The organism is Paenibacillus sp. D51F, assembly GCF_053345695.1.
On record NZ_JBKFAO010000009.1, the window covers coordinates 1 to 57,671 of the forward strand.

At 56.0% G+C, this 57,671-nt stretch carries 48 protein-coding genes and 2 riboswitches (1 of these 50 running past the window's edge); of the genes, 43 read left to right on the forward strand and 5 right to left on the reverse strand.

Going from position 1 to position 57,671, the window contains the following annotated elements; genetic code table 11:
* On the forward strand, positions 1 to 218 hold a 218-nt coding region (locus tag ACLBWT_RS16640), incomplete at its 5' end, for a hypothetical protein (protein WP_447664253.1).
* 368 nt (positions 219 to 586) lie between these two features.
* Positions 587 to 2,128 (forward strand): glutamine-hydrolyzing GMP synthase, encoded by a 1,542-nt coding sequence (gene guaA, locus ACLBWT_RS16645; protein ID WP_447664254.1) that lies wholly within the window; start codon positions 587 to 589, stop codon positions 2,126 to 2,128.
* A gap of 72 nt (positions 2,129 to 2,200) precedes the next feature.
* On the opposite strand, the gene ACLBWT_RS16650 is transcribed toward guaA, so the two are convergent.
* Positions 2,201 to 2,362, reverse strand: a complete 162-nt coding sequence (locus tag ACLBWT_RS16650; RefSeq protein ID WP_447664255.1) for a hypothetical protein — start codon at positions 2,360 to 2,362, stop codon at positions 2,201 to 2,203.
* A 94-nt stretch (positions 2,363 to 2,456) separates the two neighbouring features.
* On the opposite strand from ACLBWT_RS16650, the gene ACLBWT_RS16655 reads away from it, so the two are divergent.
* The 18 genes from ACLBWT_RS16655 to ACLBWT_RS16740 all read left to right on the forward strand — a co-directional run bounded on the left by ACLBWT_RS16655 (position 2,457) and on the right by ACLBWT_RS16740 (position 24,995).
* The gene (locus ACLBWT_RS16655; protein ID WP_447664256.1) at positions 2,457 to 3,683 is read left to right on the forward strand and encodes an MFS transporter; all 1,227 of its coding nucleotides are present in this window, start codon (positions 2,457 to 2,459) and stop codon (positions 3,681 to 3,683) included.
* Between the two features lie 101 nt (positions 3,684 to 3,784).
* Positions 3,785 to 3,884: riboswitch (purine riboswitch) on the forward strand.
* Positions 3,885 to 4,099: 215 nt separating this feature from the next.
* Positions 4,100 to 5,506, forward strand: a complete 1,407-nt coding sequence (locus tag ACLBWT_RS16660; protein WP_447664257.1) for an NCS2 family permease — start codon at positions 4,100 to 4,102, stop codon at positions 5,504 to 5,506.
* A gap of 227 nt (positions 5,507 to 5,733) precedes the next feature.
* Positions 5,734 to 6,864 (forward strand): nucleotidyltransferase domain-containing protein, encoded by a 1,131-nt coding sequence (locus ACLBWT_RS16665; protein ID WP_447664258.1) that lies wholly within the window; start codon positions 5,734 to 5,736, stop codon positions 6,862 to 6,864.
* Positions 6,865 to 7,204: 340 nt separating this feature from the next.
* The gene (locus ACLBWT_RS16670; protein ID WP_447664259.1) at positions 7,205 to 7,774 is read left to right on the forward strand and encodes a nitroreductase family protein; all 570 of its coding nucleotides are present in this window, start codon (positions 7,205 to 7,207) and stop codon (positions 7,772 to 7,774) included.
* 207 nt (positions 7,775 to 7,981) lie between these two features.
* Positions 7,982 to 8,251 (forward strand): hypothetical protein, encoded by a 270-nt coding sequence (locus ACLBWT_RS16675; RefSeq protein WP_447664260.1) that lies wholly within the window; start codon positions 7,982 to 7,984, stop codon positions 8,249 to 8,251.
* A 125-nt stretch (positions 8,252 to 8,376) separates the two neighbouring features.
* Positions 8,377 to 8,476: riboswitch (purine riboswitch) on the forward strand.
* 204 nt (positions 8,477 to 8,680) lie between these two features.
* Positions 8,681 to 9,169 (forward strand): 5-(carboxyamino)imidazole ribonucleotide mutase, encoded by a 489-nt coding sequence (gene purE / locus ACLBWT_RS16680; RefSeq protein ID WP_447664261.1) that lies wholly within the window; start codon positions 8,681 to 8,683, stop codon positions 9,167 to 9,169.
* Complete coding sequence (gene purK, locus ACLBWT_RS16685) at positions 9,163 to 10,365, forward strand: 5-(carboxyamino)imidazole ribonucleotide synthase (RefSeq protein ID WP_447664262.1); 1,203 nt, start codon at positions 9,163 to 9,165, stop codon at positions 10,363 to 10,365. Before purE ends, purK begins: the two co-directional genes overlap by 7 nt.
* A 75-nt stretch (positions 10,366 to 10,440) precedes the next feature.
* Positions 10,441 to 11,736 carry an adenylosuccinate lyase gene (gene purB, locus ACLBWT_RS16690; protein ID WP_447664263.1) on the forward strand — a complete coding sequence of 432 codons (1,296 nt, stop codon included), beginning with the start codon at positions 10,441 to 10,443 and terminating at the stop codon, positions 11,734 to 11,736.
* A 73-nt stretch (positions 11,737 to 11,809) separates the two neighbouring features.
* Positions 11,810 to 12,709 (forward strand): phosphoribosylaminoimidazolesuccinocarboxamide synthase, encoded by a 900-nt coding sequence (locus ACLBWT_RS16695; protein ID WP_447664264.1) that lies wholly within the window; start codon positions 11,810 to 11,812, stop codon positions 12,707 to 12,709.
* 399 nt (positions 12,710 to 13,108) lie between these two features.
* Entirely contained in the window at positions 13,109 to 13,354 is a 246-nt protein-coding gene (purS, locus tag ACLBWT_RS16700; protein WP_174806393.1) for a phosphoribosylformylglycinamidine synthase subunit PurS, read from the forward strand.
* A gap of 4 nt (positions 13,355 to 13,358) precedes the next feature.
* Positions 13,359 to 14,054: a phosphoribosylformylglycinamidine synthase subunit PurQ gene (gene purQ / locus ACLBWT_RS16705; RefSeq protein WP_447664265.1), complete on the forward strand. Its 696-nt coding sequence runs from the start codon at positions 13,359 to 13,361 to the stop codon at positions 14,052 to 14,054.
* Positions 14,032 to 16,275, forward strand: a complete 2,244-nt coding sequence (gene purL / locus ACLBWT_RS16710; RefSeq protein ID WP_447664266.1) for a phosphoribosylformylglycinamidine synthase subunit PurL — start codon at positions 14,032 to 14,034, stop codon at positions 16,273 to 16,275. Before purQ ends, purL begins: the two co-directional genes overlap by 23 nt.
* Positions 16,260 to 17,948 carry an amidophosphoribosyltransferase gene (gene purF, locus ACLBWT_RS16715; RefSeq protein ID WP_447664267.1) on the forward strand — a complete coding sequence of 563 codons (1,689 nt, stop codon included), beginning with the start codon at positions 16,260 to 16,262 and terminating at the stop codon, positions 17,946 to 17,948. Before purL ends, purF begins: the two co-directional genes overlap by 16 nt.
* Positions 17,949 to 18,855: 907 nt before the next feature.
* On the forward strand, positions 18,856 to 19,899 hold the full coding sequence (gene purM / locus ACLBWT_RS16720; RefSeq protein WP_447664268.1) for a phosphoribosylformylglycinamidine cyclo-ligase: 1,044 nt from the start codon (positions 18,856 to 18,858) through the stop codon (positions 19,897 to 19,899).
* Complete coding sequence (gene purN, locus ACLBWT_RS16725; RefSeq protein WP_447664269.1) at positions 19,899 to 20,546, forward strand: phosphoribosylglycinamide formyltransferase; 648 nt, start codon at positions 19,899 to 19,901, stop codon at positions 20,544 to 20,546. Before purM ends, purN begins: the two co-directional genes overlap by 1 nt.
* A gap of 62 nt (positions 20,547 to 20,608) precedes the next feature.
* Positions 20,609 to 22,156 (forward strand): bifunctional phosphoribosylaminoimidazolecarboxamide formyltransferase/IMP cyclohydrolase, encoded by a 1,548-nt coding sequence (purH, locus tag ACLBWT_RS16730; protein ID WP_447664270.1) that lies wholly within the window; start codon positions 20,609 to 20,611, stop codon positions 22,154 to 22,156.
* A 197-nt stretch (positions 22,157 to 22,353) separates the two neighbouring features.
* Positions 22,354 to 23,628, forward strand: a complete 1,275-nt coding sequence (gene purD / locus ACLBWT_RS16735; protein WP_447664271.1) for a phosphoribosylamine--glycine ligase — start codon at positions 22,354 to 22,356, stop codon at positions 23,626 to 23,628.
* A 410-nt stretch (positions 23,629 to 24,038) separates the two neighbouring features.
* Complete coding sequence (locus ACLBWT_RS16740; RefSeq protein WP_447664272.1) at positions 24,039 to 24,995, forward strand: MraY family glycosyltransferase; 957 nt, start codon at positions 24,039 to 24,041, stop codon at positions 24,993 to 24,995.
* A 355-nt stretch (positions 24,996 to 25,350) separates the two neighbouring features.
* Here ACLBWT_RS16740 and ACLBWT_RS16745 read toward each other — a convergent pair whose 3' ends face one another.
* Entirely contained in the window at positions 25,351 to 25,953 is a 603-nt protein-coding gene (locus ACLBWT_RS16745) for a PadR family transcriptional regulator (RefSeq protein ID WP_447664273.1), read from the reverse strand.
* 192 nt (positions 25,954 to 26,145) lie between these two features.
* Between ACLBWT_RS16745 and ACLBWT_RS16750 the strand changes: the two genes are divergently transcribed.
* From ACLBWT_RS16750 to ACLBWT_RS16770, 5 genes are all read left to right on the forward strand, one after another.
* Complete coding sequence (locus ACLBWT_RS16750) at positions 26,146 to 27,201, forward strand: polysaccharide deacetylase family protein (RefSeq protein ID WP_447664274.1); 1,056 nt, start codon at positions 26,146 to 26,148, stop codon at positions 27,199 to 27,201.
* A 68-nt stretch (positions 27,202 to 27,269) separates the two neighbouring features.
* A complete protein-coding gene (locus ACLBWT_RS16755; protein WP_447664406.1) occupies positions 27,270 to 28,760 on the forward strand; it encodes an FG-GAP repeat domain-containing protein in 1,491 nt (496 codons plus the stop codon).
* 54 nt (positions 28,761 to 28,814) lie between these two features.
* Positions 28,815 to 29,651 carry a response regulator transcription factor gene (locus ACLBWT_RS16760; protein ID WP_447664275.1) on the forward strand — a complete coding sequence of 279 codons (837 nt, stop codon included), beginning with the start codon at positions 28,815 to 28,817 and terminating at the stop codon, positions 29,649 to 29,651.
* Positions 29,648 to 31,072: a sensor histidine kinase gene (locus tag ACLBWT_RS16765; RefSeq protein ID WP_447664276.1), complete on the forward strand. Its 1,425-nt coding sequence runs from the start codon at positions 29,648 to 29,650 to the stop codon at positions 31,070 to 31,072. The genes ACLBWT_RS16760 and ACLBWT_RS16765 overlap by 4 nt, the downstream gene beginning before the upstream one ends.
* A 331-nt stretch (positions 31,073 to 31,403) precedes the next feature.
* Entirely contained in the window at positions 31,404 to 32,225 is an 822-nt protein-coding gene (locus ACLBWT_RS16770) for an alpha/beta hydrolase family protein (protein WP_447664277.1), read from the forward strand.
* Between the two features lie 350 nt (positions 32,226 to 32,575).
* Here ACLBWT_RS16770 and ACLBWT_RS16775 read toward each other — a convergent pair whose 3' ends face one another.
* On the reverse strand, positions 32,576 to 32,812 hold the full coding sequence (locus ACLBWT_RS16775) for a hypothetical protein (RefSeq protein ID WP_447664278.1): 237 nt from the start codon (positions 32,810 to 32,812) through the stop codon (positions 32,576 to 32,578).
* Positions 32,813 to 32,870: 58 nt separating this feature from the next.
* On the opposite strand from ACLBWT_RS16775, the gene ACLBWT_RS16780 reads away from it, so the two are divergent.
* The 3 genes from ACLBWT_RS16780 (at position 32,871) to ACLBWT_RS16790 (ending at position 35,915) form a co-directional block, all read left to right on the forward strand.
* Positions 32,871 to 33,986, forward strand: coding sequence for a DUF3048 domain-containing protein (locus tag ACLBWT_RS16780; RefSeq protein WP_447664279.1), 1,116 nt, complete (start codon positions 32,871 to 32,873; stop codon positions 33,984 to 33,986).
* A 293-nt stretch (positions 33,987 to 34,279) separates the two neighbouring features.
* Positions 34,280 to 34,888 carry a DUF47 domain-containing protein gene (locus ACLBWT_RS16785; RefSeq protein ID WP_447664280.1) on the forward strand — a complete coding sequence of 203 codons (609 nt, stop codon included), beginning with the start codon at positions 34,280 to 34,282 and terminating at the stop codon, positions 34,886 to 34,888.
* A 25-nt stretch (positions 34,889 to 34,913) separates the two neighbouring features.
* Entirely contained in the window at positions 34,914 to 35,915 is a 1,002-nt protein-coding gene (locus tag ACLBWT_RS16790; protein ID WP_076359190.1) for an inorganic phosphate transporter, read from the forward strand.
* A gap of 94 nt (positions 35,916 to 36,009) precedes the next feature.
* Here ACLBWT_RS16790 and ACLBWT_RS16795 read toward each other — a convergent pair whose 3' ends face one another.
* Positions 36,010 to 36,591 (reverse strand): hypothetical protein, encoded by a 582-nt coding sequence (locus ACLBWT_RS16795; RefSeq protein ID WP_447664281.1) that lies wholly within the window; start codon positions 36,589 to 36,591, stop codon positions 36,010 to 36,012.
* Positions 36,592 to 37,099: 508 nt separating this feature from the next.
* Between ACLBWT_RS16795 and ACLBWT_RS16800 the strand changes: the two genes are divergently transcribed.
* The 15 genes from ACLBWT_RS16800 (at position 37,100) to ACLBWT_RS16870 (ending at position 54,365) form a co-directional block, all read left to right on the forward strand.
* Complete coding sequence (locus tag ACLBWT_RS16800; protein WP_447664282.1) at positions 37,100 to 37,390, forward strand: YerC/YecD family TrpR-related protein; 291 nt, start codon at positions 37,100 to 37,102, stop codon at positions 37,388 to 37,390.
* A 53-nt stretch (positions 37,391 to 37,443) separates the two neighbouring features.
* Complete coding sequence (locus ACLBWT_RS16805; protein WP_447664283.1) at positions 37,444 to 38,277, forward strand: sirohydrochlorin chelatase; 834 nt, start codon at positions 37,444 to 37,446, stop codon at positions 38,275 to 38,277.
* A gap of 3 nt (positions 38,278 to 38,280) precedes the next feature.
* The gene (locus ACLBWT_RS16810) at positions 38,281 to 39,198 is read left to right on the forward strand and encodes a diacylglycerol kinase (protein ID WP_447664284.1); all 918 of its coding nucleotides are present in this window, start codon (positions 38,281 to 38,283) and stop codon (positions 39,196 to 39,198) included.
* A gap of 1,058 nt (positions 39,199 to 40,256) precedes the next feature.
* Positions 40,257 to 41,744: a 23S rRNA (uracil(1939)-C(5))-methyltransferase RlmD gene (gene rlmD, locus ACLBWT_RS16815; RefSeq protein ID WP_447664285.1), complete on the forward strand. Its 1,488-nt coding sequence runs from the start codon at positions 40,257 to 40,259 to the stop codon at positions 41,742 to 41,744.
* Positions 41,745 to 41,823: 79 nt separating this feature from the next.
* Positions 41,824 to 42,813, forward strand: coding sequence for a tRNA dihydrouridine synthase (locus ACLBWT_RS16820; protein WP_447664286.1), 990 nt, complete (start codon positions 41,824 to 41,826; stop codon positions 42,811 to 42,813).
* 176 nt (positions 42,814 to 42,989) lie between these two features.
* A complete protein-coding gene (locus tag ACLBWT_RS16825; RefSeq protein WP_447664287.1) occupies positions 42,990 to 43,559 on the forward strand; it encodes an SF0329 family protein in 570 nt (189 codons plus the stop codon).
* A 207-nt stretch (positions 43,560 to 43,766) separates the two neighbouring features.
* Positions 43,767 to 45,236 carry a type I restriction-modification system subunit M gene (locus tag ACLBWT_RS16830; protein WP_447664288.1) on the forward strand — a complete coding sequence of 490 codons (1,470 nt, stop codon included), beginning with the start codon at positions 43,767 to 43,769 and terminating at the stop codon, positions 45,234 to 45,236.
* The gene (locus tag ACLBWT_RS16835) at positions 45,229 to 46,389 is read left to right on the forward strand and encodes a restriction endonuclease subunit S (protein WP_447664289.1); all 1,161 of its coding nucleotides are present in this window, start codon (positions 45,229 to 45,231) and stop codon (positions 46,387 to 46,389) included. Before ACLBWT_RS16830 ends, ACLBWT_RS16835 begins: the two co-directional genes overlap by 8 nt.
* Positions 46,390 to 46,420: 31 nt before the next feature.
* Positions 46,421 to 49,768, forward strand: coding sequence for a DEAD/DEAH box helicase family protein (locus tag ACLBWT_RS16840; protein ID WP_447664290.1), 3,348 nt, complete (start codon positions 46,421 to 46,423; stop codon positions 49,766 to 49,768).
* A 611-nt stretch (positions 49,769 to 50,379) separates the two neighbouring features.
* Positions 50,380 to 50,823 (forward strand): ASCH domain-containing protein, encoded by a 444-nt coding sequence (locus tag ACLBWT_RS16845; RefSeq protein WP_447664291.1) that lies wholly within the window; start codon positions 50,380 to 50,382, stop codon positions 50,821 to 50,823.
* 34 nt (positions 50,824 to 50,857) lie between these two features.
* A complete protein-coding gene (locus tag ACLBWT_RS16850; RefSeq protein WP_447664292.1) occupies positions 50,858 to 51,889 on the forward strand; it encodes an NADH:flavin oxidoreductase/NADH oxidase in 1,032 nt (343 codons plus the stop codon).
* Positions 51,890 to 51,913: 24 nt separating this feature from the next.
* Positions 51,914 to 52,630: an SDR family oxidoreductase gene (locus ACLBWT_RS16855; protein WP_447664293.1), complete on the forward strand. Its 717-nt coding sequence runs from the start codon at positions 51,914 to 51,916 to the stop codon at positions 52,628 to 52,630.
* 210 nt (positions 52,631 to 52,840) lie between these two features.
* Positions 52,841 to 53,776, forward strand: coding sequence for a DMT family transporter (locus ACLBWT_RS16860; RefSeq protein ID WP_447664294.1), 936 nt, complete (start codon positions 52,841 to 52,843; stop codon positions 53,774 to 53,776).
* Positions 53,773 to 54,006 (forward strand): hypothetical protein, encoded by a 234-nt coding sequence (locus tag ACLBWT_RS16865; protein ID WP_447664295.1) that lies wholly within the window; start codon positions 53,773 to 53,775, stop codon positions 54,004 to 54,006. Before ACLBWT_RS16860 ends, ACLBWT_RS16865 begins: the two co-directional genes overlap by 4 nt.
* Positions 54,007 to 54,047: 41 nt before the next feature.
* Positions 54,048 to 54,365, forward strand: a complete 318-nt coding sequence (locus ACLBWT_RS16870) for a transposase (protein WP_447664296.1) — start codon at positions 54,048 to 54,050, stop codon at positions 54,363 to 54,365.
* Between the two features lie 862 nt (positions 54,366 to 55,227).
* Here ACLBWT_RS16870 and ACLBWT_RS16875 read toward each other — a convergent pair.
* Positions 55,228 to 57,671, reverse strand: the 3' portion of a protein-coding gene (locus ACLBWT_RS16875) for an SIR2 family protein (protein WP_447664297.1). Its footprint extends 502 nt past the window's final position; only the last 2,444 of its 2,946 coding nucleotides appear in the window; the start codon falls outside the window, past its right edge; it ends in the stop codon at positions 55,228 to 55,230.

Consider the following 57,671-nt stretch of genomic DNA (forward strand, 5'->3'; position numbering starts at 1 on the left):
TGGCCGCAGGCAGCGCCCGCGAGCGTGCCGCCGCGCTGGCGCCGGCGCTCGAGCCGCAGGCAGCGGCTGCTCTGCAGCGGCTTGCGGCCTGGGAGGAGGCCGCCCGCTTCGGCCCGCCGGCGGCGGCCTGGAGCGGCCCCGCGCCGGGCGAGCTTGCGGCTGCGGCTGCGCTGCTGCTGGCTCGTCCAGCCGCCGGCGCCGGCTCGTCAGGCGCCTGAAGCGCAGCGCTCGCAGTCTGCCGAAGTCCGGCGCCGGCTCGCCAGGCGCTTTGAAGACCAGCGCTCGCAGTCTGCCCCCGGCGCAGGGCTCGCAGCCTGCCGAAGCCCGGCCGTATTCCGGGCCATCCGGCGTCCGCAAGCGGAGCATGCTCCCTGGACTTCCCGAATTTGGACCGCCTGAGCGGCGCCGTATCCCGCTGCCGGGCTTCCTCGGCGAGCCGGTCTCCCCTTCTGGATGGGGAAGCCCCGGCCCGCGCGCCGCTGGTTTTCCGGGGGGATTTTACCTGCGGAGACGGCTTGCCATGCGCCTTGACTGCCCGGAGAGGGCTTGGATATAATGAGTCCAATTGATTGAGGGAGGTTCGGCAGTGAACAAGCCAAATGAAATGATCGTAGTTCTCGACTTCGGGGGACAATACAACCAGCTGATCGCGCGTCGCATCCGGGATTTGGGCGTCTACAGCGAGCTGCTGCCATACAACACGTCGGCAGAGCGGATCCGGGAACTCGCGCCCAAGGGCATCGTGTTCTCCGGCGGGCCGGCGAGCGTATATGAGGAAAATTCCCCGATGGTCGATCCGGAGATCTACGAGCTGGGGCTGCCGATTTTCGGTATTTGCTACGGCATGCAGCTGATGAGCCATCAGCTCAAGGGAAAGGTTCAACGTGCGGGCAAGCGGGAATACGGCCGCGCGGACGTGACCTTCGAGAACGGAGCCGCGCTCGCGCTCGGCCTGGAGAACACGCAGACGGTATGGATGAGCCATACGGATCTGGTTGTCGAAATGCCGGAAGGCTTCCGCTTGGATGCGGGTACGGAGCATGCGCCGATCGCGGCCATGAGCCATCCGGAGAAGAATTTCTACGCCGTCCAGTTCCATCCCGAGGTTCGCCACTCCGTGTACGGCAACGATATGATCCGCAACTTCCTGTACACGATCTGCAAATGCGAAGGCACATGGAGCATGGAAACCTTCATCGAGGACGCCGTGCGCGACATCCAGGAGAAGGTGGGAGAGACCGGACGCGTGCTCTGCGCCCTGTCCGGAGGCGTCGATTCCTCCGTTGTCGCCATGCTGGTCCACAAAGCGATCGGAGACCGCCTGACCTGCATGTTCATCGACCATGGCCTTCTGCGCAAGGGCGAAGCGGACAGCGTGATGGAGACTTTTGTCGGCAAATTCGGCATTGAAGTGATCAAGATCGACGCCAGCGAGCGGTTCCTCGGCAAGCTGAAGGGCGTGGACGATCCCGAGAAGAAGCGCAAGATCATCGGCAACGAGTTCATCTACCTGTTCCAGGAGGAGTCCGAAAAGCTGGCGAACTTCGAGTTCCTGGCGCAAGGCACCCTCTACACAGATATCGTAGAGAGCGGCACGGCGACGGCGCAGACGATCAAATCCCACCACAACGTAGGCGGGCTGCCGGAGGACATCAAGTTCAAGCTGGTCGAGCCGCTGAGCGCGCTGTTCAAGGACGAGGTCCGCAAGGTCGGCTCCGAGTGCGGATTGCCTGATGCGATCGTCTGGCGCCAGCCTTTCCCGGGTCCGGGGCTCGCGATTCGCGTACTTGGCGAAGTGACGGAGGACAAGCTGGAAATCGTGCGCGAATCCGACGCCATCTTGCGCGACGAAATCGCGAAGGCCGGCCTGGACCGCGAGATCTGGCAGTACTTCACCGCCCTTCCGGGCATGAAGAGCGTAGGCGTCATGGGCGACGCCCGCACGTATTCCTACACCGTCGGCATCCGCGCCGTCACTTCCATCGACGGCATGACGGCCGACTGGGCGCGCATCCCTTGGGATGTGCTGGAGAAAATCTCGGTGCGCATCGTCAACGAGGTCGACAACGTCAACCGCGTCGTGTACGACATCACCTCCAAGCCGCCAGCGACCATCGAGTGGGAATAAGCGAGTCTTAAATGACCTTCCGGCTGCCGCCTCAGCGGCGTGCAGCCCAGTGCGTTTCTCACCGGAGCCCTGTCATGACAGGGTTCCGGTGTTTGTTTTTTTCACCGCTCCGGCGCTGTAGCGATGCGCTGCCGAAGCTTTGCGGCGATGCGGCGGCGGAGCCGGTCGGAGAGCCGCGTCTTCATCCGTGTCCGTACCATCCGTGTCCGTGTCCGTATTTGTATCATTCGTCATCCGTCTTCATCCGTCCGTCCGAGCCGGCGGCCGGGATCTCCCGGCCCTCTCAGCCCCCATCCATGAACAATTGACCAAAGGAGCTCGACCCGTCATGCCACTCAAGCAAGAAGGCGGCCTGCTGCACGCCGAAGAGCCGATCTTCAGCTACCGACTCATCGTCCTGCTGCTGGTCGTCATTACCGCCGGAGCAAGCCAAGGCCTGCTGCTGCCGCTGCTTACGATTCTGCTCGAGCGCGGCGGCGTTCCGGAACATATCAACGGCCTCAATTCCATGGCTCTGTACATCGGCACGTTCTCGACCATGTTCTTCATCGAAAGGCCGGTGCGCCGCTTCGGCTTCCGGATCGTCATCCTCGCCGGCATCGTCATGATTATCGCGGCGACGCTGCTGTTTCCGCTGACGGCGGGCTCGTTCGCCGTCTGGTTCGCGCTTCGCATCCTTGTCGGCATCGGAGACAGCGGACTTCACTTCGCGACACAGCTTTGGATCGTCAGCCGGGCGCCGGCACGGCAACGCGGAAAATTCATCTCCCTGTACGGAATGTCGTACGGAGTCGGCTTCAGCATCGGTCCGCTCGGCATCAATCTGCTGCATTTCGGAGACCAGGCTCCGTTCCTGATCAGCGCCATGCTTTATGCGCTCGTCCTGCTGCTCGTGCTGAAGCTGCCCGCCGATCGTCCGGAGCCGAGGGAGCAGGGCGAGGCTGCCGGCTTCAGCCGCTACAAGTCGATCTACCGCGTCGCCTGGTACGCGCTGCTGCCGGCCATGCTCTACGGCATCATGGAAGCATCCATGAATACCGGCTTCCCGCTGTACGGCATCGGCATCGGCCTGGATCGCGCGGCGATCAGCGGCCTGCTGCCGGCTATCGGCATCGGCGGCCTGCTGCTGCAGCTGCCGCTCGGCATGTGGAGCGACCGCATCGGCCGCCTGCCCGTGCTGATCTTCTGCGGAGCCGGGGGCGGCCTGCTGTTCCTGGCCATTCCGCTGGCCGGATCGTCCGTATGGACGATGGCGGCGCTGATGGTCGCGGCCGGAGGGCTGGTCGGCTCGTTCTTCTCGCTCGGCCTCGCCTATGCGGCCGACATGCTTCCGAGGAACCTGCTTCCCGGCGCCAATGTTCTCGCGTCCATCCACTTCTCCGTCGGCAGCATCGCCGGTCCCGTCCTGAGCGGATACGGCCTTCGCTACCTGTCGGAGAGCAGCCTGTTCTATTTGCTCGGCGGCGCTTTTTTAATTTATGCGATTATGGGCATGATAACCAGAGGAGGAAGGACTTCCCGCGAGGCCGGCAGCGGAAAAACCCTTACTTCCTGATGAAAACAATTATTTTTTCTTTAATGTTCGGGAATAACACGAATTCCAGTCATTTGATTGTTGACATTTGTCGTAAATTCAGTAATATTAGTTACGTTCCGCAATGATAACCAACCAACCTTCGTATAATTCCGGGAATCGGCCCGGAAGTCTCTACTCGGTCACCGTAATGACCAGGCTACGAAAATTCAGGGGGCGTCCACCACGAAAGCATCTTCGGGCGGGCGTCTGCAGCTTCCATTCCATCGGACCGGCCTTGCAACGGCCTCCGATTGCTTTCTTGGACAGCCGACCTGGACCCGGGAGAGACGCCATCGCAATGCCGGCATGCCGGCTTCGAATTCCGTCTCTGCCGGGTTTTTGCTTTTTCGGATTCCGCGCAAGGAAAATAACGCATTTCGGGGGGAACTTGCATCATGGAGCGCTTCTTCAAGCTCAAAGAGAACGGAACCAACATCCGCACGGAAATTATGGCGGGCATCACGACGTTCATGACGATGGCCTATATCCTCGCCGTCAACCCGAGCATACTTTCGGCTTCCGGCCTCAGCTGGAACTCGGTGTTTTTGGCGACGGCGCTGGCCGGCGGCATCTTCACGATCGCGATGGGACTGTTCGTCAACTTCCCGGTCGCGCTCGCTCCGGGCATGGGCCTCAACGCCTACTTCGCGGCTACGATCGTGGCCTCCCAGGGGACGGACAAGCCGATCTCGCCTGCGATGGGCCTTACCGCCGTGTTTATTTCCGGCATCATCTTCATCATCCTGACCGTAACCCAGGTTCGGCAAATGCTGATCAGCGCGGTGCCGGACAGCCTCAAGCATGCGATCACCGTCGGCATCGGCCTGTTCATCGCCATCGTCGGCCTGAAGAACAGCGGCATCATGACGATCGCCGCCGAAACGGCTGTCACTGACGTGCAGAAGCATCAATACGTGGACCTGCTCAGCTTCGAATCGGTCATCCATTTCGGCGACCTCAAGGACCCGTCGGTCTACCTGACGATCATCGGCCTGATCCTCATCAGCCTGCTGCTCGTGCTGCGCATACCGGCCGCATTCCTGTGGGGAATTCTCGGCACGACGGTCGTGGCCTGGATTACGGGCAACCTCGACATTCAAGCCGGACTCAGCGGCAAAAGCTGGGCTCCGCAGTTTTCTGAGCTGAACTTCTGGCACTTCGACTTCGCGGGCATCATGCATGTCGGCATCGTCACGGTCATCCTGACGTTCACGTTCGTCGAGCTGTTCGATACATTCGGCACGCTCGTCGGCACGGCCAACCGCGCCGGCTTCATGAAAAATCCGGAAGAAGGCAAAAAACGCGTCGGCAAAGCGATGTTCGTGGACGCGATTGGCGTCGGCGGCGGCGCCGTTCTCGGTACGAGCACCGTAACGACCTATATCGAGAGCTCCGCGGGCATCGCCCAAGGCGGCCGCACCGGCCTGACCGCGGTCACGACCGGCATCTGCTTCCTGCTCTCGCTGTTCCTGGCTCCGCTGATCGCCCTGATTCCAGGCTCCGCGACGGCGGCGGCGCTCATTCTCGTCGGCCTGCTCATGATGCAGTCCGTCACCGACATCGACTTCAAGGATATGGTTTATGCCGTTCCGGCCTTCTTCACCATCATCCTGATGCCGTTCACGTACAACATCGCCAACGGCGTTTCCTTCGGCATCGTGTTCTACGTCGTGCTTGCCTTCTTCGCCAATGCGGCGGGACGCCTCCCCGAAGGCAAGGAGAAATACAAGATTCATCCGCTTATGGTGATTCTTGCGGTACTGATCGTCGCCCGCTACGTTTACCTCGGCGCGGCCGGCTGAACGGTTCCGCGCATTCGAAAACCTTCGGAACCTCGGTTCCGGAGGTTTTTTCTTTTGTCCGCAATGTCCGAAGCATGAGCTGTAAAGGCTTGTCCGATCGCTCCCTGCAGAAGGTATTAACCCGCTCTCTCCTTTCTGGAAGCTGCGGACATTTCGGTTATATCCAACCATTACCTTGAAGCTGGGGAAATAAAGGTTAGGATGAGGAGAAAAGGGGGGGTCTCACCATGCCGGACGTGTTCGAGGTTGCCGATAAGCTTGTGGATCACATCAAGGCCAATTATCCCGATGATGTCGCGCTTGCAGCCTATTATGGCTCTTACGCTCAAGGGACCGCGACGAAGCGCTCGGACTTGGATTTCTTTTTCATTCCGGCCACCGCCAGAGGTTATGAGGCGAGCCTGCAATTCATCCTGGCTGACATCAGCTTTGACTTCTGGCCCATCAGTTGGGAACGGGCGGAGAGGATGGCGGCCTTTCAGGAGGAGAAAACCTCGATCATCGCCGATTGCAAGCTGCTCTATGCGCGTTCGGATGAGGACCGCAGCCGACTTTTGCGGCTGCAGGAAAGGATTGTCGGCCTTCAGAGTCCGGAGCATGAACGCGAGTTTGTGGAGAAAGCGGAAGCAGAGCTGAGCCAGGTCTATGCCAGGCTCTACAAGCTGATCCGCGCAGGGGATTCGGGCAGCGGCGTCTATAGCCGGACGGAGGCGTCTGGAATTCTGGAGGGAGTCCTGCAAGGGCTGGCATTGCTGAACCAATCCTACTTCTCGAGAGGTTTTGGCCAAAACAAGGATCAAATACATCGGCTCCCATTGAAACCGGCGCTGCTGGATTCCTATATGCATGCCATTATGCATGGGGACCATGCGGCGGATATCCTCCATGCTTGCGAGCGGCTGACGGAAGACACCGTTGAGCTGATATCAGCTCGGAAAGAGCGCTTGAAAGGAACCCCTTCCTTCGGGGATCGCATGAAGGGGTTTTATGAAGAGGAAAAAGGAATATTGGACAAAATCCAATCGGCCTGCGAAAGAAACGATTATGATACGGCTTACTTTCATGCTGTGAAGGCGCAGGATAATATTGCCGCCTTTCTCTGCTATGCGGAGACCGGACAGTGGCCAAGCGACTTGACGCTCAACGCCGATCATCACGCCCTCTACCGGCAGGCGGGGCTGCCCGAGCTTGTTCCGCTGCTTGATCCGCACGACCTGACGCGGCTGCAGGCAGGCGCGGAACGATTGGGCGCTGCTCTGGAAAGCCATCTTCGGAGCAAAGGAGTCGAAATCAACCGCTTTTCTCATATGGCGTCATTCGAAGCTTTTCTTAAAGACGCTTCGGCAAGAGAAAAATAGAAGGAAACGAGTGCAGAGAAAATTAGGAGAAGCGAAAAGCCGAGCACGCTCGGCTTCGGCCTGAACCTCAGCCTAGAGAGCGCTTTTGACTTCATCCTCACGGAAAGCGGAAACAGCTCGTTTTACCGTTGAATGATCGAAACCGGAGCCTGATGGCTCCGGTTTTTCTTGCGCAAATAAAGGCGCGGCCGACCGCCGAATGAAAGGCCGTTTTTGTGCCCGCGCTGCGGATGGACACGATGGTTCCGGTGCCCCGCCTTTCCTGGGCGAGCATTTCACAGGTATAATAATCTCAGGCAATCTTGGACTATTCATCTCATTCGCTCAAGGAGGGACAGGAATGGAGCTACAGCAAGCAATCCGTCAGCGCCGCAGCATCGGGAAGGTCGAGGGCAGGCCGGTCGAGAAGGAGAAGATCGAACGGATCCTGGAGGCCGCTGTCTGGGCGCCCAACCATCACCACACCGAGCCTTGGAAATTTTTTGTCATGACGGGGGATGGACGCCGGGTGCTCGGAAGAGCTTATGCCAATGCCGCCTCCGACGCGCTTGCCGGACTGGAGCCGGAGGAAAGGGAGCGGAAGCTGTCGAAGGAAGAAGCCAAAGCGATGAGGGCTCCTGTCGTCATTGCAGCAGCCTGCTCGCCTTCAGACAACCCGCGCGTCATTCGTTCGGAAGAGCTCGCCGCCGTGCATGCCGCCGTTCAGAACCTTCTGCTCAGCGCTTATGAAGAAGGGCTTGGAGCGGTATGGCGCAGCGGCGATCCGATGCATCATCCAGCCATGAAGTCGGCTTTCGGTCTCAAGGACAAGGAAGAGCTGGTCGGTCTTATCTATATCGGCTACCCCGATATGACAGCGCCGGAAGGCCGTCGCATTTCGGCTAAAGACAAGACGTTCTGGATCAACTGATTCCTTGACCGGGCGTGGAGCTTGCCTGCCCGCTCATCCCTATGAAAACCCTCTTGTCGAGGGTTTTTTCTTTTTGGTCCTTAAAAAAGATCCGGAAGGGATATCCGAGAATGTGGAATAAAGTTCGGATTTAGAGAGATTCTTGAGTGGGAAAAGAAATTATTATGTCAGTATTCTTGACGCCGAATGAAGAAGGGTTGTTCGGATTTGGAGATATGGCATAATAGCTGTCATGGAATTGGCGACCTGAATAGCGAAAGGTGTCCGAGGAATCGTTTCCTTGAGAAAAGCCGGATTGAACCTCGATTTTTGCTGTCGTCGATGAAGGAAATGAGCCTGCCGCTGAAGCGTTTCGGCTTGCAGGACAACGAGGAAGATCGAGGCCATGCATGGAATTGGCGTTGCGGAGCCAACTGCATTTTTCATTTGAAGGCGGCTTTATCAAAAGCGAACTTTAATAGCATTATTTTTCATTAATGTTCGTGTTTTTGAGTTGACAGGCTCTGCTCAGGTTGGTAAACTAGGAAGGCAGAGCGGGCGGGGAGCGGTTTGAATTATCCTGAGATTGTCGAATCTTGTAGGAGGCCGCATTACCTTGCTCCGCATATTATTTTCAAGCAACTCGTATATCTTCGGGAATCGGCCCGAAAGTTTCTACCCGGCGACCTTAATCGACGGACTACGGGATGCCGGAAGCAGGCTGGCTGTCCACGACTGGAGAGCGAGCTGTTTGGCTTCGGCTGCGCTTTTTCAGCGTACTTACATCCCGCAGGCTTTCGAGTCGCCCGTGCCGGATTCTCCCTACCCGGAGATTCCGCCGGCTGGCCGGCATGCGGTTTTTTTTGTTTCCGGCATCCGATCGGATTTTTCGCACAAGGAATATAGACAAAGGCGGGATGAACAATCATGACTGCTATCGTGGGCGTCATTATGGGCAGCAAATCCGACTGGGAAACGATGAAGCTTGCCTGCGGCATTCTGGATGAGCTTGGAATTCCTTATGAGAAGAAGGTCGTATCCGCTCACCGGACCCCTGATCTGATGTTCCAATATGCCGAGACCGCTGTCGAGCGAGGGCTGAAGGTCATTATCGCCGGAGCCGGCGGAGCGGCTCACTTGCCCGGAATGGTAGCCGCGAAAACGGCGCTTCCGGTTATTGGCGTTCCCGTCAAATCGTCGAGCCTGAGCGGACTCGATTCGCTTCTGTCTATCGTGCAGATGCCGGCCGGCGTTCCCGTCGCCACGGTGGCGATCGGCCATGCAGGAGCAAGCAACGCAGGACTGCTGGCCGCGCAGATTCTCGGAGCATTCGATCCGGAGATCAGGCGGCTCATCGAAGAGCGGCGCGAAGCCATCAAGCTGCAGGTGCTGGAAAGCGGCGAAGAGCTATGCTGAATTCCGGCAGGGCGACAGGAAGCGGCAGCGGAGCTGTACCGACCGATCAAGCGCTCGTCATACCGCCGGGATCGACGGTAGGCATCCTTGGGGGCGGGCAGCTCGGCCGCATGATGGCGCTGGCCGGCAGCGCGATGGGCTACCGCTTCGTGGCGCTTGATCCTGCGGATGACGGGCCTTGCGCTCAGGTTGCCGAGAGCATCGCTGCGGGCTACGACGATCGGGAGGCGGCTCGGGAGCTGGCGTCGCGCGCGGACGTCATCACGTACGAGTTCGAGAACGTGGATGCGGGAGTCGCCGCCATGCTGGCGGAGCAATCCTACGTGCCGCAAGGAAGCGAGCTACTCTATACGACGCAGCACCGGCTGCGGGAGAAGCGGGCGATCGAGGCGGCGGGAGCGCGCGTCGCTCCGTACGAGGAGATTCCAAGCGAGGAAGGCTTGCGCGAGGCTTGCGGCCGTCTTGGCTTGCCGGCGGTGCTGAAGACGGCGACCGGCGGCTACGACGGCAAAGGGCAATGGGTCATCCGCAGCGAGGCGGAGATTCCGGCAGCCTATGCGGAGCTGAGCCGATCCGGAGCGGAGCTGGTGCTGGAGCAGTTCGTTTCCTTCCGGATGGAGCTGAGCGTCATCGCCGCCCGGAGCTCTCTGGGCGAGGTGAAGACGTTTCCGGCTGCGGAAAATATCCACATCGACAACATTCTCCATCTATCCGTCGTTCCGCCCCGCGTCCCCGCCGCCGTTCTGGAGGAAGCCGAGCGGCTGGCGGTCCGGATCGCGGAAGGGCTTGAAGTCGTCGGCCTGATCGCGGTGGAGCTGTTCCTGACCGAGGAAGGGGAGCTGTTCGTCAACGAGCTGGCCCCGCGTCCCCACAACAGCGGCCATTATACGATGGAAGCCTGCCGCACTTCGCAGTTCGAGCAGCATGTCCGCGCGATATGCGGCTTGCCGCTCGGGGATGTGGGCCTCATGAGCCCCGTCGTCATGGTGAACGTGCTCGGCCAGCATGTGGAGCCGCTGGTGCGGCATCTGTCGCAGCGCGATGGAGAAGCCGCCAGGCTTGGCGCCGTCCCGAAGCTGCATCTGTACGGCAAGGCGGAGGCGAAGCCTAACCGCAAGATGGGCCATGTCAACGTGCTCGCTCCGGACACGGCCGCGGCGCTGGAGTGGATCCGCGGAACGGGAATCTGGAGCTGAACCGGCCGGCCGTCATAAGGATCGGCCGACTGAAGCAAGCGGCTTCGAATAAATCAGACAAAGGTGGATGAATGCATGCTTGAGCGTTACAGCAGGCCCGAGATGAGGGCGGTTTGGACGGAAGAGAACAAATTCAAGGCGTGGCTGGAGGTCGAGATCTGCGCTTGCGAGGCATGGTCCGAGCTTGGAGTCATCCCGCGCGAGGATGTAGCCGCGATCCGCGAGAAAGCCGGCTTCGACATCGACCGGATCAACGAGATCGAGCTGGAGACGCGCCATGACGTCATCGCCTTCACCCGCGCCGTCTCGGAGACGCTCGGAGCCGAGCGCAAATGGGTTCATTACGGCCTCACCTCCACCGACGTCGTGGATACGGCGATGGGATACATCCTCCGTCAGGCCAATGAGATTCTGGAGAAGGATCTGACCCATTTCATCGAAATACTGCGCGGACAAGCCGTAACGTACAAGGACACCGTGATGATGGGCCGCACCCATGGCGTCCACGCGGAGCCGACGACGTTCGGTCTGAAGCTCGCTCTCTGGTACGAGGAAATGAAGCGCAACCTGGACCGCTTCCGCCATGCGGCCGACGGCGTGCAGTTCGGCAAAATCTCCGGCGCTGTAGGCACCTACGCGAACATCGACCCGTTCGTGGAAGAGTTCGTCTGCCGCAAGCTGGGCACGAAGCCGGCGCCGATCAGCACGCAGACGCTGCAGCGCGACCGCCATGCGGAGTATATGGCGACGCTTGCCCTGATCGCGACGTCGCTCGACAAGTTCGCGACCGAGATCCGCGCTCTTCAGAAGAGCGAGTTCCGCGAGGTGGAGGAGCCTTTCGCCAAGGGGCAGAAGGGATCATCCGCGATGCCGCACAAGCGCAATCCGATCGGCTGCGAGAACATCTCCGGCCTTGCCCGCGTCATCCGCGGCCATATGATCAGCGCCTACGAGAACGTGCCGCTCTGGCATGAGCGCGACATCAGCCACTCCTCGGTGGAGCGCGTCATCCTGCCGGATGCGACGATGCTGCTGAACTACATGCTGAACCGTCTGGGCAATATTCTGAAGAACCTGCAGGTATTCCCGGAAAACATGAAGCGCAACATGGGCCGCACGTTCGGCGTGCCGTTCTCCGGCCGCGTCATGACCAAGCTCATCGACAAGGGCTTCAGCCGCGAGCAGGCGTACGACACCGTCCAGCCCCGCGCGATGCAAGCCTGGGAGGAGCAGCGCCAGTTCCGCGACATCATCGGCTCGACGCCGGAGATCACAGCGGTGCTGAGCGCGGAAGAGCTCGACGACGCGTTCAACCCGAGCTGGCATTTGAAGCATGTCGATACCATATTCCGCCGGCTGGAGCTTATCTAGGCAGCATTGCAGCCGCCTTATTTCCGGAGCAAGATCCATTCATTTATTTCTAATTGAGGCAGGGGAGAAAATCATGGCCGCAACGTCCGAAGCGCTGTCCACGGCAGCGGATCTTATCCAGGCGCCGCTGCTCTACAAGGGCAAGGTGCGGGAGCTGTACGATCTTGGCGAGCATTATCTTATCGTCGTGACGGACCGCATCAGCGCGTTTGATTACATGCTTGACCCGGCCGTGCCGGACAAGGGCAATGTGCTGAACCGGCTGAGCGCCTTCTGGTTCGAGCAGACGGCCGGCATCCAGGCGGGCCATGTCGTCCATACAGACGTGGAGCGGCTTGGCGGCATTGTCACCGACAAGGAGGCATTGCGCAACCGCATCATGGTGACCCGCAAGGCTGAGCGCATCGATATCGAATGCGTCGTGCGCGGATACATCACGGGCGGAGGCTGGAAGCAATACCGGCAGAACGGCGAGATCAACGGCATCAAGCTGCCGGAAGGGCTGCGCAAAAACGAGCGGTTCCCGGAGCCGATCTTCACTCCCGCCGCCAAAAACGATGTCGGCCATGACGAGGACATCCCGTTCTCCCGGATGGAAGAACTCGTCGGCGCCGATATCGCGGCCCAATTGCGGGACCGCAGCATCCGGCTGTATGAATTTGCCCGCGGATACTGCGCGGAGCGCGGCATCATCCTTGCCGATTGCAAGTTCGAGTTCGGCCTGATCGACGGCGAGATCATCCTGATCGATGAGATCTTCACGCCGGATTCCTCCCGCTTCTGGGCGGAGGACAAGTACGTGCTGGACGCCGACATCGACAGCATGGACAAGCAGATCGTCCGCGACTACCTGCTCGGGACCGACTGGGACCAGGACAGCAAGCCGGCTCCTCTGCCCGAGGCTGTCGTCTCGAAGACGACGGAGCGTTACCGGGAGATCTATCGCCTTCTGACCGGCGCGGAGCTGGTATAGGGCCATTACAGGCAGGCGCAGAATTAGCCGAAGAATTCGTCTAATTGGGCCGTCAGGACGATCCCGGAGCAGAATTAGCCGAAAAAGTCGTCTATTCGGCTGCCAGGACGATCCCGGAGCAAAATTAGCCGAAAAAGTCGTCTAATTCGGCCGTCAGGACGATCCCGGAGCAGAATTAGCCGAAAAAGTCGTCTAATTCGGCCGTCAGGACGATCCCGGAGCAGAATTAGCCGAAGAATTCGTCTAATTCGGCCATCAGGACGATTCCCGGTCCAACAGCATCGGAGGATCGGCCCCTTGCGCGCAGCGGATTTCGGACTGTGCAGCTGGCAAGCCAATCTAGCTCTTCGTCCTTCTTCATCTACAACGAAATCACATTCCCCCATAAGAGGAGTTGCCATAATGAAAGCAACGGTATACGTGACGATCAAGCAGAACGTGCTGGACCCGCAGGGAACAGCCGTGCAGGGAGCGCTTCACAGCATGGGCTTTGCGGAAGTGGACAAAGTGCGCATCGGCAAATACCTGGAGCTGACACTGGACACCGAAGACCGTGCCGAAGCGGAGCAGCGGGTGCGCGCCATGTGCGAGAAGCTGCTGGCGAACACCGTCGTCGAAGACTATCGCTTCGAGCTGGAGGGCTGAGCCGATGAAGTTTGCGGTCATCGTTTTCCCGGGCTCCAACTGCGACATCGACTGCTACAAGGCCGTTGAAGAAACGATCGGACAGTCCGTCGACTATGTCTGGCACACGGCAACCGACCTCTCGGCGTACGACGCGATTCTCGTGCCGGGCGGCTTCTCTTACGGGGATTACCTGCGCTGCGGCGCGATCGCTCGTTTTGCCCCGGTCATGAACGAGGTCGTCAAGGCGGCTGAGGCTGGCAAATACGTGCTCGGCATCTGCAACGGCTTCCAGATTCTGACCGAGGCGGGACTGCTGCCGGGAGCGCTGCTGCGCAACCGGGACCTGAAGTTCCTTTGCCACCAGTCGCCTCTCGAGGTCGTCAACGCGGCGACTCCTTTTACGAACCAATACGCGCAGGGCGAGGTCATCTCGATCCCGATCGCCCACGGCGAAGGCAACTACTACTGCGACGACGAGACGCTTGAACGCCTCCGGGCGAACAACCAGATCGTCTTCCGCTACGCGAACGGCGGCAATCCGAACGGCTCCGTCTATGACATCGCCGGCGTCTCCAACGAGCGCGGCAACGTCGTCGGCATGATGCCGCATCCGGAGCGCGCGGTAGATCAGATTCTCGGCTCCGAAGACGGCAAGCGGATGTTTACATCGATTTTGAACGCATGGAGGGAACAGCATGACGCAGCAGTTAACAGCTAAGGAACCGACGGCGGAGCAGATTGCCGAGCAGAAGATCTACCAGCAGTTCGGCGTAACCGATCATGAGTATGAGCTTATCTGCGGTTTCATGGGCCGCCTGCCGAACTACACCGAGATCGGCGTATTCAGCGTCATGTGGTCGGAGCACTGCTCCTACAAGAATTCCAAGCCGATTCTGAGGAAGTTCCCGGTGACGGGACCGAAGGTGCTCATGGGTCCGGGCGAAGGCGCGGGCATCGTCGATATCGGTGACAATCAGGCGGTCGTGTTCAAAATCGAATCGCATAACCATCCGTCCGCAGTCGAGCCTTATCAGGGCGCCGCGACCGGCGTCGGCGGCATCATCCGCGACATCTTCTCCATGGGCGCGCGCCCGGTGGCGCTGCTGAACAGCCTTCGCTTCGGCAAGCTGGAAAATGACCGCGTCAAATACCTCTTCGAGCATGTCGTCAGCGGCATTGCCGGCTACGGCAACTGCATCGGCATTCCGACCGTCGCGGGCGAGGTGATGTTCGACGAGAGCTACGAGGGCAATCCGCTCGTCAACGCGATGTGCGTCGGCCTCATCGACCATGACAAAATCCAGCGCGGCGTCGCCAAAGGCGTCGGCAACCCGGTGTTCTACGTCGGTCCCGCCACGGGCCGCGACGGCATCCACGGCGCGACCTTCGCTTCCGTCGAATTATCGGAAGAATCCGAAGAGAAGCGCACTGCCGTCCAGGTCGGCGATCCGTTCATGGAGAAGCTCGTCATGGAAGCGACGCTTGAGCTGATCAATTCCGGCATCGTGCTCGGCATCCAGGACATGGGCGCGGCCGGCCTCACCTGCTCCAGCGCCGAGATGGCGTCCAAGGCCGGCAACGGCCTCGAGCTGTACCTCGACGAGGTGCCGCAGCGCGAGGAAGGCATGACGCCCTACGAGATGATGCTGTCCGAGTCGCAGGAGCGCATGCTGTTCGTCGTCACGCCGGAGAACGAAGCTCAGGCGCGTGAAATCTTCGACCGTTGGGGCGTCATCTGCGCCAAGGTCGGCAAGGTGACCGACGACGGCCGCCTGCGCCTGTTCCATCAAGGCGAGGAAGTCGCCGACATGCCGGTCACCGCGCTCGTCGACGAATGCCCGGTGTACGACAAGCCATCCAAGGAGCCGGCCTATTATGCGGCGAACGCAAGCGTAGATACGGCTGCCTATGGCGAAGCCGCCGACCTGAACGCCGCTCTGGAAAAGGTTCTTGCCTCCCCGACGGTTGCAAGCAAGGAATGGGTGTACAAGCAGTACGACCATATGGTCCGCACCAGCACGGCGGTTCCGCCGGGCTCCGACGCGGCGGTCGTGACGATTCCCGGCACGCGCAAGGCGCTGGCGATGACGACTGACTGCAACGGCCGCTACGTCTATCTCGATCCCGAGGTCGGCGGCGCGATTGCGGTCGCCGAAGCGGCGCGCAACATCGTCTGCTCGGGCGCCGAGCCGCTGGCGATCACGGACAACCTGAACTTCGGCAACCCGGAGAAGCCGGAAGTATTCTGGCAGCTGGAGAAATCCGCAGACGGCATGAGCGAAGCCTGCCGCGTGCTGGAGACGCCGGTCATCGGCGGCAACGTCAGCCTGTACAACGAGAACGCCAAGGGCGCCATCTACCCGACGCCGGTCATCGGCATGGTCGGCCTCGTGGAGGATATCAGCCATATTACGACGCAGGAATTCAAGAATGCCGGCGACTCCATCATCCTGCTCGGGGAAACGAAGGCCGAGCTTGGCGGCAGCGAGCTGCAGCATGTGCTGGAAGGCAAGACGGAAGGACGTCCTCCGGGCCTCGATCTCTCTGTGGAGAAGAAGCTGCTCGAAGCCGTCCTGACTGCCATCCGTGGCGGTCTCGTCGCCTCGGCTCACGACCTGTCCGAGGGCGGCCTGGCTGTCGCTCTGGCGGAATCCGCTTTTGGCCGCGGACTCGGCGCCGAAGTGAACGTGGCGACGGACCTTCGTCCGGACCACGCGCTGTTCAGCGAATCGCAGTCGCGCATCCTGCTGAGCGCATCGCAGGACAACAAGGCGGCGCTGCTGGCGCTGCTCGCGGAGCGCGGCGTTCCGCATGCGGAGATCGGCACGGTCGGCGGAGACGAGCTCCTCATCAAGGTGAACGGCAAGCCCGGCGTGCAGGCCCCGGTAGGCGAGCTCCGGAAAGTCTGGAAGGATGCGATTCCATGTCTGATGAAGTAAGCATAGCGGTCCAGCTCGGCTCCCGCTGGGGAGAGGACGTTTCATCCGCCGCTCCCGAGCTGGACGGTGACGGCATAGCGCTGACGGGTTCGGCGCCGGAGCTGCCGGCTCCCGGGGGCTTGCCTATAGGCGGTTCAGTACCCGAGGTTCAGCCTGCCGACACCACAGTACCCGCCCGCCGACTTTCCGGCTCCAAATCCGAGGAGCTCCAAGCTGTGTCCCGCACATGGGAAAATGCCCATTACAATGCGGGCATCGGCCGCGACGACATTTTCGACAAGCTCAAGGAAGAATGCGGCGTATTCGGGGTATTCAATACCCCTGACGCTTCATCTCTGGCCTATTACGGCCTGCATGCGCTGCAGCATCGCGGCGAGGAAAGCTCCGGCGTCTGTACCGTGGACAGCTCGGACGGCAGCTTCGCTTACCATCGCGGCATGGGACTCGTGAAAGAAGTGTTCACGACGGACATCCTGGCCTCGCTGCCGGGCGACCGCGCGATCGGCCATGTCCGTTATTCCACCTCCGGGGGCAGCCAGCTCGGCAATGCTCAGCCTCTGGTATTCAAGTACCGGGGCGGCGACCTCGCCGTGGCGACCAATGGCAACATCGTCAACGCGCCGTCGATCCGCCGCGAGCTGGAGGCGCAGGGCTCGATCTTCCAGACGACGAGCGACACCGAGGTCATCGCGCATCTTATCGCACGCTCGTCCAAGGACTTCGTCGAAGCCGCCAAGGACGCGCTTCAGCGGATCATCGGCGGCTTCGCCTTCCTGATCATGACCAATGATCTGCTGCTCGTCGCCTCCGATCCGAACGGCCTGCGTCCGCTTGTCATGGGCCGTCTTGGCGAGGGCTACGTCTTCGCCTCGGAAACCTGCGCGTTCGAGACGATCGGCGCGACGTACGTCCGCGACGTCCAGCCGGGAGAGCTGCTGATCCTCGACAAGGACGGTCTGCGTGCCGACCGCTTCGAGCAGGAGCAGCGCCGGGCATCCTGCGCGATGGAGTACATCTACTTCGCGCGCCCCGACAGCGACATCAACGAGGTCAACATCCATACCGCCCGCAAGCAGATGGGCCGCCGCCTCGCGGTGGAGGCGTTTGTCGACGCCGACATCGTCACGGGCGTGCCGGATTCCAGCATTTCCGCCGCCATCGGCTATGCGGAGCAGACAGGCATTCCGTATGAGATGGGCCTCATCAAAAACAAATACACCGGCCGCACGTTCATCCAGCCGTCGCAGGAGCTGCGCGAGAAGGGCGTCAAGATGAAGCTGTCCGCCGTCCGCAAAATCGTCGAGGGCAAGCGCGTCGTCATGATCGACGACTCCATCGTTCGCGGCACGACGTCCCTGCGGATCGTCAACATGCTCCGCGAGGCCGGAGCGAAGGAAGTGCATGTGCGGATCAGCTCTCCGCCGTTCGCCAACCCTTGCTATTACGGCATCGACACGCCGGACCGGCGCGAGCTGATCGCCTCGTCGAAGACGGTCGAGGAGATCCGTCAGGCGATCAACGCCGACTCGCTGTATTTCCTCAGCGCCGAGGGCTTGATCGAGGCGGCTTCCGTTCCGGGCGACTCCAAGGGCGGCGGCCTCTGCCTCGCCTGCTTCACGAATGAGTACCCGACTCCGATCGACGAGAGCTCGGACAAGAGCTGTAGCTGCTAGGGGCGTTTTGGTGATTGCCGCTGCGAAAGCGGACGGTTCCTCCGATCGCTGTTGAACCCGGATTCCTCGATTGAAGTTTTAGTCAGGGATGGAATCCGGCTTCAAATGCGAGCGCTGGCGCTTCTCCGGAATCCGTCCGCCTTCTCCGCTTTCCCCCTAACCGCTCCAGCCAATTCCTTCCCTCCAGCCGAGGAAAGAGAGGGGGAAGCCCGGCATCGCAGCTCGCCGGCGCAGCCAAAAGCAGCCGCTCCGCCTTCCGTCGCGGAAGCTTCGCCGGGGTAGCAGCTACGGCCAGCCCACAGGGCTCGCACACTCGCATCCCGCGAGTTCAGAGCTGGCGGCTACGGCGGTGCCGCTCGAACAGGCTTCGCGCTGCCCGGTACTGGCAGGCTAAGCAACCTGAAGTGACGAGGACCAGCCGCAGCTGTCCCGGCAGCAAGAACAGCCGCTCGCCGTGCATTCGGCGAGCGGCCGAGAATGAGCCTGGAGCGGTGCTAGACCGCACAGGCATGCTCTTGCCGGCGGGTTCATCCGCCCGGCCATCCAGGCCCGCCAGCGCAGGGCCTGCAAGTAGGACTTGCCGCCCTCAAGCGCGGTTGCGCGAGTGGCGAGACCATCCCTAAAAAAGCGTGTTGACGAAGGCATTGCCGCTCGTTGGCGAGCTTTTGGCCTTTCCAACGAGGCAGCGTTGGCATTCAAGATCGGCGCAGCCTGACCGCTCGAATCCGTAGAAGCTTTAGCGTTCGCATTTGAAGACGGATGGCTTCCTTGTAATCGTACATTCAGGCCATCCGGCTTCAACAGCGATCGGAGGATCGGGCGGTCGGGCGGAGCCAGCATTTGACTTCCATCAGGCGAAGCCATTTCAGCCAGTCCATGTTTTTCATACCAAAGGAGTGAACGTTCAGTGGCAGAGGCATACAAGCAGGCCGGAGTCGACATCGCGGCGGGCAACGAAGCGGTCGAACGGATGAAGAAGCATGTGAAAAGAACGCTCCGCCCCGAGGTGCTGGGCGGCCTGGGCGGCTTCGGAGGCATGTTCGGCCTCGACAAGGACAAGTATGAGGAGCCGGTGCTCGTCTCCGGCACCGACGGCGTCGGCACGAAGCTGATGCTCGCTTTTGCCATGGACAAGCATGACACGATCGGCATCGACGCCGTCGCCATGTGCGTGAACGACATCATCGTGCAGGGCGCCGAGCCGCTGTTCTTCCTCGACTACCTGGCGACAGGCAAGGTGGAGCCGTCCAAGATCGAGGCGATCGTCGCCGGCATCGCCGAAGGCTGCGTGCAGGCAGGCTGCGCCCTGATCGGGGGCGAGACAGCCGAGATGCCGGGCATGTACACGCCGGAGGAATACGATATCGGCGGCTTCACGGTCGGCGTCGTCGACCGCAAGAAGATCATCGACGGCACGACGATCGCGCCGGGAGACGCTGTCATCGGCCTGGCCTCGAGCGGCATCCACAGCAACGGCTACTCGCTCGTGCGCCGGCTGCTGCTGGAGCAGACGGGCTACGGCCTGCAGGATGAGCTCCAGGAGCTCGGCGGCAAGAAGCTGGGCCACGTCCTCCTCGAGCCGACGAAAATCTACGTCAAGCCGGCTCTGGAGCTGATCAACCGCGTCGAGGTGAAGGGCATGGCCCATATTACCGGCGGCGGCTTCATCGAGAACATCCCGCGCGTGCTGCCGGAAGGCGTGAATGTGGAGATTCAATACGGCAGCTGGCCGATCCAGCCGATTTTCTCGCTCATGCAGGAAAAAGGCGCCATCACGCATCGCGACATGTTCACGACGTTCAACATGGGCATCGGCCTCGTCGTCGTCGTGCCTGCCGATCAGGCAGAGGCGGCCGTCGCCGCGGCGAACGAGCTGGGCGAGCGGGCTTTCCGCATCGGCACGGTCACGGAGGGCAGCCGCATCGTCACGTTCCGCGGAGCCGACGTCTAATGGCGCCATTGCGCATAGCGGTTTTCGCCTCTGGCGAGGGCAGCAACTTCGCGGCGCTGGCCGCGGCGGCATCCGGCGGCCGTCTGGCCGGCGCGTCGGTGGAGCTGCTTGTCTGCGACAGGCCGTCGGCCCCCGTCGTCGCCAAGGCGCAGGCTGCAGGCATCGACGCCTGGACCTTTGCCCCCAAGGATTATGCTTCCCGCGAACAATATGAGAGCGAGATTTTGGCCGAGCTGCGGCAGCGAGGCGTCGGCCTCGTCATGCTGGCGGGTTATATGCGTATTTTGACGCCGATCCTTGTCGAAGCATTTGAAGGCAAAATCATCAACATCCATCCGTCGCTGCTGCCGGCATTTCCGGGCATGCATGCGATCCGCCAGGCGCTGGAGCACGGCTCCAAGGTGACGGGAGTCACCGTGCATTTCGTCGACGGAGGCCTCGACAGCGGTCCGATCATCGCCCAGCGCGCGATCGAGATCGGCGAGGACGAGACGGAGGCTTCCCTCGCGGAGCGCATGCATGCGGCGGAAAACGTCCTTTATCCTTGGGTCGTGAGGCAGTTCGCCGCAGGCCTCATCACGCTGGAGGGCCGCCGGGTCCGGCTTCCGGACAGCATCGTGCCGGAGAACGATTCGGAGGATAAATAGTCAGCGACATTTAATCCGCCATTATGAAATTCATTTAATACAACCGATCAGGAGGGGACAAATTGGCTATCCGCAGGGCGTTAATCAGCGTATCGGACAAGACCGGCATCGTCGAATTTGCCCGCGAGCTTGCGGCTCAGGGCGTACAGATCATTTCCACAGGGGGCACCCACAGCCTCCTCGAAAAGGAAGGCGTCCCGGTCATCGGCATCTCCGACGTGACGGGCTTCCCGGAAATCATGGACGGACGCGTCAAGACGCTCCATCCCGCCGTTCACAGCGGCCTGCTTGCCGTACGCGACAATGAGGAGCACCGCAAGGCGATCCAGGAGCTCGGGCTGGATTACATCGATCTCGTCGTCGTGAACCTGTATCCGTTCGCCGCTACGATCGCGAAGCCGGATGTCACCTATGAGGATGCGATCGAGAACATCGACATCGGCGGTCCGACCATGCTCCGCTCCGCGGCCAAAAACCATGCCTTCGTCACCGTCGTCGTGGATGCCGCCGATTACGCTTCCGTGCTGGAGGAAATCAAGGCGGACGGCGACACGGCGCTGGATACCCGCAAGCGCCTCGCGGCCAAGGTGTTCCGCCATACCGGCGCTTACGACGCCCTGATCGGCGACTACCTCTCCAAGCTCGGCGGCGAGCCGCTGCCGGAGCGCTATACGGTCACCTACGAGAAGGTGCAGGATCTCCGCTACGGCGAAAATCCGCATCAGCGCGCGGCCTTCTACCGGAAGCCTCTGGCCGAGGAAGGCAACGTCACGACGGCCGAGCAGATCCACGGCAAGGAGCTCAGCTACAACAACATCAACGACGCGAATGCGGCGCTCGCCATCGTCAAGGAATTCGACGAGCCGGCGGTCGTAGCAATCAAGCATATGAATCCTTGCGGCGTCGGCGTCGGCGCCGATATCCATCAGGCGTATCAAAAAGCCTATGCGGCCGACCCGACCTCGATCTTCGGCGGCATCGTCGCAGCGAACCGGATCATCGGCGCCGATACGGCGGCGCTGCTGTCGGAAATCTTCCTGGAGATCGTCCTGGCGCCGGACTTCACGCCGGAAGCGCTGGAAATCCTCTCCCGCAAGAAAAACATCCGCCTGCTGAAAACCGGCGAGCTTCCCGCTGCTTCACAGCGCAAGAGCGATTGGGTCGTCACAAGCGTCGCCGGCGGCATGGTCGTGCAGGAGAGCGACGTGCACAGCATCGCGGAAGCTGATCTCAAGGTCGTGACCGACCGCCAGCCGACCGAGGAAGAGCTGAAGCAGCTTCTCTTCGGCTGGAAGGTCGTCAAGCATGTGAAGTCCAACGCCATTCTGCTGGCCAAGGATGACATGACGGTCGGCGTCGGCGCCGGCCAGATGAACCGCGTCGGCGCGGCTCGCATCGCCGTGGAGCAAGCCGGCGGGCAGGCGAAGGGAGCGGTGCTTGCATCCGACGCTTTCTTCCCGATGGGCGACACCGTCGAGCTGGCCGCTGCTGCCGGCATTACGGCGATCATCCAGCCTGGCGGCTCCATCAAGGACGAAGAGTCCATCAAGGCGGCCAACGAGCACGGCATTGCGATGGTCTTCACCGGCGTCCGCCATTTCAAGCACTGAGGACAGCTTCAGCAAATAAGGCCTTCCGACGGCTGCTGGCAGGCGCCTTGCGCTGAACGACGGAACGACATCGAGAGGCGCTAAAAGGCGCCTCTCGTTTTGTCCATCGCCGGTTATGACGATGTCATTCTAGTTCCGGTTCGCCGGGATCAGGAAGGCGGAAGGATCGACCTATATCATCTACAGGGGGCATGAATATGCGTATTCTGATCATCGGCGGCGGCGGCCGCGAGCATGCCATCGCATGGTCGCTCGCGAAGAGCGCCAAAGTGGAGAAGCTGTACTGCGCGCCGGGCAACGCGGGCATCGCGGAAGTCGCCGAGTGCGTGCCGATCGCGGCCGACAAGTTCGCGGAGCTGGCTGATTTCGCCAAGGAGGCGGCCATCGACCTGGTGTTCGTCGGTCCCGACGATCCGCTTGCCGCTGGCATCGTAGACGTATTCGAGGCGGCAGGCATTCCGGCGTTCGGTCCGGACAAAAAAGCCGCTGAAATCGAAGGCAGCAAAATTTTCATGAAGAACCTGCTGCGAAAATACAACATTCCAACCGCCCGTTATGAATCGTTCACGGACTTCGAGCAGGCTCTCGCCTACTTGCGGCTGCAGCCGCTTCCGGTTGTCGTGAAGGCGGACGGCCTCGCCGCGGGCAAAGGCGTGACTGTGGCCGCGACGCTGGAGGAAGCGGAGGAAGCGCTCCGGGGCATGATGCTGGGCGGCGTGTTCGGCGCCTCCGGCAGCCAGGTCGTCATCGAGGAGTTCATGACCGGACAGGAGATGAGCATCCTTGCCTTCGTAGACGGAGAGACCGTGCGGGCGATGGTGCCGGCTCAGGACCACAAGCCGATCTTTGACGGCGATCTCGGTCCCAATACGGGCGGGATGGGCACTTATTCACCGCTGCCGCATGTGGATCCGGCTCTTGTCGAGGAGGCTCTCCGCACCATCATCGAGCCGACGGCCCGGGCGATGGTCAGCGAAGGCCGCCGGTTCCGCGGCGTCCTGTTCGCCGGTCTCATGCTGACGCCCGAGGGAGTCAAGACGGTGGAGTTCAACGCGCGCATGGGCGATCCCGAAACCCAGGTCGTGCTGCCTAGGCTGCAGACGGATCTGCTCGATATCGTGCTCGCCGCCATGGACGGCACTCTGGACCAGATCGAGATATCATGGAGCGACGAGGCGGCCGTATGCGTCATTGCCGCATCGGAGGGTTATCCCGGCTCGTATCCGAAGGGCCGCGCCATCTCCGGCCTTGAGGAGGCCAAAGCCGCCGGCGCGCTCGTCTTCCACGCCGGTACGGCGCTGCAGGACGGCGAGATCGTCACGAGCGGCGGCCGCGTGCTCGGCATCGTCGGCCGCGGCCGCGATATCGCGGAAGCCCGCTCCCGGGCCTACGAGGCGGCAGCTGTCGTTTCCTTCGAGGGCATGCAGCTCCGCTCCGACATCGCGATGAAGGCGCTGCAAGCCGACAGATAGGCTGAAACCGCGGCTGCCGAGCAAAAGGCGAGGATGCCGCGTCAAGCAACACCGTGAAAGCCCCTTTCTTCCGGACCTTCCGGAAGAAAGGGGCTTTTTTGTCATGGCCTTGCTTTGGAAGTCTCCGTCTGGCCGTTTAATGAAGCGTTCATCTGACGTTCATCTGGCGTTCATGCACGCCGGTTACAGTGGGCAATGAGCCTGTTTGCGGAAGGATTCTCTTTCATGGCGTCAGCCTCCGGAGCCTTGCAGGCTCTTCTTATCCGCTCCAGCCGGGACGGCGTTTCCTCTGCCTGTCTCGAAAGGTGTCGAAGCAGGTCCGTTAAGAAGAGCTGCCGGGAGATGCTGTCGTTGACAATGCCATTTTTACCCAGATAAAATCGAATGGACAACCTGGAAGGGAGTGAGTTATGAGTTACGTGATCGCTTTTCTGCTATCGTTCATCATTGTCGTCGCCTTGATTCCGCCGCTGCGCAGAGCCGCCCTGCGAATCGGCTTTGTGGATAAGCCTCGTGCGGACAGCGAGCGCAAAATACATCGGGAGCCGATTCCACTGACGGCCGGAATTGCGATCTTCGCCGGATTCACCGCCGTCTACTTGATTTTTGTCCGCGATACGTGGACGCAGTCGCTTGCCATTCTCGGGGGAGGGCTGCTCATTCTGCTGATCGGTCTCGTGGACGACTGGTACAAGACGCATGGCAGGGAGTTCCCGGCGCTGCCCAAGATGGCGGTCCAGCTGTCCGCAGCTGTGCTCGTCTATGCCTCTGGCATCGTATTCGCGGGCTTCGAAAATCCGTTCACCGGCTCCTACGTCTCGCTGCCGGAGTGGCTCTCGTTCCTTTTCACGGTTCTCTGGATATTCGGCGTGACCACGGTCATCAACTTCTCGGACGGCATGGACGGCCTTGCCGGCGGACTGTCCGCGATCTCGGCGGGCACGCTGCTCGTCGTCGCGCTGGTCATGGGCCAGCAGGGCTCCGCCATGATGGCCGTCATCACCGTCGGCATCTCGGCCGGTTATCTCGTTTTCAACCGCCCCCCGGCCAAGGTGTTCATGGGAGATGCCGGTGCGACCTATCTTGGCTTCATGCTTGGCGTCATCGCGCTTGACGGCGCGTTCAAGCAGGCGACGCTGCTGTCGCTGTTCATCCCGATCCTGTCGCTCGGCGTGCCGATTCTCGACAACCTGCGCGTCGTCATCTCCCGCATCCGCAGCGGAGTGCCGTTCTACAAGGCGGACGCGTCCCAGGTGCATTACCGGCTGCTTGCCTCCGGGATGAAGCCGGTTCAAGTCGTGTCCTTTCTTTACCTTTTGAACATCTGCTTCGGACTGTTCTCCATCGTCCTGCTGCTTGCCCAATGAGGGAGCTCCTGGAAGAGAGAGTTCCATTCAATCGACTGAAGCTTGGTGCTAATGAGAACGTCTTGTCCAACAGTCCACAGTTTCGTTGATCAGAAGGTTTGTCCAACAGACCACAGTTTCGTTCCGATCAGAAGGGCTTGTCCAGCAGACCACAGTTTCGTTCCGATCAGAACGCCTTGTCTCCAAGAGACCCAAGCTAACAAGAAAGTCGGGTCCAACAGGCCAGAGCCTCGGTTCAATCGAAAAGAGCTTCGTTCCATTCGGGAACGAAGCTCTTTTTCTATACCGGCAAGCCGCGTGCAAAGACACCATTCCAGCCCATAGCTGCCGTATCAGGCAGGAGCCTGCGCAGCCATCAATCCTCCAGCGGGTCCAGCGGAGCGCCGATCTCCCCGAGGCGTCCGGCGGCGGCGTCCGCATGCAGCCTGCGCAGCCAGCGCAGCTCCGTCAGAGCATGCTCGTGCATGCCGGACATCATGTGCAGGGCAGCCCGCGGCACATCGGATATGTGCTCCTCGTACACAGCCTCCCAGTGGCGGACGAACTCTTCCTGCTCCCGGATGCGGCTCTCCAGACTGGAGACGAGCTCATGGGGATCGATGAAGCGGGCGAACCCGAGCGCCCCGAGCATAGGATGGTAGATCGGGCCGATTTCATTCATCCGGGCCAAGAACAGCTCATGGAACAGGATTTTGCCCGGCTCGGTGATCCGATAGACCGTCTTCTCCTGGCCGCGCGGATTCAGGACGGTGCGGGCCGGCTCGATGTCATGGCTGGCCGCCAGCTGGTCGACCGCATAGTAGAGCGAGCCCATCTGGACCTTCGTATGCTGGTCGATTCTGCGCTCGAGCATCGTCGTATAGATTTCATAGGGATGCCGGTCTTTCTCCATGAGCATGCCGAGGATGATGAGCCGCAGCGGATTGGAACGGGCGGATGATTTGTTCAGGACCGCCACCCCCTTTACAGAAATGTCTGAATCGAATGATATAGACATATTGTACCACAGACCGTGTCGAATATCGGGGACGGCTGTCGGGCCGTGTTACCGGATTGTAACTCCTCCTGGAGCCGGATCCCTTACGATGGTCTCATCCAATCATGTGGGGAGAAGTTGCGCGAAATGAAAGAACGAAGGAAAAACGACATCATGACACGACTGACGTTCAGGCATTCGGAAGAAATCAACGCGGGAGCGGCGTCCAAGAAGCAGTCCCGCCATCTTACCGCAACAGGAAGGGGAAGATCGCAGGGGGCTTGGATCGGCCGGAGGCTGCTGCTGCTGCCGCTGGCCGCGGCTTTGGCGGCAGCCGGAGGCTGTTCCGCGGGCGATCTGGCAGACCGCGTATCGGCCGGAGGATTTCCGGCGGATCCCATTCCGTCCGTCTCGCCGGGGACGGATGCATCCCTTGTTTCGCCCATGCCGGCCGGAAGCCCGGATCCGTCCGCGCCTCCGGCTTCTCCGAGCTCGAGCCCAAGGCCGGCTGCAAGCCCAAGCCCCAAGCCGCATGTGAATCCTGCGCCGGCTCCTGGAAACAACGTAGCCGACAGCGTCTACGGCCAAGGAAAGACGTCGCTTGCCGGCCTGGCCAAGCCGAATGACGGAAGGCAGCATACGGCGAAGGTCGCGAAGGGAACGCGCGCGGTTGCCCTTACGTTCGACGACGGGCCGGACGGCCGTACGACACCGGCCATTCTCGATATATTGAAGAAAAATGACATCAAGGCGACCTTTTTCGTCGTCGGCACGCAGGTCAAGCAGTATCCCGACGTCGTCGCCCGCATCGTCAAGGAAGGCCATGCCCTAGGCAATCATACCTATCATCATGCCGATCTGGCTAAAACAGGCAGGACAAAGATCCTGCAAGAAATCGCGTATAATGATACACTTATCGAAAGGGCAACCGGAATCATTCCGAGCCTGTTCCGCCCTCCATACGGCTCGACATCGCCGCAGCTGAAGCAGATCTTGCGGGACAGCGGCCGGAGCATGGAGCTCTGGAACGTCGATACGCGGGACTGGGCCGGCACATCCGTCGCTACCATGCGAGCCAATGTGGATCGCAACGTGAAGCCCGGAAGCGTCATTCTCATGCACTCTTTCGGCAGCAAGCTGCATACGGCCGAGCTGCTGCCGCTGATCATAAAGGATTTGAAGAACAAAGGCTACGTGTTCGTCACGGTCGACGAGCTGCCTGAAGCCTGATTTCCGCCGCCATGCGGGGATCGCTGTGTGGGCAGAATCGGCACGAAGGAGGAGCAGGCGACTTGACCATGCGCTTTAAATACAATCGGCGGGAGGCGGGCACTGCCCGCCGTCCGTCCTTGAAACGCCGCACGGCCTGCCTGGCCGCAGCGGCTTGCCTTGTGCTGCTGGCAGGCTGCCGTTATACGGCTGCGCCCGCCGACCTGCTCACGGCGCCGGAGGCGGCCCAGCCGTCCGGCAAGCTGACGCAGGAAGTCCGTGCTTTGCTGCCTCCGGGAAGCTCGCTCGCCCTGCCGCAGCGGGAGAAGCAGCCGGAAGCCATACGCACGCTGGATCTCGACGGAGACGGCAAGCCCGAGGCGCTTGTCTCCTATACAGACAGCTACGGAGGCTGCCAGCTCATGATCGCCAAGGAGGAGGCTTCCGGCTGGAAGAAGTGGGCTACCATCCGCTCTGCGGCCAGCACCAGCCTGGACTGGCTGTCCATCGTCGATCTCGACGGCGACAAGCGGCCCGAGCTCGTGGCGGGCTGGGCGGTCAGCGTGCCCGGCGATTCGACGTCGGGGCAGCAATATATGCTGCAGGTCTACTCGTTCCTGAATCCGCAATTCGAGGAAGGGGACAGCGGACTCGTTCTGAAGCCGCTCGCCGAGCTCGCCTACGAGACGGCTGAGACCGGCGATGTGGACGGCGACGGCTTGCCCGAGATTTCCCTCGTGAACCGGAACAAAAAAGGAACTCTCCCTACGCTTCGCGTATACCGCTTGGCCGAAGGCCGCTTGACGGAAGCGGCATCCCTTCCGCTGTATCCCGACGTGAACCTGTACGACAGGCTTGCCGCAGGCAAAGTGTCCAAGGAGCGGTACGGCCTCATCGCTGAAGCAAGCGTCGGAGCGCATTCCTCCATGAGCGCCATGTTCATGTGGAATGAAGGAGCCCTCGAGCAGGTATACCCGCCATACGGCAATCCCGACCTCGGCTTCAGTCCGAGCGGCGTCATGAACGGAGACATCAACGGAGACGGCATTCTCGAATGGAGCCGCCTCACGGAAGCGGCCGGACAGAAGCAGGACACCCCTCATGCCGACATGCTGTTCTACACGGAGTGGATGCAGTGGAACGGCCTGCTGCCCGGCGAAGAGAAGTATGATCCGAGGGAGCCGTTCGCGCCGGTGTCGATCGAGTACAACAGCTATCAACATGGGCTGTCGCTGCAGATTCCGTCGCGCTGGCGAGGCCAGTTCACGCTGACACGTCCCGACGATATCGCGAACGGCATCATTACCGTCAATTATTACAACGCCAAGTCGGGCCGTATCGCCCCGCTCTGGACGATCTGCGCCGTTCCGGTCAAGGAATGGGACGGCTGGTCAGCTGCTCTCGGCGCTCCGCGCAAAAAAGTCGTCAACCTCCGTACGGCGGGGGGATTCGTCTACGCCGCCGTGCAGGAGCCCGATCCCGACGGCAAGTGGCCGGAGGCGGAGCTGAACCAGTACCGCTCCATGCGGCTGACCGACGAGCAGCTTGCTTCTTCGGTCAGGCTGCTCCCGGAAAATTAGCGATGTCATGGAACGAATGGATCCCATTTCAAGCGGAAAGGAGGAGAGGGAAGCTTGAGAATCTTGCTGGTGGAAGATGAAGAGGCCATCCGCGGCTTCGTCCGCATCAACCTGAAGCGCAGCGGCATGGAGATGCTGGAGGCCGGCAGCGGAGAAGAGGCGCTGGAGCTGGTGCTGTCGCAAGGAGCGGTCGATATCGCGCTGCTTGATGTCATGCTGCCGGGCATGAGCGGATTCGACGTCTGCGCCTCGCTGAGGGAAGCCTATCCGGCGATGGGCATCATCATGCTGACGGCCAAGGCGCAGGAAGAGGACAAGATCCGCGGCCTGGAGCTTGGCGCGGACGACTATATGCACAAGCCGTTCAGCCCCGGCGAGCTGATGGCGAGAATCCATTCCCTCTCCCGCCGGCTGCGTCTTTCCGCTCCCGCGGCGGGCAGCCCGGCGCCGGCGCCCGGAGATGCCGATCCTTCCTTGCGGCCGGCAGGCCAGGCTGCGGCGGACCTGGTTTCCAGCGGCGCTCAAGAAGCGGCCTCTCTCTCCCGGGGGCAGGCGGCTGCATCCTTCGAGCCGGAAGCGGCCGACATGCTCGCCGCCGGTCCGTTCCGCTTGTCGGAGCGGCTCCACAAGCTGTGGAAGGACGGACGCGAGATCGTGCTGACGCCGACCGAATGGACGCTCGTCAAGCTGCTCATGGAGAGATGCGGCCAGAGCGTCTCGCGGGACGAGATCCTCAGCGAGGTGTGGGGACGTTATTACGTCGGGGATCTGAAGGTCGTCGACGTCAACATCCGCCGCATCCGGCAGAAAATCGAGAGCAATCCTTCCGAGCCGGCGATCATCGAGACGGTGTGGGGCTACGGCTACCGCTGGAAGCGAGGCGAAGCATGAAAAGCCTCAAAACCCAGATGGTGCTCAGCTATTTCCTGCTCATCTTCCTCGTCGTGCTCGTGCTTGGCGGCATGTTCATGACGCTTATCTGGAACTATTACTACGGCAGCGCCTCCAGCGCGATGAAGCAGCGCGTGGAGTCCTCGATGACGCTGCACGCCCGTTCCATGCAGTGGATGACGCCGAACGAGCGGGCGGATTACATGCTCCAGAACATGACCGAGGGCTACCCCCGCATCCAGATGCTGCAGGCCGACGGACGCATGTTCATGGATTCGGACGGCATCTCCGACAACCGGACGATCCGCACGCCCGATGTCGTGCATGCGGCGGCAGGAGATACGACGGCCTGGTACGGCAAGGACGACGCAACCGGAGAGCGGATCGCCGCAGCCTCCTCGCCGCTCTACCGGGACGGCCGGATCGTGGCCATCATCCGTTACTCCGCCTCGCTGAAGGAAGTCGACGCGATGGTCGCTCGTCTGTTCCAGATGACCGCATTGACGGCTGCCGCCATCGTCGCTCTCTTCCTGCTGCTCAGCGTCTTGATGGCCAACCTGATCGTGCGGCCGCTCCGGGAGCTGACCCGCAGAGCCCGCCGCATGGCGGATGGCGACTGGTCGCTCGGCATCTCCGGCAGCGGCAAGCGCAATGAGATTGGCCAGCTGTCGGACACGCTCCATACGCTGGCTGTCGAGCTCAACAAGCGGGAGAAGCTGAAGAACGACTTCATTTCCTCCGTATCCCATGAGCTCCGAACGCCGCTCACCTCGATCAAGGGCTGGAGCGAGACGCTCGCCGATCCTCATACGGATAGGGAAGAGCTGCGCGAAGGACTGTCCATCATCTCCCGCGAGACGGAGCGTCTGACGGGGCTGGTCGAGGATCTGCTCGATTTCTCCAAGCTGAGCTCCAAGAGCATGGATCTCCATGAAGAAGAGTTCGACCTCAATCTGCCCGTGCGCGAATGCGTCCAGCAGCTTGCGGTGCGGCAGGAGGAGACCGGCGTGCGCCTGATCAGCCTGCTGGAGCCGCAGCCGCTCTATGTCGCCGGCGATCCGAACCGGCTGCGCCAGGTGATGATCAACCTGATCGACAACGCCTTCAAATTCACCCCTCACGGCGGAACGATCCGCGTCATGTCCTCCCGCGAAGGCGACGAGGCGGTGCTGCGCGTCGAGGATACCGGCGTCGGCATCGAGCCGGAGGACCTGCCGCATGTGACCGACAAGTTCTACAAGGCAGGCTCATCCCGTTCGGGAAGCGGCCTGGGCTTGGCCATCTGCCAGGAAATCGCCGAGCTGCACGGCGGACGGCTGCTGCTCCGGAGCGAGCCGGGATCCGGCACCTCCGCCGAGCTCATTCTGCCTCTGCTGCCGGCCCGCGCCGGAGCCGAGAGGCAGGAAGCTCATTCTTTGTAGAAGAGCAACTTGCGGTTGACGAATACGTACCCGACGGCCACGAGCAGCGCTGCGGCCAGGAATGCGGCCAGCCAGTGGCGTCCGATCCATTCGATGAGCTGTTCCATGTGGATTTCTCTCCTGTCTCTTGATCATATCGTTACGTCCATAGGGTTGCACCGGCCAAGCCGTTCCATTCGGAGCGGCTTTTTTGCTGCGATTCGGGCATCAGCCTCCTTCCATTGACAGACGGCGGAGGGAGATGCTAAGCTGATTTCAGATAATACTTACTAATTCGGTCGGAATTATGAGGATGAATGAATCGGACCCCGATAGAGAGGATGAAGCGCATATGGAAAAACAGCTGACTTTGCGGCATGACGGACTGGAGCTGACAGCTACCTTGCATTACCCTGCCGGAGGAGGAGCGGAGCGGGAGGAGCGCAAGCCCGCCGTCCTGATCTGCCACGGCTTCGTCGGCAGCCGGATCGGGGTGGACCGTCTGTTCGTCAAGACGGCCCGCCAGCTTGCGGCGCAGGGCTCCTATGTACTGCGCTTCGATTACGGCGGCTGCGGGGAGAGCGGCGGCAGCTACGGCTCGCTCGGCTTCGATTCCATGGTGGAGCAGACGCGCACCGCGCTCGATTACATCCTCTCGATGGACTGCGTCGATCCGCAGCGGATCACCCTGCTGGGCCACAGTCTCGGCGGAGCGGTCGCCCTGCATACGGCGGTCAAGGACAAAAGGGTGACGAGGCTGGTCATGTGGTCCTCCGTCGGCTATCCGTTCAACGACATCGTCCGCATCGTCGGACGCGGAGGCTATGACGAAGCCGTGCTCAAGGGATCAACAGATTATGCGGGCTACACGCTCGAGCCGGTGTTCTTCGACTCGCTGCAGCAGCATCAGCCGTTCCAGGCGGCGTCCCGCTTCGGCGGCGACGTGCTGCTCGTGCACGGCACGAGCGACGATGTCATTCCGGCCGACTACAGCTTCCTGTACCAGAAGGTTTTCTGGACCCGCGGCGACGGGCTGTGCGACAAGGAAATCATTTTCCAGGCTGACCATACCTACTCGACCCGCGCCCATCAGGAGGAGGCGATCCGGCTGACGGCCGACTGGCTGGAGAAGCTGGAGGGCCGCCGGCAGGAGTGGCAGCACTGGAGCATCTGAACCGCCGGCATCGCTTCAAGGAAATGATCTTGCAGGCGCATCGAAGGTTTCGGCAGCGGCCGTCTGCATGCGGGCTCAAAACGGCGCGGCATCATTCATAGCGGCTTGTATTTCCCCGATGTCTGGAGATCCACGGCAACTTCCACATCGAAGGAATCCTCCTTCAGCATAAACTCCTTGCCATCCCGGGTCTGCTTCCAGCGTCCGGGATGTTTGCGGTACAGGATCTCCTCAAGGCCGAAACGATCGGCCTCGATCGTCAGCGCGTTCCGGTATACAGAGGCTGACGCGGGCGTGGAACCTCTTCATGTTGGTATTCATCCAGGTCCAGCTCTCCAGCTGCTCCTCGGTCAGCATCCCGGTGAATTTTCCTCCGCGAGCATCTGGACATACACGGTGCAGTCCTTGCTCTCCTCGTCATAGTCAATGCCGACGGCTTTGACGAACATCAGGTCGGCGGAAATCTCGCTCTTGAAGCAGCCTGCTGTCAGCACAAGCAGAAGCAGAACAGCGGCATGATGGCAATTGGTAGTATGATCCTCTTCTTCCTCCTCTATCCGAAGGCCGCGGGAGACAAGCTGCGGCAAGTATGCTTAAATGGACATAACTGCCAACCTATGGATATTGGAGGAGGAACATCTGGATATGCACATGGAACTGCGGACCCCGGGCTTGCTGACCCGTCCCAGGCATCTCAAGACAGCGGCAGCGCTGCTGCTGGCCGCCGGCTTGCTGCTCGGCGGATGCGGCTCTCCCGCCTCGGTGCAGCCGACTGCGGCGCCGACATCGGCGCCTGCCCCGGAGAGCCCGTCGCCGGAGCCGAGCCCTTCCGCTCCGGCGGAGCAGGCCGGGCCGGCCGCGCCGCTGACGGGGCTGCCGCTGGCGGACGGAGCCGCCCTGACGGCAAGGCCGTACACGGTCATGGTCAACAACTTCTCCGCGGCGCGCCCTCAGAGCGGGCTGACCCATGCGGACATGCTGTGGGAGGTGCTCGCCGAAGGCGGAATCACAAGGCTGATCGCCGTCTTCCAGAGCGACACCGTCTACAAGGGAGCCATCGGCCCGGTCCGCAGCATCCGGCCGTATCTGATCGAGATCGGAGAGTCTTTCCACGGCGTCCTCACTCATGCGGGCGCGAGCACGGACGCCTACGACATCCTGCAGCATCAGGGCAAGCCGTATCTCGACGAGATTTCCAATGCGGGCGGCTACTACTGGCGGGACAAGACGCGCAAGGCGCCGCACAACCTGTACACCGATCTGGAGAAGATCACGAAGATCGCCGACCGCAAGGGCTATCTGAAGTCGGCGGGAGGGCCTTCCTACACCTTCTCTCCGAACGCTTCGGTCGATGCGGCCTCTCCTGCGGCCACCCATGTGGAGCTGAGGTTCCAGCTGCAGAATTACAAGGTGTCGTATGAGTACGATTCCGGCTCTGACGTGTACAAGCGCTTCATAGACGGCAAGCCGCATGAGGACCGGGAGAGCAAGGAGCAGCTCGCCGCCGGCAATCTGGTCGTCATCGGCGCCAATCACCGGGCGTACGACGATTATGGGCGGCTGGAGGTCGGACTGAAGGATGGAGGGCCGGCGCTGCTCATCCAGCGCGGGCAAGTCATGGAGGCGCAGTGGAAGCGGGGCGCGGACGGCTCGTTCCGCCTCGAGAAGGACGGGAGGGAGCTGAGCTTCGTGCCGGGCAAAACGTTCTGGCATGTCATGCCCCTCGATCCTTCGCTTGAGGGCCATGTCACGTACAGCTGATTACATTCGAGTTTAGGAGCCGGGAGGGCAGCATCTCCCGTTTCATCTGGACGCCGGAGCGGATATACCCGCCCGGCGTTCTTCGTTCTTCCTTTTTCGGCATAGGAGCGGAAGAAAGGGGAAGACTGGGAACAGGCGAAAAAGGTCGAATGTTGTCGAAAAAACGACAATTTTGTGTCAAGCGGCTTGTTTTCGTTTACAAATTCTTTACAAGATGCGGAGCAACTGTGATAAGATTAGTTCGGCCCAAATTGGGCAAGCAGAATCATTTCCTGAAAGCAAAGGGGACGAACATGGCCAAGAAGAATATTTTCTTCAAGACGCTGGAAGAGATGGCGGACACGATTGTCGAATGCGTGGAATATTTTGCCCGCGGTGTCGAGGATTTGACGAATGTCGGCGAGTTTGCCAAGGTGATGAAAGATTATGAGAGCCAGTGCGACCGCTATACACATACGATCATTACAGAGCTGAACAAGACGTTCATTACGCCGATCGAGCGCGAGGACATCATGGCGCTGACGACGGCTCTCGACGATGTCGTGGACGAGATCGAGGCTTGCTCTTCCCGCTTCGAGATGTACCAGGTTACCGACCATGACGAATACATTCGCCTTTTCGCAGACAATTTGGTCCGCAACTCGCATCAAGTCAAGAAAGCGATCTACCTGCTGTCCCAGAAAAAGCTGCTTGCCATCCGCGAGCCGAATATCGCCATCAACGAGCTGGAGAACCAGGCCGACGATCTGCTGCGCGTCTGCATCAAGGCGCTCTTCACGAACGTCAAGGACCCGATCGAGCTCATCAAGCGCAAGGAACTGTATGAAATGCTGGAACAGACGACCGATTACTTCGAGGACGTCGCCAACACGCTTGAAACCATTATCATGCGTAACAGTTAATAGGATAGGGGACTAACCGCAGCCCATGGATACAACATTTGTCGTCATGATAGCGGTGGTGTTTCTGGCGCTGGCATTCGATTTCATCAACGGATTCCACGACACGGCCAACGCCATCGCCACCTCGGTCTCGACCCGGGCGCTCAAGCCGCGCGTAGCCATCATCATGGCCGCCGTCATGAACTTCGTCGGCGCGCTCAGCTTCACCGGCGTCGCCAAGACGATCGGCGGCAGCGTCGCCGACCCGGCCACGCTCGCCCACGGCGAGCAGATCGTCATCGCGGCGCTGCTCGGCGCCATCATCTGGAATCTGGTCACCTGGTGGTTCGGCATCCCGTCGTCCTCCTCCCATGCGCTGATCGGCGGCCTTGCCGGCGCAGTCATCGCGGCGGACGGCTTCGGAGCCATCAACGCAGGCGGCTTCACCAACATCATCAAGGGCCTGATCTTCTCGCCGTTCATCGCCTTCGCGATCGGCTTCACGCTCATGTGGATCCTGAAGCTGATCTTCGCCAACGGCAACCCGCATCAGCTCAACAAAGGCTTCCGCACCGGCCAGATCATCACGGCTGCATTCCAGTCGTATACGCACGGCACCAACGACGCGCAGAAGGCGATGGGCATCATCACCTTCGCGCTCGTGGCCGCAGGCATCCAGGACCACCTGGAGGTTCCGCTGTGGGTCAAGCTGTCCGCAGCGACGGCCATGGCGCTCGGCACATCGGTCGGCGGCTGGAAGATCATCAAGACGATGGGCACCAAGATCTTCAAGATCGAGCCGATCAACGGCTTCGCGGCCGATCTCGGCTCTGCCGCCGTCATCTTCACCGCGACGCTGATCCACTTCCCGGTCAGCACGACGCATGTCATCACGTCGTCCCTGCTGGGCGTCGGGAGCGCGAAGCGCTTCGCCAACGTCAAGTGGAGCATGGCGGGACGCATCGTCATCTCGTGGATCATCACGATTCCGATCGCGATGGGCCTGTCCGCCTTGATGTACAAGATCATCGAATGGATCTTCCTATAGGCGCATTGGACGGCTCATGTTCATCTTGCAAGGCAAGCAGCCCGTCCGGACCGCTTCATGCGGCCGGGCGGGCTGTCTTTTGCGCCTGAACAAGTTATTCATCAAACTTCGTTATGCGCCCTTTCCGGCGCCGGCGGTTGCGGCTGCGCGAACCTTTGGCGGAGCCTCCTTTGCGTTTGCGGGAACCGGACGGACGGCGTTTCTTGTTCTTTCTTCTTTTCTTCGAAGGTTTCCAGTCGTCGTCTTCCAGATTCACCAGCTTGGATTTGTCAGAGCCTTTCTTGCCGAACGATCCCATCATGACCTTCATCAGCGGAGCCATCTGCTGGAAGCTGCCGATGATCTTCTGGGCTTTGGTCATCGTGCCGAGAATGCCGTCAAGGCCGCCGATCCGGTCTACGAAGCCCTTGATATCCGACAGCTTGTCGAGCGAGAACAGGCCGCCCTTGGCTGCGGGAGCAGCCGCTTCCAGCGTGGCCAGCGGTCCGATCGACGTAGCGGGACCGGACGGCATCAAGGAAGGGGACGAAGACGGCATCGGAGCGAAGAGCGACTGCTGGGGCATATGCTGAAAAGGAAACGAATTGCCGAGGCCTGGAAAAATGCCTCCCTGAGAAGGCGGTCCGGAGGCAGGTGTGTTGCGCTGGCCGGATGGAGGGTAATGATTCGGGTTCACTTGCAATCACATCCTTGGTATAAGGCGGATTTATTCCGCTTTTGTTACAGTGTATGGAATAGGCGGGCGGAAGGTATGGACGATAGCCCGGTTATTGCCGAAAAACCCATGGGGGGATGCCTGCAGGAGATTTCCATGGAAAGGAGAGCGCCTGGTCCTGCGGCCGGAGAGGCATCGATTGGTGCATAACGATGACCGGCGCTGATTGCTCATAGGCAACCGGCTGGGACATCGGCTGGGGCATCGGCTATGGCAACGGTCGATATGAATCGCGTGAAAGCGGGCGCTTGGCAGCGGTTCAGCAGCACGAGACAGGGCTACCCGAGGAGGGCTACGCCGAGGAATAAGAGGATTTTTGGCGATTTATTACGATAGCGTTTTCATTTTTCTATTGTCCTCTAAAGCGTGAATACGGTGACTGGTTGTTTTCTTCGCCGTATCCCTTTAGAATGAAAGGTAGCGACACTAGCCAGAAAGTCAGCGATACTCTTACCGAGGTGAAGGATTAATGCAGCTAAAGAAGCTGAACGATAAAGCAGTCGACCAATTATTCGAAGCGGTGCTCACGCTCAAGAGCGTGGAAGAATGTTATGTGTTTTTTGACGACCTGTGCACGGTCAACGAGGTCCAATCCCTCTCTCAGCGTCTGGAAGTCGCGCGCATGCTGGGCAAAGGAAGCACCTATAACCAGATCGAAGCCGAGACGGGAGCGAGCACAGCGACGATCTCGCGCGTCAAGCGCTGCCTGAACTACGGCAATGACGGGTACAAGATGACCCTCGACCGCCTGGACCGCTAATGAGCTCCGCAGGCCATCCTATTCCGCTCGGCAACCCGGATGGGGGGCGGTCCTTGCAAGCGTCGGCGACGCCATCATCCTCTTTTCCCTCCCCTATTGTCCGTCCCGGCATTCTTGTCATCAGCCACGGCTCCCGCGACGGGGGCTGGGTGGCGCTCGTGGACGAAGCCGTCGAGGCGGCAGCGATACGACTTCAGCAACCGGCCGGCCCTGTGCCGGTCGTTTCGTCGTTCCTGGAGCTCGTGGATGGGCGTCTGATCCAGGACGGGGTCGACGAGCTGCTGGGACGCGGCGTCACGGATATACTCGTGCTGCCGCTGTTCGTCTCTTCGGGAGCGACGCATGTCGACGACATCATGCAGGCGTTCGGCCAGCCTCCTGCGGGGAACCGGGCAGGAGAGCTCGGGATGTTCCGTGTTGGCGGCGCCCGCATCTATCCCGGCCGGCCGATCGACGACGAGCCGGAGATCGCGGAGCTGCTGCTCGCGAATATCCGGGAGCTCTCACGCGATCCCGCTCAGGAGGCGCTGCTGCTGATCGGCCATGGCTCGCGCGAGCCCGTGTTTCACGGCCGCTGGCGCCAAGGAATGCGCCGGATGGCGGAGCGGATCAGGGCAGCGGGCGGCTTCGCCCGGGCGGAGACGGCGATGCTGCTGCCGGATCAGGCGGCATGCAAGCTGTCGGCGATGCTGCGCAAGCGCCCTCGGGAGCGCGTCATCGTCGTTCCGCTTTTTCTTAGCCAAGGATATTTCACAACCTCGGTGATTCCCGCACGCCTGAGTGAGTTAGAATATGAATATAATGGTCGGGGGATGCTCCCGGATACAGCGGTCGTCCGCTGGATGCGGCGGCAGATGCTGCAGTGGCTGGAACAAGCAGGAGGATGAAGCATGAGCAAGACGTACAAGAGAGCCCGTCTGATCTACAATCCGACTTCCGGGCGCGAAGAGATGAAGAAAAGGCTGGGCGATATCCTCACCATGCTGGAGCGCGGGGGCATCGAGACAAGCACCCATGCCACAGCCGGGGAGGGCGACGCCTCCATCGCGGCGGCCGATGCGGCTGACCGCGGCTTCGACATGATCATCGCCGCCGGCGGAGACGGCACGCTCTACGAGGTCATCAACGGCCTCGGCGAGAAGGAGAACCGCCCGCCGCTCGGCATCCTGCCGGTCGGCACGACCAACGACTTCGCCCGGGCGCTCGGCATTCCGCGCAACCTGGAATATGCGTGCGAGCTCATCACACGCCAATATGCCCGTCCCATCGACGTCGGCCGCGCGGGCAAGAAATACTTCATCAATATCGCCGGCGGCGGCTCCATGACGGAGCTGACCTACGAGGTTCCGAGCAAGCTCAAGACGCTGATCGGGCAGCTTGCCTATTACATGAAGGGCCTGGAGAAGATGACGCGCCTGCGCGCCACCGAGGTATTCATCCAGGCGGAGGGAATTCCGGAAATCCATGAGGAGATCATGCTGTTCCTCATCTGCAACAGCAACTCCGTCGGCGGCTTCGAGAAGCTGGCCCCCGACGCGAGGCTGGACGACGGCTTGTTCGAGGTCGTCGTGCTCAAGAAATGCAACCTGGCGGAGTTCATCCGCATCGTCACGCTCGCCCTGCGCGGCGAGCATTTCAACGATCCGCATCTGATCCACTTCAAGACGCCGCGCATGCAGATCACGACGCCGGACTATGTCCAGCTCAATCTCGACGGCGAGTACGGCGGCACGCTGCCCTGCACGTTCACGATGCTTCCTTCGCATCTGAATATCTTTGTGGACCAGGACGGGAAGGCTAGCTACTAGCAATTGGAGAAGCTCTTGAAGAGCAGCCTCCGAAGCCGGAAGGTCGTTCGAGAAGCCGAAAGGTCATTCGAAATGCCGCAAGGTCGTTCCGATCGCTGTTGAAGTCCGGATTTCTTGATTTGATTACCCCCATTGATGGGGAAAATCCGGCCTTCAAAGGCGAACGCTTACGCTTCTTCACGACCATTCCAGCCTCTCCGGTTAGAAGGATTAAGTGCCTATCCATGGCTGCATGCTACGCTTCCTGCACCATTGAGTAGTTAAGCTTCGCATTCTGCTCCTGTACGTAGTTGCAAGCTTGCATTCTGCACCTTGCAGGTGCCAGCTTCGATTCCTACACCTGTATGAAGTTGCATGCTTTGCATTCTGTACCTGTACGTAGTTGCAAGCAGTGCTTTCTGCACCTGTCCAAACTCGTTTGGATGGTACATTTGCACATAGGTGGCCGAAGCCCGCCACATGGAAGCCTGCGACATGTAGGAAATGAACTTATATGGAGAAACTGGCCTCACCTTCCGCCCTTAGCCCACTTCTTTGAAAGTGCCAACCTCACTTTCTGCACCTGTTAATATGCTCGTTTAACGGTACATCTGCACTTCGGTGGCCGATGTCATCACATGTACATCATGAACCTGTACGTTGGCCAGCTTTACATCCTGCACTTTTTGTAGGTACCAGTCTCACTTCCTGAACCTGTTTATGCTCGTATGGATGGCACATCTGCACTTCGGTGGCCGATGTCGCCACAAGTTAATGAATAGAGCGCCAGACATCATTATGCCTGGCGCTCTTTGTCTTACTGCTGCTTTGCTTTCAGCAGGTTCAGAATTATGATCACCGCCTCGGCTCGCCAGTAGACCGACCATCGGGAAGGCTCTATGGTTAGCATCCCTTTCAAAAGGGCTTGGAGACTTCTGCCACGGAGCGAAAGAGGCGGAAATATGGTATTCTTGACTGACGGACAAGGCCGCGAGCGGAACCGTTCGTTCCGCGACATAAGAGGCTGGGAGCCTCTGTCGGACCTTTTAGACTACGAAGAGAACGGATGAAACGAAGAGATGAAACCAGCTTTGCCAGTCGGCAAAAACGATATCGTCACGCTCGACATCATCGGGCTGACGCATGAAGGCGAAGGGGTTGGCCGCGTCGACGGCTTTACCTTATTCGTTCAGGGAGCGCTGCCGGGCGAGAAAATTACCGCCAAGGTGCTCAAGACCAAGAAAACCTATGGTTATGCCAAGCAGCTGGAGCTGCTCCAGGCAAGCCCTGACCGGGTCGAGGCTCCGTGCCCGATCTACAAGCAGTGCGGCGGCTGCCAGTTGCAGCATATGAGCTATGAAGGACAGCTGGCCTGGAAAAGGCAGCATGTCATCGACAGCCTGGAGCGCATCGGCAAGCTGACCGTGGCAGGCAGCTCGCGGGCGGTTGAAGGCCGCGAGACCGCTGAGTCCGGCGCTGCTGCGGCCTCCGAAGAGAATAGCTCGCGCGCAGGCGTGGTCGTCCATCCGACGATCGGGATGGACGAGCCTTGGCGCTACCGCAACAAGGCGCAGGTCCCCATCGGCATGGCGATGGCGGACCTGGACGGAGGCGCGGCCGGCAGCCTGATCGGCGGCTTCTACGCCCGCGGCTCGCACCGCATCGTCGACATGGACGCGTGCTTGATCCAGCACGAGAACAATGACTCTGCGGTGCGGCAGGTCAAAGCCATTGGCAACCGCGTCGGCATCTCCGCGTACGACGAAGCCACAGGGCGCGGCATCCTCCGCCATGTCGTCGTCCGGACCGGATTCGTCACCGGCGAGATGATGGTCGTCCTCGTCACCAACGGTCCACGCATTCCGCGCCTGGAGGACTGGATCCAGGGCATTCGCGAAGCTCTGCCCGCGGTAACGAGCATCGTACAGAACATCAACAAGCGGCAGACCAACGTCATCTTCGGAGACGAGACGCGCACCCTCTGGGGCAGCGATGTCATTTACGACGAGCTCGACGGGATCCGCTTCGCCATATCAGCACGGTCGTTCTACCAGGTCAATCCGGTGCAGACGCTCCGGCTTTATCAATCCGCTGTCGACTATGCCGGCCTGACCGGCAGCGAGAATGTCATCGACGCCTATTGCGGCATCGGGACAATCTCGCTGTTCCTGGCCCGCCGCGCTGGACATGTGTATGGGGTTGAGATTGTTCCGGAGGCAATCGAGGACGCCAAGCGGAACGCTTCATTAAATGGCATTGAAAATGCATCGTTTGAAGCGGGAGCTGCAGAGGTTGTCATTCCGCGCTGGCGCTCGGAAGGCATCAAGCCGGACGTCATCGTCGTCGATCCGCCTCGCAAAGGCTGCGATGAGCAGCTGCTGGACACGATTCTGGAGATGAAGCCGGAGCGGGTTGTATATGTGTCTTGCAATCCTGCGACACTCGCGAGGGATTTGCAGGTGCTGGAGGCCGGAGGGTATAGGACTGTTGAGGTTCAGCCTGTGGATATGTTCCCGCATACGGTGCATGTGGAGTCGGTGGCGCTGTTAGTACAAAAGGACAAGTAAAACGGAGATCTATTGGAGGAAATAGTAAAGGGGGGGCACCCTCTTTTTTGAATCTAGTATTCATAGAGAGGTTTTTGATATGACAGATAATTTTTGGCGTGATTTACCACGGCCTTTTTTTATACTGGCGCCCATGGAAGATGTGACGGATGTTGTTTTTCGCCATGTCGTTAGTGAAGCTGCCAGACCGGATGTGTTTTTTACAGAGTTTGCGAATACAGAGAGTTACTGTCACCCGGAGGGGAACCACAGTGTTCGCGGGCGCTTGACTTTTACAGAGGATGAACAGCCCATTGTGGCCCATATCTGGGGAGATAAGCCGGAATACTTTCGTCAGATGAGCATCGGTATGGCGAAAGAAGGATTCAGAGGCATCGATATTAATATGGGTTGTCCTGTAGCGAATGTAGCAGAGAACGGGAAGGGTAGCGGTCTGATCTGCCGTCCAGAAACCGCAGCGGATATTATCCAGGCCGCAAAAGCCGGGGGATTGCCCGTCAGTGTAAAAACAAGGCTCGGTTTTAGTGCCTTAGACGAATGGCGCGGCTGGTTAAGCCATATTTTGAAACAAGACATTGTTAATCTGTCCATTCATCTGCGGACAAGAGAGGAAATGAGCAAAGTAGATGCTCATTGGGAACTAATTCCGGAGATTAAGAAACTTCGTGATGAGGTGGCACCGGATACACTTCTGACCATTAACGGAGATATCCCTGACCGTCAGACCGGCTTGCAGCTCGTTGAGCAATACGGTGTGGATGGTATTATGATTGGGCGCGGTATTTTTCATAATCCATTTGCTTTTAAGAAGGAGCCGAAGGATCACAGCAGTGAGGAATTACTTGATTTGCTAAGGCTGCATCTAGATCTCCATGCTCAATACTCAGAACTGGAACCACGTTCGTTCAGACCGCTTTCCCGATTCTTTAAAATATATGTCCGTGGATTTCGAGGGGCAAGTGAATTAAGAAATAGCTTAATGAACACAAAATCAACAACTGAAGTGCGTGCGCTGCTCAATGAATATGCAAATAAGGAGCATGATGGGGCGGAGGAAGAAGGAAATTAAGTGGCCAAGTTAGGAGAGGCAACGGACGATTGGGGTAAAGATTGGTTAGTTCGATAGGGAGAATTCGGCGTAGAAATTAGAAAAAAAACTTGAAGATGTTGAGGATCGGATGAATGGAGACGGGGCAAACCCAGAGACAACAATCCTTTCCTCTGTTTTTATATGGAGGGGATTACATGTCCTGGAGCAAATTGAAGCAACAACTGGAGAGCTTTCTCTGTCCTGCGTTAGAAGGAAGGGTAGAATACCGCGCACCAGGTTACCGTTATTTACCTGATAAACCAGGTATTTGTTATATCTCTGTAGATAAAAAGAACGTACTCAATATGATGGATAAAACCAGCTTCATCAAATGGTATCAGACGGAGCTGGAAATCAAGAATGATTCACATATTCAAATTCCTATCAACAATGACGATATTGAAGCGGTTAGAAAAGCTGCCAAAGGGACCGTGCCGGAAGATCGTCTAAAAGTAATTGCCAGAAGCAGAATAAGTTCAGAATATGCAAAAGAGCTTTTGTCAGCGCAGGCTTCATTAAGTAAATCAAATTTTATCGTTGTGGCTACTAAGTTTTTATCTACTTCTATAGAGGAAAGCTTAGATAGCAATGATATCTTATTGAATATCCTAGCCTTGGTGGACAGAAGGATTGGAAAAAAGCGGATCTTAAACATGTCCGAGAAGATGAAGTTAAAGCATCCAAGTGTGCAGTTTTTTTATGAGCTACGGTTTAGCACGTTATGAAAATGAATTAACTCATTCACCTCTCAAGCAAGAGGTTTTTTTCATGCGAACATATATTTGCTGACAAATTGTTATCGCTAAGATGTATATTAATGGAAAAAATCTAATGGATAAAGGAATTACCAGTTTGATTGTGGAATAAGTCTAATGGACTATTAAATACGATGTTAAGATCGAATTATTAAGATGTAGATGGGAGCAATACTGATGCTAACAGGAGAAATTCGCAACAAGGTTGATAAAATATGGTCAGATATATGGGCGGGCGGTATCACCAACCCATTAACCGTTATAGAACAGCTTACCTACTTGATGTTTATCCGCTCTCTCGATGAAAAGGAACTGGAAAACGAGAGCTTTGATGCATTGAGTGGGGAAGTGACGCCGAAGATTTTCCCGCAGGATGAAGATGGACAGGCCATGCGCTGGAGTAAATTTAAAACAAAAGATTCCCGAATCATCTACGATATTGTTGGCACGAAAGTGTTCCCGTTTATTAAAGCCTTGAATGGAGCCAATACGACTGCCTTTTCGCGATATATGCAGGATGCCATGTTCCTGGTCCCAACCCCGCAAGTGCTGCAGAAAATGATTACCGGCCTGGATGAGCTGTATGAACATGATATTAAAGACTTGGACATGCAGGGCGATCTGTACGAGTATATGCTGGGTAAGCTGGCTTCCGCCGGGCAAAACGGCCAGTTTAGAACGCCGAAGCATATTCGCGATATGATGGTTCGTCTGCTTGCCCCAACACCAAATGATAAGATTTGCGACCCGGCATGCGGTACAGCGGGTTTCCTCGTATCTTCTGCTGAATATATCAGAGAAAACTATGAGTCTGAGATGACGAGCGAGCAGTGGGAGCATTTTGCAGGGGAGATGTTCTCGGGGTTTGATACGGATCGAACGATGCTGCGGCTTTCCGCCATGAACCTTATGCTTCATTCGATTAACCAGCCCCATATCGATTATGTGGACAGTGTTTCCAAGCAGAACAATACTTCTTCCGCCTATGATATTGTCCTTGCCAATCCACCATTTACAGGCACAGTTGATGCCGAGAGTATTCACGATAACCTAAAGACGGTTTGCAATACCAAAAAGACTGAGCTTTTGTTTGTGGCACTCTTTTTGAGGATTCTCCGGAAAGGCGGACGCTGCGCCTGTATCGTGCCGGATGGGGTTCTGTTTGGTTCCACCAAGGCACATAAATCTTTGCGTAAAGAGCTGGTTGAGAATCATCAGCTTCAGGCGGTTATCTCTATGCCAAGCGGCGTTTTTAAGCCGTATGCAGGTGTCAGCACAGCCGTTCTATTGTTTACTAAAACAGGTGCAGGCGGTACGGACAAGGTTTGGTTCTACGATATGAAAGCTGATGGCTTCTCCTTGGATGATAAACGTGCTCCTGTTGCGGCTAATGATATTCCTGACATCCTTGCTCGTTTCCATAACCTCGAAGGTGAAGCTGACCGCAAACCAACCGAACCGAGCTTTTTGGTAGACAAGGCTGCGATTGAAGCGAATGAGTATGATTTGTCGATCAATCGATATAAAGAAGTGGTCTACGACAAGGTAGAATATGATTCACCAGCGGCAATCATGGAACGCCTTGATGAGTTGAACCTTGAAATTGGTTCCAAGATGGAGGAATTGAGAGGGCTTATTGGTGAGTAAGGTGAAATTGTCAGAGATAACAAGTGTTATTACAAAAGGTACAACGCCCATGACGATAGGTTTTTCTTTTCAAGATATGGGCATTAATTTTGTGAAAATTGAAAGTATCAATGAAATTGGCAGCTTTCTACTTCATAAATTTCAACATATATCAGAGGAATGCAATGATAAGATGAAACGCTCCATATTAGTTGAGAATGATATTTTGTTTTCTATTGCAGGTGCATTAGGAAGAACCGCTCTCGTTACAAAGGACATTTTACCAGCGAACACGAACCAAGCATTAGCAATTATCAGGCTATCATCGACAAAAGAATCATGCCCCCAATATATACAATATGTATTGAAATCAAAAAGTGTATACAATCAATTTCAGAAGCAAAAGCAAGGAGTAGCACAATTAAACCTATCCCTAAAAAACATTGGGGATTTAGAAATTCCCCTCCCGCCAATTGATAGACAAAAGCATATTGCCAAAACGTTAGACACCGCCTCAGAACTGCTTGCCATGCGCAAACAGCAGCTTGCGGAGCTGGACAACCTTATCAAATCCACCTTTTACGATATGTTCGGTAACCTTTTCAAAAATGAAAAGGGGTGGAGGATACAAAGTTTGCTAGATGTTGCAACGATAGATACAAAGATGACAAAAAATTTTGAGAAATACGAAATGTATCCGCATATAGGTATAGATAGTATTGAAAAAGATACAGGTAAGATAATTCAATATAAACTTGTTAAAGATAGTAACCTGATTAGTGGAAAGTATTTGTTCTCAGAAAAGCACATTATTTACAGTAAGATACGTCCTAATCTTAATAAAGTTGCCTTGCCTACTTTTAGTGGATTATGTTCAGCCGATGCGTATCCTATTTTACCCATTAGTGGTATCTCAAACAGATACTATTTAGCATATATTCTACGGTCGGAGTTCTTTTTAAATTATATATTAGACTTTAGTGGGCGTACTAATATTCCAAAAGTAAATAAACAACAATTAGAAGGGTTTCAGCTACCACTTCCGCCAATCAAGCTCCAAAACCAATTCGCCACCATCGTCACCAAAATTGAAGAGCAAAAAGCTCTCGTAAAAAAGGCCATTGAAGAAACCCAGCACCTGTTTGACAGCTTGATGAGCGAGTATTTTGACTAACGTACTAAATTCTAATTGAGAGGTGAACTGAATGGCTGCAAACTTTGAATTCCTGCAAGGGCAAACGGAATATGTGTTGTTTGCTACAGCCAGCATCGAAGCGGAAAGGGTGCTTGCCACCTCTCCTGCGATGGCAGCGGTAGGCAGCCGGAAGGCTTTTGAGCTTGCCGTCAAATGGGTGTACGCTGCGGATAACACCATCACCATGCCCTATAAGGACAATTTGCAGGCACTAATTCATGAGCCCTCTTTCAAATTCGCCATGGAGAACCAGACATGGGGCAAGCTGCCCTATATCATCAAGTTGGGGAACCTGGCGGTACATACCGATAAAGCCATCAGCCGTAGTGATGCTGTTCTTTCTCTTTCCGCACTGTTTGAATTTATACAGTGGCTGGATTATTGCTATGGGGCAAACTATGAAGAACGCCATTTCACTGAAGAGCATATTCCAGCTGAAAAGGTAGTCCTTGACGAAGCGAAAATCAAAGAGAAAGACAGCTTAATCGAACAAAAGGATTCCGAAATTGAGGCCCTCCGTGCCAAGATTGCGGCTATGAGCGACCGGCTTACCGCTGACAAAGACCAGCACAAGGAAGATCGTCAGTTCACGCCGCAGGATATATCAGAATTTCAAACTCGCAAAAAATATATCGATGTGGACTTGAAACTGCTTGGCTGGAGGCTCGGCGATGATGTTCAGGAAGAAGTCCCGCTCATCGGTATGCCTAATCATGAGGAGAAGGGCTATGCCGACTACGTGCTGTACGGCAAGGACGGACTGCCACTTGCCATCATAGAAGCGAAGCGCACCTCCAAAGATGCGAAGATCGGAACCCATCAGGCCAAGCTGTATGCGGATTGTTTAGAGAGAATGACAGGTAGACGTCCCATGATGTTTACCACCAACGGTTTTGAAACCTATCTATGGGATGACGCAACTTCTCCACAGCGCAAGGTAAGCGGGATATTCTCAAAGGCTGATCTGGAAAAGCTGATGAACCGCCGCAGCGAACGCAAAGTGTTAGACGAAGTGCTCATTGACGATAACATCACGGACCGTTATTACCAGAAGGAAGCCATCCGGGCGGTTTGCGAAAATATAACGACCGGTCACAGACGGTCATTGCTCGTCATGGCGACAGGTACAGGTAAAACGAGAACGGCATCCAGTTTGACGGATGTTTTATCACGGGGCGGATATGTAACGAACATTTTATTTTTGGCGGACAGAACGGCATTGGTTAAACAGGCAAAGGATGACTTCAAGAATTACCTGCCGGATATGTCCCTCTGTAATCTGCTGAGCAACAAGGATGATAAGACGGCTCGAATTGTTTTTTCAACGTATCCGACTATGCTTAATGCGATTGACAGTGCCAAAGGGGATGACGGCAAACGTCTGTTTACTCCCGCCCATTTCGATCTGATTGTGGTGGACGAGGCACATAGAAGTATTTTCAAAAAGTATCGTGCGATATTTGAATATTTTGACGGAATCATTGTGGGTTTGACAGCAACTCCGAAGACGGAGGTCGACCGAAATACGTACGATTTTTTCGAGATGGAGAGCGGCGTGCCCACCTATGCTTATGCCTATGAGACCGCAGTAGAGGTTGACCACGTGCTGGTGCCTTACCATAACATTGAAATTACGACGAAGTTCCTGGAGCAGGGGATTACCTATGATAATCTTTCTGCAGAAGATAAGGCGCGGTATGAAGAAGATTTTACGGACGAGGATGGCGATATGCCTGATTTTATACCGTCGCCTGCGGTGAATGAATTTATTTTTAACCAATCTACCGTGGATCGAGTGCTGGAAGATTTAATGACCAAGGGCATTACAGTGGCCGGTGGCGACAGGCTGGGGAAGACGATTATCTTCGCGCAAAATAAAAAACACGCCCAATATATTATCGAGCGTTTTAATAAGCTGTATCCGCAGTATAATGGTTCTTTTGCCAAGCGGATTGTCTCGGATGACAGTTATGCCCAAAGCCTTATCGATGATTTTAAGGTTGCGAATAAAGAGCCTCATATCGCCGTCTCGGTGGATATGCTGGATACGGGCATTGATGTGCCGGAGATTGTGAATTTGGTGTTTTTCAAGCGGATTCGCTCCAAGACGAAGTTCTGGCAAATGATTGGGCGCGGGACAAGATTGGGCAAGAACCTGTTCGGCGAGGGAGAAGACAAGACCCGCTTTGTTATCTTTGATTATCTCGGGAATTTTGAGTTCTTCCGCCAACACAAAGAGGGCCTGCAGGGCAATGAAACCCAGAGCCTGTCCGAAGCCATCTTCGCAAAGCGGATTCGATTGATCCATCACATGCAGCAGGCCGTCTTTATCGATGAGTCTTATCAAACGATCCGTACAGACCTGATTGAAACGGTCATCCAGCAGATAAAAGCGCTAAACACGGAACTGGTATCGGTGAAGATGCAGCTGCAATATATTGAGAAGTATAAGACTGCGGATGCTTTTGTCTGTCTGACGGACCTGGATAAACATGACTTGATCACGTACCTTGCGCCGATTGTCTATATGGTAGATACGGACGAGCACGCCAAGCGCTTTGACAATTTTATGTATGGGTTAATGATCGCCCAGATTGAGGGATTGCCGCAATTCAAAAAGGGCAGGAAGCAATTGATCGATGTATCTGTAAGCCTATTGAAACGTGCTACCATTCCCCAGGTTAAAGAAAAACTGGCACTTATCCAAACGATCGGAACAGACGAGTTCTGGGAAAGCTCGGATTTATTGATTTTTGAGAAAGTGCGTATGGAGCTGCGCAGCCTCATCAAGTTTATTGTGGATGGGGTAGAAAGACCCCCCATTTATACGAACCTCGCCGATGAAATTCTCACGGTCAATGAGGGTAAAGCCATGTACCAAGCCTATGATTTTGAGGATTATAAGCGGAAGGTGAACCGTTATATTGAGCAGAACCGTGACACTTTGGCGATATATAAGCTTCGGAATAACATTCCGCTTACCGCGCTCGATTATGAGAGCTTGGAGAAGATCTTTACCGGAGAGCTTGGCACAGCAGAGGATTATAAACGCGAATTTCAGGATACGCCGTTCGGCTTGCTGGTGCGGAAAATTGCCAAGCTTGAATATGAAGCCGCGATTGTCGCGTTCTCTGAATTTATTAACGACGAGTCGCTCAGCCAGGCGCAAATTGTATTTGTGAAAAAGGTTGTCGATTATATTGTGCAGAACGGCTATATCGACAGTGTGGCTGAACTCATAAAGCCGCCTTTTGATAAACCCCAAAGTTTTATTAAGCTGTTTGATGGCACGAAGCAAAAAAGGCTTGTCGAGATGGTTACAAAGATAAAAGAGAATGCGGTTAAGATCATGGGCTGATGAAACCAATTCAGCTCAAAACAAAGAGCCAAACTACCGTAAAAGTTTGGCGGTCAAGCTCTTATTATTAGGGGCACATCGTATTAGGGTTGTTCACACTGGACACTCAACACATGTGGAATCGGTGGCTTTGTTGGTGAGGGATTAAACAGAGTCCGAGCCCCCTTGTCCTTATTGGTTTTTTCGATATGGTACAGCACATTGAAAGTTGTGATGCAGTGGTCGAAAAATGGCATTGATGTAAAAGTGATGTAAAAGATGAGCCGAAAAGAACGGAGAGACGCTCGGGAAATTCCCGAACGTCTCTTATTGTCCTTGAGCTTTGTTGATGTTGAAATTCTGGTTGGAATTCAGAGTGCGATTGCGATGGCGCATTGAAGTCGAGAGCAATGATCTTCAGAAGCTGCTTGGACGTCCGGCCACTTCACTCGAAGAGGGTCTACATCAAATCGTAAACGAAATTCAGGCTTAATTGAGCGTGTGAAACAGAGGTTGTTCCCGAAGGTCTAATGCGACCGGAGCGATTGCGTCTTTTTTATGCGGGGTAAGGAAAGTTTGGAGAATGTTTGGGGAATAGTACTTCATTATGAACAGTAATGGAGCGTAGAGGAATGAAAGTATTATCCATGATTCAACCGTGGGCGACTCTGCTTGTCCAAGGCGAGACTCTCTATGAAACAAGATCCTGGAAGACCCGGTATCGCGGACCGTTGGCCATTCATGCAAGCAAGAAAGTCGATAAGCAGGCCTGCAAATATGAACCCATTCGTTCTTTACTCGCCAAGAATGGCTATACGGAACAAAACCTCCCTACGGGGGTTATCCTTGCAACCTGCGAGCTTACGAATTGTTATCAAGTCATCGACGCTGATGATACGTCAGCCATTCTGGATTGCGGGAAGGTCGTGACGGGGGATGACTTCCTGTTAGGCGATTACAGTCCAGGTTATTTTGCGTGGGAAATAGCGGGTTTCCGTCTGCTGAAGCCCTATATTCCAGCGAAGGGAAAATTGGGACTATGGGAATATCCGATAGGCGAAGAGGTGAGGATATGACCTATGTAAATGATCCATTAATGGAGGTTCTGACTTGACCAATCACTTATTTTCTCCTTATGAAATTAAAGGTTTACAATTGAAAAATCGGGTAGTCATGGCCCCCATGTGCCAATATTCCGTAACCGCTAGGGATGGCAAACCCAACGAATGGCATTACGTTCACTACCTTAGCCGCGCAATTGGCGGTGCAGCCTTGATCATCATGGAAATGACGGACGTTGAGCCGGATGGTCGAATAACCGACTTTGATTTAGGGATTTGGTCCGATGACCATATTCCGGCATTTTCCAGAATTATTGATGGGGTTCATGCTCACGGGGCCAAGATTGGGATTCAAATTGCTCATGCTGGCCGAAAAGCGGAAGATGCTAAAGAGCCAGTGGCCCCTTCCGCTATTCCATATCCGGGATCCCGCTATAAGATGCCCCGCGCACTTGCAGTCGATGAGGTAAATCAGATGGTACAGCTCTACGCTGATGCAGCCCGCCGGGCTGTTCAGGCAGGCGTAGATATGATTGAACTTCACGGGGCGCACGGATATTTAATTCATCAGTTTCAATCCCCTTTGACCAACAAACGCCAAGATGCGTATGGACAAGACCTGACCAAATTCGGGGTAGAGGTCATCCAGGCGGTCAAAAAGGAAATGCCTGCAGATATGCCGTTATTTTTCCGAATCACTGCCGTAGAGTACGCGGATGGGGGTTATGGTATGGAACATGCCATTAAGTTATCTAAAGCTTACCATGCAGCAGGTGTAGATGTCTTTCATGTAAGTTCTGGCGGGGAAGGACCCGTAGGAGAAAGAAAGCCTGGCAACTATCCAGGTTATCAAGTTCCTTTTGCGCGCAAAATTCGGGAGGCTCTTGGGGTTCCCGTCGTAGCTGTAGGCATGCTTGAGGACCCGGCACTTGCTCAATCCGTCATCTGCAGCGAAGAAGCGGATTTAGTGGCGATCGCCCGTGGCATGCTTCGAGATCCTTACTGGACTATCCATGCTGCTAAATCGCTTAGAAGTGAATATACCACCATTCCAAAGCAATATGAGCGGGCTTATCATTAATGGGAAAATAGGGAGGCTATCCGAATGTCATTGAAAGAGAAGCGAGTCATAGTTGTAGGAGGCACATCAGGAATTGGATTATCGACTGCCAAGGCATTTCTGGATGAAGGGGCAAAGGTAATTATCGCAAGCCGTTCCGCTGCCAAGCTCTCGGAAGCCAAACAAACGCTTGGCGGGAATGTTGAAGCTTACGAGCTGGATTTTCGGAGTGAAGAGAAAGCCGCGGAATTTTTCGAAAAGGTTGGCAAGTTTGATCACTTGGTTATCACCGCTGGCGAAGGCGCGATGGGTGAGTTCCGCGAATTGCCGGTTGAACAGGCGCAAACTGCCTTCGACAGCAAGTTCTGGGGCCAGTATATCACCGTTAAAGCGGCTATCCCCTATTTGAACCAAGAAGGTTCCATTTCCTTGACTTCAGGCGTTTACGGCAAACGGCCTCCGAAGGGGGCATCCACGCTGGCTGCGATCAACTCGGCGTTGGAGGGTTTAATGCGGGGATTGACGGTGGATCTTGCCCCGATTCGGGTCAATGTGGTTTCTCCCGGAATCGTAGATACGCCTGTCTACGCAGGTATGCCGGAGGAAGACCGGAAATCCATGTTCAACGCCATTGCGCGCCAATTGCCTGTCGGACGGATCGCGCAGTCGGAAGATATTGCCGAAGCTTATGTTTACCTTGCGAAAAACGGATTCACCACTGGCTCCGTTATCCTGATTGAGGGCGGGGCGCTCCTGTCCTAAACTCAGTACGTAAAACATATTAAAGATGCACGGAGAAGGTCATGAATATCTACGCGAGTAGAGTTCATGGCCTATTTTTCAAACAAGCTTTGACCAATATATTAAAAAAAAGGATAACTAAAAAAGTAATTTGATACCTAAAAAGAAGGGGCGTATGATTGATTTTTAGGATAATTAATTAGAATAGAGGATAGGAGAATGGTAGCCAACATGAAAAAATTATCACGATCCAAAACCATAAGTCTGGTCACTTTTCTTGTTATTGCATGGGGAATATCGTGGCCTATTTATAAAATCGCTCTTGAATATACGCCTCCTCTTCTATTCGCCGGATTGCGCACGTTGATCGGAGGAATATTATTAATCGTCGGCTATTGGTCCAAACGGAAAGAAATACGCTGGAAAGAAAACTGGCCGGTCTATCTGACTTCATCCCTGTTTAACGTCGCTCTGTTCTATGGGCTGCAGACCGTCGGGATGATGCATATGCCATCGGGATTGTTCTCGGTTATCGTTTATCTTCAGCCTGTCCTTGTCGGGATTTTGGCCTGGTTATGGTTAGGAGAATTGATGACGGGATTAAAGGTAACGGGCTTGATTATCGGGGTCCTTGGCGTGGCGGCTGTAAGCGCGGGAGGGTTATCGGGGCATATAGCTGTCCTGGGTATCGTATTGGCGCTTATTACGGCATTCAGTTGGGCTATCGGCACGGTGTATGTCAAAAAAGTGAGCTCGCGGGTAGATTCCATTTGGCTGGTGGCCTTTCAATGTACAATCGGGGGAATCGCGCTGACTTCTGTTGGTTCGATTACGGAAAAATGGTCGGATATCGTGTGGAATGGGCATTATTTATTTGGACTTGTATTTGGGATCGTTGTTGGGATTTCGGCCTCTTGGGTTGTTTATTTCACGCTAGTGAATACAGGCGATGCCAGCAAAGTTGCTTCTTATACGTTTCTCGTCCCGGTAATCTCCGTTATTAGCGGCGTGCTGTTTTTGAACGAAGCTTTTTCCAGCTACCTTTTGGTCGGGCTTGTTCTCATTGGAATCAGCATTTATCTGGTCAATCGCAAGCCAAAATCAAGCTTATCCCGGCCTCGTAAAGACAACTTAGCGACGGAAGACAGGAGGAGGTATTCGCTTTGATTATTGATAACGTTAATAAAGAAGTAGCCGTACGTTCCCGAGCCAGTATAGTTTGGCTGATTTTGGGGATTTTATTCATTGCAGTGAATCTTAGGGCACCCATCATTGGACTGGGTCCGTTGGTTGGATATATTCATTCCCAAACCCATTTGTCTAATACAATTACGGGCCTGCTTAGTGCTTTGCCGCTGCTCGCTTTTGCCATCCTTTCTCGCTTGCACCCAAAATAGCGCACCGGATAGGTTACAAAGGCCATTGAAATGCAAATGACGTGACTGGTAAGATAGCCAATCTGATCGTTCATAGCGATCAGGGCTTCCAGTACACGTCCCATGCTTATCACGACATGCTGCCTACGGTTGGCGCCCAAATCAGCATGTCACAACGCGGCAATTGTTTAGATAACGCCGCTATGGAGAGTTTCTTCTCGCATCTCAAAGCGGAAGCGCTCTACCCTCATGATATCCATTCCAAAGCAGAGGCACAACGAAGAATAGAGCAATTCATCCGTTTTTATATCGAGGAACGAATCCAAATCAAATTGAAAAAACTGACGCCGATTGAGTATCGACGTCAGCTGGCTTCATAGTGTTTTTCTCAATGCCCACAACTTGGGGTCTTGACCACAACAACTCCCATGTGGTTTTCTTTTTCTTTCTGGGAAACACAAAAATTTAAATCCAAAGGCGAGTTCCAGTTTCCTAAAATAGTTCAGTGAAACTGTTTGTGTCTAAAAAGGAAAGGTAATCGTTAACATAAAGCGTTCGTCGATGCAATTATTCTCAAGTGATTTAAAAAAAGGAGCCGAACTCCCATAGAATCGCTGGTTTGATGAGGTCAGTTCAGTCTGCAGTTGATGTAAAATTGATGTAAAATGTGGTACTGCACGTATGGCGGGATGGCGGCCTCTCCGGTATAAATGACCGACTTAGTGCAATAATGGTTACAAACGTACAGTATCAGAGGTGCACCGTAGACATCAGTTGCCTCACGATCTGGTTATGCCACTCCTAAAGGGAGTCTGTTGGCGGAAAATTTTATACCTGCTCCTTAGCAATTCGACAGCAATGGTATCAGCTCTCGAACCAAATGGGTAACCTGCGAGTTCCTGTGCGTCATGCATCAGGTATACATGAATAAATTTATGTCACATTAGACGGTGAAACACTAATAAAGTGTTTTCAGATTAAGCATAAAAAAGTCAATTCACTGTTATGTGCGGCTCATTATATACAAGTTCAAAAAATTAAGGAGTTGAGAAAAAGATTAATGCATTAGAGGTATGTGGCAATTCTTTAAAAGGTTAATCCAGATATATCTTGCAAAAGGTAGAACGGCATCAATCTCGATGCCGTTCGTTTAAATGATTTATGGTTGTGGTAGTTGGCTCAGACGGCTGCGAGACAATTTTTCCTGTAACGTTGCTTCCTTTTTTGACACATAAGGAGGAGTTATTTTACGAAGTGCTTCATAAAGATCTCAAGGTAATTTTTGTCGTTTGTATTCTTGATGCGTTCCTTGAGCACTTCAATAAGATGTGGCCTTATATGTTCATTCTCAGCCATGTTCTTCAGCACAACTTCGCTGTATTGCTTTAGCCAGATTGGCTTGAACTTATTGTAGTCGAAGGACTCCGGCTCGACAAAGAGGTCGTACTCGTCATTAAAACCTATAAAGTTCTTCATCTTCGGATCTCTGAAGTCGCCGAGAAAATACCAAACACCGAACGTTGGAACATAGTTGTTACCATAAACTGAAATAACACCATTTTTTCTTTCCGTCAGAGTATTTGACATCCGATCCTCCATATATTTGATGATCAAATCTTCGTAATCAGTAATGTTTTCGACTATACCGATTCGTACACTGTCCATTAATCCATTGATATCGTCAATCTTCTTGAGCCTGAGTAAATGTCCTTTAGCATCCGCCGAAAGGATTGGCGATAAAGGGTATATGTAATCAATTTGATTCTTCATAGTTGATAATAGACTCAATGCATACTGTGATAAATCGATTGAGATAAAGTCCTTGTTGAAATGCCGAATCAAACCAACGAAGTGTTTTGAATAAAGGTTATTCGTCGATTGTTCAGAAAACTCGCTGTTCTGATGCCGATCTGCCTGACTAATTAAATATTGTTCAATAACAGCAATAACTTCAGTTGGCAATCCATTACTGATGGTAAGTCGTTGAGTCCATAAATATCGCTGTCCTACATCTAAATCACGTTCAGAAAAGTAGAACAACAATGTTTTAAAAATTGTCGTAAGTGCTGCAGTAGAAAGCTTCACGTATCTAGCGAAATAAAAAGCAACTGTGGCTTCTGGAATGATCCGATTATAAAAAACTATGTTCACACCATCCCCCGATAACCGCTTGATCAGTTCTTCAGCCAAACGAATTAGAAAACTTTCAATTTTTTCGTTGTCTCGAAATTCAATTTGTTCGATTTTACAACTCCGTTCGATGTGTTTGATGTCATCAATGGTGAATGATTTTGCCACATTAACAAAGTCATAGTAGTTTACATAGAACCCTGATTCACCTGCTCCCATTGAGAAACCGAAATCATCGATGTCCCTGGTTTTCTCATATTCAGCCTTTTCGAAATGAAGTATTAGTGAGTTCCTCATGTACTGTTTAAATTCGTGAAAGGAAGACGACCACAAGCTGTTCCCGTATAAAAACCTTAGATTGTCGTCAAGACGCAGTTGCACCTCGAGGTCAGCCGTCATTCCCATCGAGTAGCTGCCTTTGCTAATTTCGGAGCGCACCTTGTTGGTTAATTCAAACAGTTTTACAGTATCATCGTACAGAAACTTATTATCACTAAGGAATTCTAGGATTGAATATTTATCTTGGAATTCATGCGGCATGCTACCGAAGATATCATTAATGTCAAAATTCTTCATCTCCCTGTCTATACGAGTCAGGAAATCATCCGAGAAGGGCCGGTAATGCTGTCCATAATATAACAAGCCAAAGCCGCCAAGACGCTTGGCCGTTTGAGTGATGGATTGATACAAGCGATACCTATTAATCTGCGAAAGATAATGTATCCACCAGCTCGATTCATCTATAGAGCTCAAAAGGAGATCCGAATAAAAGTTGTACGCCTCCTCCCACCTCCCAAGACAAGATAAGTAGAATGCTTTTCGATAATCTTCTTCAAGACTCGTCGAGGGTTGTTGGATAAGTCTTTCCATCTCATCAAAGTTACTATCATATGCTGGACTTTCAATACTGAATGAAAAATTTAAGGGTTGTGCGCCATCTAGCATACCAAGGATTCCATTCTGATTGAAGAACATAGAAACTTCTTCAAATTTCTGTTTTAACAATTCCGAAATACTAACTACACCTTTTGTTTTCAGTTCGAAGAATCTCTCCATATATCCAAAACCCTTGTTCTTATGTGGCACAACTGTGCCATTAACCTCGAAATGATAGTCGTGTTCGAAAACAGTATTAAGATCTAGTTTCCGAATGTTCTGAAGTGCGAAAAGTGGACTCAGCTTTTGATAGATAAACTCAACTACTTCATCATCATTTGAAATTAAACCGTTTTCTCTCGACTCAATAAGAAGATCCATTACCGTATCGTAACGCATCGCATAGTCCATTTCCTCAGTCTCCCCAAGATTGGCGGAATCAATGATGCGGAGTCCTTTTGTCTCATAGTATACGGCAGTATTTTCTTCAATAGGTTGGTGGTCGGTTCGAATGAAAAATGGCTTGTTGTACCCGTCTTTCTGTAATGTTTTCACCCAGTTGAGCAACAGATTAATGTTATAGTCTCCTAATCCGTATCCAATGAAAACGATTGTGTGTGTAGCCATAATAGTTTTCATTAGATTGCTGATCAGTGGATAGTTTTGTTCATAATTGACAT

Coding starts and splice junctions, on each gene's coding strand:
- ACLBWT_RS16830 (WP_447664288.1), top strand. CDS start 43,767: ATGCTAACAGGAGAAATTCGCAACAAGGTTGATAAAATATGGTCAGAT.
- ACLBWT_RS16655 (WP_447664256.1), top strand. CDS start 2,457: ATGCCACTCAAGCAAGAAGGCGGCCTGCTGCACGCCGAAGAGCCGATC.
- purQ (WP_447664265.1), top strand. CDS start 13,359: ATGAAGTTTGCGGTCATCGTTTTCCCGGGCTCCAACTGCGACATCGAC.
- ACLBWT_RS16855 (WP_447664293.1), top strand. CDS start 51,914: ATGTCATTGAAAGAGAAGCGAGTCATAGTTGTAGGAGGCACATCAGGA.
- ACLBWT_RS16650 (WP_447664255.1), bottom strand. CDS start 2,362: ATGACGAATGATACAAATACGGACACGGACACGGATGGTACGGACACG.
- purE (WP_447664261.1), top strand. CDS start 8,681: ATGACTGCTATCGTGGGCGTCATTATGGGCAGCAAATCCGACTGGGAA.
- ACLBWT_RS16750 (WP_447664274.1), top strand. CDS start 26,146: ATGACACGACTGACGTTCAGGCATTCGGAAGAAATCAACGCGGGAGCG.
- ACLBWT_RS16660 (WP_447664257.1), top strand. CDS start 4,100: ATGGAGCGCTTCTTCAAGCTCAAAGAGAACGGAACCAACATCCGCACG.
- ACLBWT_RS16845 (WP_447664291.1), top strand. CDS start 50,380: ATGAAAGTATTATCCATGATTCAACCGTGGGCGACTCTGCTTGTCCAA.
- rlmD (WP_447664285.1), top strand. CDS start 40,257: ATGAAACCAGCTTTGCCAGTCGGCAAAAACGATATCGTCACGCTCGAC.
- ACLBWT_RS16840 (WP_447664290.1), top strand. CDS start 46,421: ATGGCTGCAAACTTTGAATTCCTGCAAGGGCAAACGGAATATGTGTTG.
- ACLBWT_RS16800 (WP_447664282.1), top strand. CDS start 37,100: ATGCAGCTAAAGAAGCTGAACGATAAAGCAGTCGACCAATTATTCGAA.
- purL (WP_447664266.1), top strand. CDS start 14,032: ATGACGCAGCAGTTAACAGCTAAGGAACCGACGGCGGAGCAGATTGCC.
- ACLBWT_RS16765 (WP_447664276.1), top strand. CDS start 29,648: ATGAAAAGCCTCAAAACCCAGATGGTGCTCAGCTATTTCCTGCTCATC.
- ACLBWT_RS16780 (WP_447664279.1), top strand. CDS start 32,871: ATGCACATGGAACTGCGGACCCCGGGCTTGCTGACCCGTCCCAGGCAT.
- purD (WP_447664271.1), top strand. CDS start 22,354: ATGCGTATTCTGATCATCGGCGGCGGCGGCCGCGAGCATGCCATCGCA.
- purF (WP_447664267.1), top strand. CDS start 16,260: ATGTCTGATGAAGTAAGCATAGCGGTCCAGCTCGGCTCCCGCTGGGGA.
- ACLBWT_RS16790 (WP_076359190.1), top strand. CDS start 34,914: ATGGATACAACATTTGTCGTCATGATAGCGGTGGTGTTTCTGGCGCTG.
- ACLBWT_RS16860 (WP_447664294.1), top strand. CDS start 52,841: ATGAAAAAATTATCACGATCCAAAACCATAAGTCTGGTCACTTTTCTT.
- ACLBWT_RS16670 (WP_447664259.1), top strand. CDS start 7,205: ATGGAGCTACAGCAAGCAATCCGTCAGCGCCGCAGCATCGGGAAGGTC.
- purK (WP_447664262.1), top strand. CDS start 9,163: ATGCTGAATTCCGGCAGGGCGACAGGAAGCGGCAGCGGAGCTGTACCG.
- ACLBWT_RS16695 (WP_447664264.1), top strand. CDS start 11,810: ATGGCCGCAACGTCCGAAGCGCTGTCCACGGCAGCGGATCTTATCCAG.
- ACLBWT_RS16785 (WP_447664280.1), top strand. CDS start 34,280: ATGGCCAAGAAGAATATTTTCTTCAAGACGCTGGAAGAGATGGCGGAC.
- ACLBWT_RS16755 (WP_447664406.1), top strand. CDS start 27,270: ATGCGCTTTAAATACAATCGGCGGGAGGCGGGCACTGCCCGCCGTCCG.
- ACLBWT_RS16665 (WP_447664258.1), top strand. CDS start 5,734: ATGCCGGACGTGTTCGAGGTTGCCGATAAGCTTGTGGATCACATCAAG.
- ACLBWT_RS16770 (WP_447664277.1), top strand. CDS start 31,404: ATGGAAAAACAGCTGACTTTGCGGCATGACGGACTGGAGCTGACAGCT.
- purB (WP_447664263.1), top strand. CDS start 10,441: ATGCTTGAGCGTTACAGCAGGCCCGAGATGAGGGCGGTTTGGACGGAA.
- purN (WP_447664269.1), top strand. CDS start 19,899: ATGGCGCCATTGCGCATAGCGGTTTTCGCCTCTGGCGAGGGCAGCAAC.
- ACLBWT_RS16825 (WP_447664287.1), top strand. CDS start 42,990: ATGTCCTGGAGCAAATTGAAGCAACAACTGGAGAGCTTTCTCTGTCCT.
- ACLBWT_RS16810 (WP_447664284.1), top strand. CDS start 38,281: ATGAGCAAGACGTACAAGAGAGCCCGTCTGATCTACAATCCGACTTCC.
- ACLBWT_RS16740 (WP_447664272.1), top strand. CDS start 24,039: ATGAGTTACGTGATCGCTTTTCTGCTATCGTTCATCATTGTCGTCGCC.
- ACLBWT_RS16820 (WP_447664286.1), top strand. CDS start 41,824: ATGACAGATAATTTTTGGCGTGATTTACCACGGCCTTTTTTTATACTG.